At 60.7% G+C, this 57,671-nt stretch carries 48 protein-coding genes (1 of these 48 cut by a window edge); 24 read left to right on the top strand and 24 right to left on the bottom strand.

All coding sequences use genetic code 11. The features are described from left to right. Positions 1–72 precede the first annotated feature (72 nt). From moaE to moaC, 3 genes are read right to left on the bottom strand one after another with little or no spacing between them, the layout of a single operon-like run. Positions 73–525 carry a molybdopterin synthase catalytic subunit MoaE gene (moaE, locus tag BSF44_RS11035; protein ID WP_007989960.1) on the bottom strand — a complete coding sequence of 151 codons (453 nt, stop codon included), beginning with the start codon at positions 523–525 and terminating at the stop codon, positions 73–75. Positions 526–528: 3 nt separating this feature from the next. Continuing rightward, a complete protein-coding gene (gene moaD / locus BSF44_RS11030; RefSeq protein WP_095943518.1) occupies positions 529–771 on the bottom strand; it encodes a molybdopterin converting factor subunit 1 in 243 nt (80 codons plus the stop codon). Continuing rightward, positions 768–1,241: a cyclic pyranopterin monophosphate synthase MoaC gene (gene moaC / locus BSF44_RS11025; RefSeq protein WP_007972660.1), complete on the bottom strand. Its 474-nt coding sequence runs from the start codon at positions 1,239–1,241 to the stop codon at positions 768–770. Before moaC ends, moaD begins: the two co-directional genes overlap by 4 nt. Before the next feature lie 628 nt (positions 1,242–1,869). Between moaC and BSF44_RS11020 the strand changes: the two genes are divergently transcribed. Next, a complete protein-coding gene (locus tag BSF44_RS11020) occupies positions 1,870–2,313 on the top strand; it encodes an HIT family protein (protein ID WP_095943527.1) in 444 nt (147 codons plus the stop codon). A gap of 52 nt (positions 2,314–2,365) precedes the next feature. Here BSF44_RS11020 and BSF44_RS11015 read toward each other — a convergent pair whose 3' ends face one another. Both BSF44_RS11015 and BSF44_RS11010 read right to left on the bottom strand, forming a co-directional pair. After that, a complete protein-coding gene (locus BSF44_RS11015; RefSeq protein ID WP_008050144.1) occupies positions 2,366–3,760 on the bottom strand; it encodes a PhoH family protein in 1,395 nt (464 codons plus the stop codon). 336 nt (positions 3,761–4,096) lie between these two features. Beyond that, positions 4,097–5,221 (bottom strand): polysaccharide deacetylase family protein, encoded by a 1,125-nt coding sequence (locus BSF44_RS11010; protein WP_095943517.1) that lies wholly within the window; start codon positions 5,219–5,221, stop codon positions 4,097–4,099. Positions 5,222–5,489: 268 nt separating this feature from the next. Here BSF44_RS11010 and yaaA point away from each other — a divergent pair, with 268 nt between their 5' ends. The 16 genes from yaaA to BSF44_RS10930 all read left to right on the top strand — a co-directional run bounded on the left by yaaA (position 5,490) and on the right by BSF44_RS10930 (position 25,892). Continuing rightward, positions 5,490–6,269: a peroxide stress protein YaaA gene (gene yaaA, locus BSF44_RS11005; protein ID WP_095943516.1), complete on the top strand. Its 780-nt coding sequence runs from the start codon at positions 5,490–5,492 to the stop codon at positions 6,267–6,269. 826 nt (positions 6,270–7,095) lie between these two features. After that, entirely contained in the window at positions 7,096–8,412 is a 1,317-nt protein-coding gene (locus BSF44_RS11000; RefSeq protein ID WP_095943515.1) for a nucleotide sugar dehydrogenase, read from the top strand. A 169-nt stretch (positions 8,413–8,581) separates the two neighbouring features. After that, positions 8,582–10,063, top strand: coding sequence for a mannuronan synthase (gene alg8 / locus BSF44_RS10995; protein ID WP_371918241.1), 1,482 nt, complete (start codon positions 8,582–8,584; stop codon positions 10,061–10,063). Between the two features lie 36 nt (positions 10,064–10,099). Continuing rightward, a complete protein-coding gene (locus BSF44_RS10990) occupies positions 10,100–11,269 on the top strand; it encodes an alginate biosynthesis protein Alg44 (protein WP_095943514.1) in 1,170 nt (389 codons plus the stop codon). A gap of 9 nt (positions 11,270–11,278) precedes the next feature. Next, the gene (gene algK / locus BSF44_RS10985) at positions 11,279–12,787 is read left to right on the top strand and encodes an alginate biosynthesis TPR repeat lipoprotein AlgK (protein WP_095943513.1); all 1,509 of its coding nucleotides are present in this window, start codon (positions 11,279–11,281) and stop codon (positions 12,785–12,787) included. Beyond that, the gene (locus tag BSF44_RS10980) at positions 12,784–14,265 is read left to right on the top strand and encodes an alginate export family protein (protein WP_095943512.1); all 1,482 of its coding nucleotides are present in this window, start codon (positions 12,784–12,786) and stop codon (positions 14,263–14,265) included. The genes algK and BSF44_RS10980 overlap by 4 nt, the downstream gene beginning before the upstream one ends. A 26-nt stretch (positions 14,266–14,291) precedes the next feature. After that, complete coding sequence (algG, locus tag BSF44_RS10975) at positions 14,292–15,866, top strand: mannuronan 5-epimerase AlgG (protein WP_095943511.1); 1,575 nt, start codon at positions 14,292–14,294, stop codon at positions 15,864–15,866. A gap of 10 nt (positions 15,867–15,876) precedes the next feature. Next, on the top strand, positions 15,877–17,328 hold the full coding sequence (locus BSF44_RS10970; protein WP_095943510.1) for an alginate O-acetyltransferase: 1,452 nt from the start codon (positions 15,877–15,879) through the stop codon (positions 17,326–17,328). A gap of 8 nt (positions 17,329–17,336) precedes the next feature. After that, positions 17,337–18,458 carry a mannuronate-specific alginate lyase gene (locus BSF44_RS10965; RefSeq protein WP_095943509.1) on the top strand — a complete coding sequence of 374 codons (1,122 nt, stop codon included), beginning with the start codon at positions 17,337–17,339 and terminating at the stop codon, positions 18,456–18,458. Between the two features lie 212 nt (positions 18,459–18,670). Next, positions 18,671–20,236 (top strand): MBOAT family protein, encoded by a 1,566-nt coding sequence (locus BSF44_RS10960; protein ID WP_095943508.1) that lies wholly within the window; start codon positions 18,671–18,673, stop codon positions 20,234–20,236. Between the two features lie 11 nt (positions 20,237–20,247). Next, the gene (locus BSF44_RS10955; protein ID WP_095943507.1) at positions 20,248–21,423 is read left to right on the top strand and encodes an alginate O-acetyltransferase; all 1,176 of its coding nucleotides are present in this window, start codon (positions 20,248–20,250) and stop codon (positions 21,421–21,423) included. Between the two features lie 14 nt (positions 21,424–21,437). Further along, entirely contained in the window at positions 21,438–22,094 is a 657-nt protein-coding gene (locus BSF44_RS10950; RefSeq protein WP_095943506.1) for an alginate O-acetyltransferase AlgF, read from the top strand. 216 nt (positions 22,095–22,310) lie between these two features. After that, positions 22,311–23,762 (top strand): mannose-1-phosphate guanylyltransferase/mannose-6-phosphate isomerase, encoded by a 1,452-nt coding sequence (locus BSF44_RS10945; RefSeq protein WP_095943505.1) that lies wholly within the window; start codon positions 22,311–22,313, stop codon positions 23,760–23,762. Positions 23,763–24,044: 282 nt separating this feature from the next. Then, a complete protein-coding gene (locus BSF44_RS10940) occupies positions 24,045–24,509 on the top strand; it encodes a multidrug transporter (protein ID WP_095943504.1) in 465 nt (154 codons plus the stop codon). Between the two features lie 33 nt (positions 24,510–24,542). Beyond that, positions 24,543–25,367, top strand: a complete 825-nt coding sequence (locus BSF44_RS10935; protein ID WP_095943503.1) for an SDR family oxidoreductase — start codon at positions 24,543–24,545, stop codon at positions 25,365–25,367. Positions 25,368–25,502: 135 nt separating this feature from the next. Beyond that, positions 25,503–25,892 (top strand): DUF4440 domain-containing protein, encoded by a 390-nt coding sequence (locus BSF44_RS10930; RefSeq protein WP_095943502.1) that lies wholly within the window; start codon positions 25,503–25,505, stop codon positions 25,890–25,892. Positions 25,893–26,019: 127 nt separating this feature from the next. Here the strand turns inward: BSF44_RS10930 and BSF44_RS10925 are convergent, their stop codons facing one another. The 4 genes from BSF44_RS10925 to BSF44_RS10910 form a co-directional block, all read right to left on the bottom strand. Then, positions 26,020–26,883: an HlyD family secretion protein gene (locus tag BSF44_RS10925; protein ID WP_095943501.1), complete on the bottom strand. Its 864-nt coding sequence runs from the start codon at positions 26,881–26,883 to the stop codon at positions 26,020–26,022. Positions 26,884–26,922: 39 nt separating this feature from the next. Beyond that, complete coding sequence (locus BSF44_RS10920; protein ID WP_008050113.1) at positions 26,923–27,123, bottom strand: DUF1656 domain-containing protein; 201 nt, start codon at positions 27,121–27,123, stop codon at positions 26,923–26,925. Continuing rightward, positions 27,113–29,305, bottom strand: a complete 2,193-nt coding sequence (locus tag BSF44_RS10915; RefSeq protein WP_095943500.1) for an FUSC family protein — start codon at positions 29,303–29,305, stop codon at positions 27,113–27,115. Before BSF44_RS10915 ends, BSF44_RS10920 begins: the two co-directional genes overlap by 11 nt. Before the next feature lie 139 nt (positions 29,306–29,444). Continuing rightward, positions 29,445–30,944 carry an efflux transporter outer membrane subunit gene (locus tag BSF44_RS10910; RefSeq protein WP_095943499.1) on the bottom strand — a complete coding sequence of 500 codons (1,500 nt, stop codon included), beginning with the start codon at positions 30,942–30,944 and terminating at the stop codon, positions 29,445–29,447. Positions 30,945–31,135: 191 nt separating this feature from the next. On the opposite strand from BSF44_RS10910, the gene BSF44_RS10905 reads away from it, so the two are divergent. From BSF44_RS10905 to BSF44_RS10875, 7 genes are all read left to right on the top strand, one after another. Then, positions 31,136–32,104, top strand: coding sequence for a LysR family transcriptional regulator (locus tag BSF44_RS10905; RefSeq protein ID WP_095943498.1), 969 nt, complete (start codon positions 31,136–31,138; stop codon positions 32,102–32,104). Positions 32,105–32,368: 264 nt separating this feature from the next. Further along, positions 32,369–33,529: an efflux RND transporter periplasmic adaptor subunit gene (locus tag BSF44_RS10900; protein WP_095943497.1), complete on the top strand. Its 1,161-nt coding sequence runs from the start codon at positions 32,369–32,371 to the stop codon at positions 33,527–33,529. Next, positions 33,526–36,627, top strand: a complete 3,102-nt coding sequence (locus BSF44_RS10895) for a multidrug efflux RND transporter permease subunit (protein WP_095943496.1) — start codon at positions 33,526–33,528, stop codon at positions 36,625–36,627. The genes BSF44_RS10900 and BSF44_RS10895 overlap by 4 nt, the downstream gene beginning before the upstream one ends. A gap of 8 nt (positions 36,628–36,635) precedes the next feature. Continuing rightward, positions 36,636–37,313: a heavy metal response regulator transcription factor gene (locus BSF44_RS10890; protein WP_095943495.1), complete on the top strand. Its 678-nt coding sequence runs from the start codon at positions 36,636–36,638 to the stop codon at positions 37,311–37,313. Next, the gene (locus tag BSF44_RS10885) at positions 37,303–38,667 is read left to right on the top strand and encodes a heavy metal sensor histidine kinase (RefSeq protein ID WP_095943494.1); all 1,365 of its coding nucleotides are present in this window, start codon (positions 37,303–37,305) and stop codon (positions 38,665–38,667) included. The genes BSF44_RS10890 and BSF44_RS10885 overlap by 11 nt, the downstream gene beginning before the upstream one ends. Positions 38,668–38,916: 249 nt before the next feature. Further along, positions 38,917–39,141, top strand: coding sequence for a hypothetical protein (locus BSF44_RS10880; protein ID WP_095943526.1), 225 nt, complete (start codon positions 38,917–38,919; stop codon positions 39,139–39,141). Between the two features lie 247 nt (positions 39,142–39,388). Next, complete coding sequence (locus BSF44_RS10875) at positions 39,389–40,891, top strand: sensor domain-containing diguanylate cyclase (RefSeq protein WP_095943493.1); 1,503 nt, start codon at positions 39,389–39,391, stop codon at positions 40,889–40,891. A 99-nt stretch (positions 40,892–40,990) separates the two neighbouring features. On the opposite strand, the gene lpxC is transcribed toward BSF44_RS10875, so the two are convergent. From lpxC to rsmH, 15 genes are all read right to left on the bottom strand, one after another. Then, positions 40,991–41,902 carry a UDP-3-O-acyl-N-acetylglucosamine deacetylase gene (lpxC, locus tag BSF44_RS10870; RefSeq protein ID WP_007916984.1) on the bottom strand — a complete coding sequence of 304 codons (912 nt, stop codon included), beginning with the start codon at positions 41,900–41,902 and terminating at the stop codon, positions 40,991–40,993. 112 nt (positions 41,903–42,014) lie between these two features. Next, entirely contained in the window at positions 42,015–43,205 is a 1,191-nt protein-coding gene (gene ftsZ / locus BSF44_RS10865) for a cell division protein FtsZ (protein WP_095943492.1), read from the bottom strand. Positions 43,206–43,278: 73 nt separating this feature from the next. Next, entirely contained in the window at positions 43,279–44,538 is a 1,260-nt protein-coding gene (gene ftsA / locus BSF44_RS10860; RefSeq protein WP_007989901.1) for a cell division protein FtsA, read from the bottom strand. Positions 44,539–44,553: 15 nt separating this feature from the next. Beyond that, positions 44,554–45,423, bottom strand: a complete 870-nt coding sequence (locus BSF44_RS10855; protein ID WP_095943491.1) for a cell division protein FtsQ/DivIB — start codon at positions 45,421–45,423, stop codon at positions 44,554–44,556. A gap of 4 nt (positions 45,424–45,427) precedes the next feature. Beyond that, positions 45,428–46,411 (bottom strand): D-alanine--D-alanine ligase, encoded by a 984-nt coding sequence (locus BSF44_RS10850; protein ID WP_095943490.1) that lies wholly within the window; start codon positions 46,409–46,411, stop codon positions 45,428–45,430. Continuing rightward, entirely contained in the window at positions 46,408–47,868 is a 1,461-nt protein-coding gene (gene murC / locus BSF44_RS10845) for a UDP-N-acetylmuramate--L-alanine ligase (RefSeq protein WP_007989894.1), read from the bottom strand. Before murC ends, BSF44_RS10850 begins: the two co-directional genes overlap by 4 nt. Beyond that, the gene (gene murG, locus BSF44_RS10840; RefSeq protein ID WP_008045918.1) at positions 47,861–48,931 is read right to left on the bottom strand and encodes an undecaprenyldiphospho-muramoylpentapeptide beta-N-acetylglucosaminyltransferase; all 1,071 of its coding nucleotides are present in this window, start codon (positions 48,929–48,931) and stop codon (positions 47,861–47,863) included. The genes murC and murG overlap by 8 nt, the downstream gene beginning before the upstream one ends. Beyond that, on the bottom strand, positions 48,921–50,138 hold the full coding sequence (gene ftsW, locus BSF44_RS10835; protein WP_056726220.1) for a putative lipid II flippase FtsW: 1,218 nt from the start codon (positions 50,136–50,138) through the stop codon (positions 48,921–48,923). The genes murG and ftsW overlap by 11 nt, the downstream gene beginning before the upstream one ends. Continuing rightward, entirely contained in the window at positions 50,135–51,481 is a 1,347-nt protein-coding gene (gene murD, locus BSF44_RS10830; protein WP_095943489.1) for a UDP-N-acetylmuramoyl-L-alanine--D-glutamate ligase, read from the bottom strand. Before murD ends, ftsW begins: the two co-directional genes overlap by 4 nt. A 6-nt stretch (positions 51,482–51,487) precedes the next feature. Beyond that, complete coding sequence (mraY, locus tag BSF44_RS10825; RefSeq protein WP_095943488.1) at positions 51,488–52,570, bottom strand: phospho-N-acetylmuramoyl-pentapeptide-transferase; 1,083 nt, start codon at positions 52,568–52,570, stop codon at positions 51,488–51,490. Next, positions 52,570–53,937 (bottom strand): UDP-N-acetylmuramoyl-tripeptide--D-alanyl-D-alanine ligase, encoded by a 1,368-nt coding sequence (murF, locus tag BSF44_RS10820; RefSeq protein WP_095943487.1) that lies wholly within the window; start codon positions 53,935–53,937, stop codon positions 52,570–52,572. Before murF ends, mraY begins: the two co-directional genes overlap by 1 nt. Continuing rightward, the gene (locus BSF44_RS10815) at positions 53,930–55,393 is read right to left on the bottom strand and encodes a UDP-N-acetylmuramoyl-L-alanyl-D-glutamate--2,6-diaminopimelate ligase (RefSeq protein ID WP_095943486.1); all 1,464 of its coding nucleotides are present in this window, start codon (positions 55,391–55,393) and stop codon (positions 53,930–53,932) included. Before BSF44_RS10815 ends, murF begins: the two co-directional genes overlap by 8 nt. Then, positions 55,393–57,132: a penicillin-binding protein 2 gene (locus BSF44_RS10810; RefSeq protein WP_172435334.1), complete on the bottom strand. Its 1,740-nt coding sequence runs from the start codon at positions 57,130–57,132 to the stop codon at positions 55,393–55,395. The genes BSF44_RS10815 and BSF44_RS10810 overlap by 1 nt, the downstream gene beginning before the upstream one ends. Beyond that, positions 57,132–57,425 (bottom strand): cell division protein FtsL, encoded by a 294-nt coding sequence (gene ftsL / locus BSF44_RS10805; RefSeq protein WP_032829321.1) that lies wholly within the window; start codon positions 57,423–57,425, stop codon positions 57,132–57,134. The genes BSF44_RS10810 and ftsL overlap by 1 nt, the downstream gene beginning before the upstream one ends. After that, positions 57,422–57,671, bottom strand: the end of a protein-coding gene (gene rsmH, locus BSF44_RS10800) for a 16S rRNA (cytosine(1402)-N(4))-methyltransferase RsmH (RefSeq protein WP_008045933.1). It continues 698 nt past the right edge of the window; 250 of the gene's 948 nt are visible here — the last part of the coding sequence; its start codon lies off the right edge, out of view; the stop codon is at positions 57,422–57,424. The genes ftsL and rsmH overlap by 4 nt, the downstream gene beginning before the upstream one ends.

Raw genomic sequence — 57,671 nt, 5'->3', positions numbered from 1 at the left:
GCGAACACAGATCCAGTGTGGGAGCGAGCCTGCTCGCGATGAGGCCCGAAGAGACAACAAAAAACTATAGGTTTACTGCTTCCAGCGATCCGCCGCCGCATGATCACTGTCACGCCCCTCGACCCAACGCGGCCCGTCACTGGTGTTTTCTTTCTTCCAGAACGGCGCACGGGTTTTCAGGTAGTCCATGACAAAGGCGCAGGCGTCGAATGCCGCCTGACGATGGGCGCTGGCCGCGCCGACGAAGACAATCGGCTCGCCCGGTTCCAGGGCGCCGATGCGGTGCAGCACTTCCAGCTTGAGCAACGGCCAGCGCTGCTCGGCCTCGATGGCAATCTTGCCGAGGGCCTTTTCGGTCATGCCGGGATAGTGTTCGAGGAACATCCCGGCGACGTCGAGGCCGTCATTGAAGTCGCGCACATAGCCGACAAAACTCACCACCGCACCCACGCCGACATTGGCATCGTGCATGGCATTGACTTCGGCACCCGGGTCGAACGCGGTGGACTGCACGCGAATCGCCATGGCTCAGCCTCCGGTCACAGTCGGAAAGAACGCCACTTCATCGCCCTCGCTGACCGGCTCGTCGAGCTGGCACAGGTCTTCATTACGGGCGCACATCAAGTTCTGTTCGCTCAACACCTCGGCACCGTCACGTTGGGCCAATAGCGCGCGGACGTCGTCGACGGTGGCGAAGTTGCCTTCCACTTTCACCGAGTCCACACCCAAAGCTTCGCGATAACGGGCGAAAAACCTCACGGTAACGTTCATGGCTGCTCCGCCTGGAAATGTCCGCTCTTGCCGCCGACCTTCTCCAGCAGACGCACGCTTTCGATGGTCATGCCACGGTCCACGGCCTTGCACATGTCGTAGATCGTCAGCGCGGCGACACTGGCGGCGGTCAGGGCCTCCATCTCGACGCCGGTCTGCCCGGACAGCTTGCAGCGCGCCACGATGCGCACCGAATCGTCGCCTTCGGCACTGAGCTCGACCTTGACGCCGGTCAGCATCAGTGGATGGCACAGCGGAATCAAATCGCTGGTTTTCTTCGCCGCCTGAATGCCGGCAATGCGCGCCACGGCAAACACATCACCCTTGGGGTGGCCGCCGCTGACAATCATCTGCAGGGTTTCGGGCAGCATGCGCACCAGCGCTTGAGCGGTCGCCTCACGGAACGTCACGGCTTTTTCAGTGACGTCGACCATGTTGGCGCGACCTTGGGAATCGAGATGAGTCAGCACGGGATTACTCCTGATCAGGAGCGTCGATTGTAAACCTGCGGGTCAATTATTCGCACGCACGATTGTCGGCCCACCACAAACCAATGTGTGCGGGCTTGCTCGCGAAGGCGGCGTAAGAGTCAACATCCATGCTGAATGTCTGATCGCTTTCGCGTGCAGGCTCGCTCCCACTGGTTTTTCATATACCCATAAAAACCGGGCGGTTGTAAGGCCGCCCGGTTCCGCTGGACAGTTACAAAAGCGCTTCCTTATTGAGTTTACAACCCCCGACGGAAGCTTTGCCAAATAACAAAAATAAATGTAACAAAACCATACTCGAAATTCGTTTTTTTACATCACCGAACGACTTAAATTTATGCACCAACTGATAATTCACTGATTATTTTATAATAAATATCAACGTAAGGATTTTCCGTAAGCCCGCCCCCATGACCTGCAATGAAACCTCCTACAACAGAATGATTGACCGAGTTGTTCATTCGAGAAAAGCTGATCGACAAACCTAACGATTCTACAAAATTCAGTACAGAGGTATCGTACAAGGTTTTTTCCTCTGGCCTCCGGCAGGAGCTCAACGGGGCAGACCTTACACGTCAACTCAACCATGGTGGCACACGGGAGGCTAGTCATGTCCGCGCGGACAATTTACTCAGGAAAACACATCGTAATCTCTCACTGCCGGGACTGCGACATCCCTGGCTACATGATTATTTCTCTTAAGCGGGACATATCAAGACTCGCAGAACTAAGTTCGGCGGAAAGCGCTGAACTGATGAAAGGCCTGGCACTTACGGAGCGAGCCTTAAACACGCTATTTTCTCCTGAAAAAATATACATAATGCGTATTTCCGAACTCAATCATGAACTACATTTTCATGTTTTCCCCAGGTATACCTCCGTGACCAAGTTATATTTGGCGGAACACAATGAACGCATTATTGATGGCCCTTTCTTTTTCAGCTGGACGCGAAAAAAGTTCAGTAGCTCACAGCCTGAGCCGACCCAAGAGGTATTGGACGCTCAATCAATTCTTACGGAAACCCTCAAGGGCTATTTTTCGGAATCTCTGTAAACAGCGTACAAAAAACCGGGCGACCTTGCGGCCGCCCGGTTCCGATGGACAGTTACAAATGCGATTCGGCGTATTCGGCCAGGATCGAGCGTGGTACCCCTTGCAGGGTGATGTGCACCCCGTTCGGGAAGTCCTTGAAGCGTTCAGTGAGATAGGTCAGCCCGGAGCTGGTCGCGGACAGGTAAGGGGTGTCAATCTGCGCCAGGTTGCCCAGGCACACCACTTTGGAACCGGCGCCGGCACGGGTGATGATGGTTTTCATCTGGTGCGGCGTGAGGTTCTGGCATTCGTCGATCAGGATCAGGCTCTGCTGGAAGCTGCGGCCCCGGATGTAGTTGAGGGATTTGAACTGCAACGGCACTTTGCTGAGGATGTAGTCAACGCTGCCATGGGTGCTTTCATCATCCATGTGCAAGGCTTCGAGGTTGTCGGTGATGGCGCCCAGCCACGGCTCCATTTTTTCCGCTTCGGTGCCGGGCAGGAAACCGATTTCCTGGTCCAGGCCCTGCACGCTGCGGGTGGCGATGATGCGGCGATAACGTTTGCTGACCATGGTCTGCTCGATCGCAGCGGCCAGCGCCAGGATGGTTTTACCCGAACCGGCGGCACCCGACAGGTTGACCAGGTGGATGTCCGGATCGAGCAAGGCGTACAACGCCAGGCTCTGATAGATATCACGCGGCTTGAGGCCCCAGGCTTCCTGGTGCAGCAGCGGTTCCTGGTGCAGGTCGAGGATCAGCAAGCGGTCTTCTTCAATCTCCTTGATCCAGCCGACAAAGCCCTGTTCATCAATGATGAATTCGTTGATGTGCACCGCCGGCAGGTTGTCGATCAATTGCACCTGATGCCAGGTGCGGCCGTGGTCCTGACGGGTTTCGACCTTGCTCACGCGGTCCCAGAAAGAGCCGGTCATGTTGTGGTAGCCGTTGGGCAGCAAGGACACGTCATCGACCAGTTGGTCGGTGCTGTAGTCCTCGGCCGCGATCCCGCAGGCGCGCGCCTTGAGGCGCATATTGATGTCTTTGGTGACCAGCACCACGGGCTTTTTCGGGTCGCGCGCGTGCAGGTCGATCAGTTGGTTGATGATTTTGTTGTCGTTCAGATGCTCGGGCAGAATCAGGTTCGGCTCGGCATGCTTGCTCATCAGAATTGACAGCAAACCCTTGGGTCCGCTTTTACCACGCTGGATCGGCACACCCTGCTCGACGTCCTCGGGTGAGGCATCGCCCAGGGTCTTGTCGATCAGGCGGATGGCCTGGCGGCATTCGGCGGCTACGCTGTGATGCCCGCTCTTGAGCTTGTCGAGCTCTTCAAGCACGGTCATCGGGATCGCGACGTGGTGTTCTTCGAAGTTGAGCAGCGCGTTTGGATCGTGAATCAATACGTTGGTATCGAGTACATAAAGGATTGGCTGGTTGGAAGAAGAGCTACGTCCGTGATCATCCATACTCGGTCACCTTTGTGGGAGCCATTCGACGCAATACCTTGACGGTGCTGCGCCTCGAAGTGACTGCCGAATACACCTGCGGGGACTCAAGTGTTCTGCATACATGCGGGGTCTTGGAAGACGCCACCTGTGTTGCAGGTTTCGGCGGTCTGTCTTCGTAATACTCCAAAACGTGTGACAGAAAAAAGTACTTTGACGCTTTTTTGAAGTTTATTTTGCAGATTGACCAATAGCACTTGGCGGACTGCCATCACCCGTTTAAAGTCGGAAGTCCACCTGCAACGAATCCCCTTCCAGAATCGCCAAAAACCCAATGTTCACGGGGTTTTGTCGTTTTCAGCGAAACGCCTCCTGGCAATCCTCCCAGCCGATCCCGACAGGCGCCGTTTGCGTGACCAGCCACGGCAACGCCGTTTTCACCCCATCCTGCTTCACATTGAAATTGATCACGCCGTGCCGCCACAGCAACATCAGGGTCAGCACCCGTTGTGCACTTGGGTTGCCCTTGAGTTTGCCGGCACCGTCCTGGGCATCGATGTCCCACAACGCTACCTGCAACCCCTGAGTCTTGAAGAAACCTTCGGCATCGGAACGGCGCTGGCCATCGGGAGGACGGAACAGCGGCACGTAGTTCTCCGGCAGCTTGCTCTTGACCAGTTCGGCGCTGCGGCGCACCGAGTCCTGCCAGTCCTGCCAGTGGCTGTGGGAACGGAACTCCCAGCCTTGTACGCCGATGCACTGGCTTGAGTAGGTCCCTTGCAGGTTACTCACCGAAGCTTCGGCCAAACGGGCCTGGATGTCCTTGCCAAGGACGAAGAACGTCCCGCTCAGGTTCGACTTGCGCAGGTACTCGGTGACCCAGTCAGTGTTATCCGGCGCGGCGTTGGCGGCGCTGTCGAAGGTCAGCAGAAACAGCCGGTCATGCATCCCGTCGCCGCTGCGCTCATAGTCGCCAAAATGATCGACCTCGCTGCTGGTTTGCGGGAACAAAGCGGCCTTGCGCAACTGTTCGTCCAGGTACTGGGTGTGGAACACACGGCTCGGTTCGGCCCACTTGATGTAGTAGCTGTCTGTGCCGACCTGAAACTTGGCGGCCTGTTCGCGCAGAGTGGGCAGGTCTTCGACCAGAAAACAGAAGGAGGCATCCTGGTCGCAACTCTGTTGGGCGAAGTTGTAGTTGACCAGCAGCCGCTGCCACATACGCTGGCGAACCCGGTTGATCGACTCCAGATTGATCGTGCGCAGGCCCAGGCGCTGGGCCAGGGCGGGTTCATCCAGCGACTCGCTGGCCAGCAGGACACTGGAAAACATGAGGATCTCGGCCCTCGACGCCACGTCGAACAGCGTCGGGTTGCCGAGTTTTTCCGGCCAGGTGCTGCGGTCGAGCGTCGCCACCTCGCCCGGTGCCGCGATGGCGCCGAAGCTCAGTAGCCAGATCAAGATGAGAAAAGCGATACGCAATGGGATGTCTCCATAACAAAACCCGCGCGGCACTATAGCTGATCCAGACTCGACTCCCGCAGCAACACAGCCTCCTTGTAGGAGCGAGCCTGCTCGCGATAGCAATATTTCAGGCACCGCCTTTTGGTGAATGTCATACCGCAATCGCGAGCAGGCTCGCTCCTACAGGTTTTGTGCAAGGCCACCGGCCATCACCTATGGACGCCATAGCTGGAGTCAACGAGGACAACCCCCTAGAATCGCCGCCACGATTAAAGGAGACGACTTCATGCTGATGGTGATTTCACCCGCCAAGACCCTCGACTATGAAACACCGCCCGCGACCCAGCGCTTCACCCAGCCGCAGTACCTCGACCACTCCCAGGAGTTGATCCTGCAATTGCGCGAGCTGACGCCCGCGCAAATCAGCGAGTTGATGCACGTCTCCGACAAGATCGGCGGGCTCAACGCCGCGCGTTTCGGCAGCTGGACGCCTGCGTTCACCCCGGAAAACGCCAAGCAGGCGCTGCTGGCCTTCAAGGGTGATGTGTACACCGGCATGAATGCGCAAACCCTCAGCGAAGCCGATTTCGACTACGCCCAAAAACACCTGCGCATGCTCTCGGGCCTCTACGGCCTGCTGCGCCCGCTGGACCTGATGCAACCCTATCGCCTGGAAATGGGCACCAAACTGGCCAACGCCCGGGGCAAGGATCTGTATGCCTTCTGGGGCACGCGCATCAGCGAATGGCTGAACGAAGCCTTGGTCGATCAGGGCGATGACGTGCTGCTCAACCTGGCCTCCAACGAGTATTTCTCGGCGGTCAAGCGCAGCGCCTTGAACGCGCGCATCGTCAATACCGAATTCAAGGACCTGAAGAACGGCCAGTACAAGATCATCAGCTTCTACGCGAAAAAGGCCCGCGGCTTGATGAGCCGCTTCGTCATCGAAGAACGCATCAACGACCCGGCCACCCTCAAGCAGTTCGAGGCTCAGGGCTATCGCTACAGCGCCGAACAGTCCAAGCCGGACAATCTGGTGTTTCTGCGCGACCACGCACCAGAGTGATGCATCCGGTCGGCGCACGACCTCCACAAACCCTCGTGCGCCGACCCTTGACTCACTTCAGCCTTCCCTGCTTTTTCGCCATTTTTATGGCGCCATAAAAATACCGTACGATTTTCTAACTTTAGTTTCACTCGACTTCAATCATTTTTTTGCGTAGTGGCACTGACTTTTTTTAACAGTAGTGGCAAAAAAATATCCCCTCCGTTGAGCCGCCTATATATAAAGGGCGAAACGGCAAGTGCTATCAATTTGAAAGCAGTGCCATCTTTCTCAATATTTCAAAAAATTTCAGATTTCGCGATGAGCGGACTGGAACTATGTCCAAACGCGCCGCTCATACCACCGGTAACGATTCTCGCCGAACGTGTACGAGATAACTTACGCAGATAAGCGATTCATGTTGCGAAGTTGAAACACTAACTTGCGCTGACTAATCACTGATTTGGACAACAGCAACCGGACAGGAGATAACGCGGTATGACTATCCCCTACAAGGCCACGACAGCGCCCCTATAAACGTGCTCACCCGAGCACCCAACCGCTTGATCCACGGGCTTTCGGCCTGACATCAAGCGTGCAAGGCCGTTGCACCTGCATCCTTCCGACAGGAGGATCGGCTGCATAAAAGGGCAAATCATAACAACAAGGCCTAGTTGCGCACACCTTGAGTGCATTTATTTAGACACTCGTAACTTATATGCCAGCACAGGGCATCGTTGTGCCTGTAAGGCACACTTGCGAGTGCACTAAAACACGCTGAACACCATTAACTCCGGCCATCTAATGGCTTGATGTATACAGGCTTGATAACAGAGAGGTAATTGCGATGCGCATCAGCATTTTTGGTTTGGGTTACGTCGGCGCAGTCTGTGCCGGTTGCCTGTCTGCACGGGGCCATGACGTCGTTGGCGTCGATGTGGCCAAAGACAAGATCGATATGATCAATGCCGGCAAATCGCCGATCGTTGAACCGGGCCTGGGTGAGCTTCTGGCCCAAGGCATCCAGACAGGTCGTCTGCGTGGCACCACCAACTTCGCCGAGGCGATTCGCGACACCGACCTGTCGATGATCTGCGTGGGTACGCCGAGCAAGAAGAACGGCGACCTGGAGCTGAACTACATCGAGGCAGTATGCCGCGAAATCGGTTTTGTTCTGCGTGACAAGGCCACCCGCCACACCATCGTCGTACGCAGCACCGTACTGCCGGGCACCGTGGCCAACGTGGTCATCCCGATTCTCGAAGACTGCTCCGGCAAGAAGGCCGGCGTTGATTTCGGTGTGGCCGTGAACCCTGAGTTCCTGCGCGAAAGCACCGCGATCGCCGACTACGACCTGCCGCCAATGACCGTCATCGGTGAATTCGACAAGGCGTCCGGCGACGTTCTGCAATCGCTGTACGAAGAGCTCGACGCACCGATCATCCGCAAGGACATCGCGGTCGCCGAGATGATCAAGTACACCTGCAACGTGTGGCACGCCACCAAGGTCACCTTCGCCAACGAAATCGGCAACATCGCCAAGGCGGTCGGTGTCGACGGTCGCGAAGTGATGGACGTGGTCTGCCAGGACAAGACCCTCAACCTGTCCCAGTACTACATGCGCCCAGGCTTCGCCTTCGGCGGCTCGTGCCTGCCAAAAGACGTGCGTGCCCTGACCTACCGCGCCGGTTCCCTGGACGTGGAAGCCCCGTTGCTCAACTCGCTGATGCGCAGCAACGAATCCCAGGTGCAGAACGCTTTCGACATCGTCTCCAGCCACGACAAACGCAAAGTCGCCCTGCTGGGCTTGAGCTTCAAGGCCGGCACCGACGACCTGCGCGAAAGCCCGCTGGTCGACCTGGCGGAAATGCTGATCGGCAAAGGCTATGACCTGAGCATCTACGACAGCAACGTCGAGTACGCCCGCGTTCACGGTGCGAACAAGGACTACATCGAGTCGAAGATCCCTCACGTCTCGTCCTTGCTGAACTCCGATTTCGACGCGGTGATCAACAACTCCGACGTGATCATCCTGGGCAATCGTGACGAGAAATTCCGCGCTCTGGTGCAGGAAGTTCCACACGGCAAGCAGGTGATCGACCTGGTGGGCTTCATGTCCAAGGCCACCAGCACAACTGCCCGTACTGAAGGCATTTGCTGGTAACCACGGTTCCGTAGGAGCTGGCGAAGCCTGCGATCCTTTGGCGCCTTCACGGGCGCCAAAGGTCCCTGGATCGCAGCCTGCGGCAGCTCCTACGGGCTGCTTTCTACGCCTGCCTAAACCCCATCGGGCCACCCCAAAGGCTCGCCCGAGATCGAGACGGATGCAGATTATGCACAGGCTAAAGCACGGCCTACTCCAGGCCGCCGGTTGGCTGTTCTACCTGAGTTTACTGATGGGCCTCGCCATGGCGTTGCCCGTGTCCACGTTCGACTCCGAGTCGAAGGACTTCATTTTCCTGATTGGCGCCGTGGGTATCTGGCGCTACTCGATGGGTGCCACTCACTTTGTGCGCGGCATGATTTTTCTCTACATCGTCTACCCGTACCTGCGGCGCAAAGTGCGCAAGCTGGGCAAAGCGGCTGACCCGTCCCACGTGTTCCTGATGGTCACCAGTTTCCGCATTGATGCCCTGACCACCGCGCAGGTCTACAGCTCGGTGATCCGCGAAGCCATCGACTGCGGCCTGCCGACCACCGTGGTCTGCTCCATCGTGGAAATGTCCGATGAGCTGCTGGTCAAAAGCCTGTGGAACCGGATGAACCCGCCGGCCCGGGTGAAACTCGACTTCGTGCGCATTCCCGGCACCGGCAAGCGCGATGGCCTGGCCTACGGCTTCCGCGCCATCTCCCGGCACCTGCCGGATGACCGCGCGGTGGTTGCGGTGATCGATGGCGACACCGTGCTGGCCGAAGGCGTGGTGCTCAAGACCGTGCCGTGGTTCCAGATGTTCGGCAACGTCGGTGGCCTGACCACCAACGAATTCTGCGAAGTGCGCGGCGGCTACATCATGAGCGAATGGCACAAGCTGCGTTTCGCCCAGCGCCACATCAACATGTGCTCGATGGCCTTGTCCAAGCGCGTGCTGACCATGACCGGCCGCATGTCGGTGTTCCGCGCCACCGTGGTCACCAACCCGGACTTCATCGCCGACGTGGAAAGCGACTCGCTGCAACATTGGCGCCTGGGTCGCTTCAAGTTCCTTACCGGCGATGACAAGTCGAGCTGGTTCAGCCTGATGCGCCTGGGCTACGACACGTTCTACGTGCCCGACGCGGCGATCAACACCGTTGAACACCCGCCGGAAAAGAGCTTCATCAAGGCCAGTCGCAAACTGATGTTCCGCTGGTACGGCAACAACCTGCGGCAGAACTCCCGTGCCCTTGGCCTTGGGATCAAACGCCTCGGCGTGTTCACCTCGGTGGTGCTGTTCGACCAGCGCGTGTCGATGTGGACCTCGCTGCTGGGCCTGACCGTGGCATTGATTGCCAGCTTCAAGTACGGCACCGCGTTCATCCTGGTGTACCTGCTGTGGATCGGCATCACCCGGTTCATCCTGACCTTGTTGCTGTCGTGCTCCGGACACCGGATCGGCCCGGCCTACCCGGCGATTCTCTATTACAACCAGATCGTCGGCGCGCTGGTGAAGATCTACGTGTTCTTCCGCCTCGACCAACAGTCCTGGACCCGCCAACCCACGTCTCTGACCCGTGATCTCGCCAGCTTTCAACGTTGGTTCAACACCTGGTCGTCTCGGACCATGACCTTCTCTGCCGGCAGCATTTTTGTCGCCGTGCTGCTGTTGATGGTCTGACCGAACTCGCCTGAATTAACTAGGAAAACGCCCCCTATGAATACCGCCGTCAACGCCAACGTAGTGCATGAATCCGAAGCCCAGCGCCAACACGCCCGCGTGAAAATCCCGGCCAAGCTGCGTTTCTTCGGCCCTGACCGGACACCGGTCGAAGCCCGGGTGATCGACCTGTCCGCCGGTGGCCTGGCGTTCAACGCCGGTCAATTGCCGCTGAAGATCGGTGACGTGTACAAGGCCCGCCTGCAATTCCTCATCGACAACCTCGGCCTGGCCATGGACGTCGAATTGCAGGTTCGCTCCTTCGACCGCCAGACCGGACGCGCCGGCTGCCAGTTCCAGAACCTGGAACCACGGGACATCTCGACCCTGCGCCACCTGATCACTTCGCACCTGGCTGGCGACATCGTCAGCGTGGGGGAAATGCTGGCGACCCTGCAGCGCGACAACTTCACCAAGGCGCGCAAGATGAAGGACGGCGGCCACGGCATGACCGCGTTCGGCCGCCTGAAAGCCGTGACCTTCAGCCTGGGGATCTTCGTTGTCGGCCTGGCTGCATTCGGTTTCATTTTCAAATCGGTGTACGGCATGTACTTCGTCAGCCACGCCCAGGCCGGTCTGGTCAGCGTGCCGGGCGTGAACATCACCATGCCCCGCGACGGCACCGTGCAGAGCCTGGTGAAAGCCGACGGCGTGGCCGCCAAGGGCGCACCGCTGGCAAGCTTCAGCACCAGCATGCTCGACGTGCTCAAGGGCCATCTGGACGAAGACCAACTGGCCCCGGCCAAGGTCGCAGAACTGTTCGGCAAGCAGATGACCGGCACCCTGACCTCGCCTTGCGACTGCACCGTGGCCCAGCAAATGGTCGCCAACGGTCAGTACGCCAGCAAGGGCGACGTGATCTTCCAACTGGTCCCGCGTAACAGCGAAGCCAATGTTGAAGCGCGCTTCTCCTATCGCCAGTTCGGCGACGTGCGTCCGGGTACTTCGGTGCGCTTCCAGGTCGCCGGCGAGGACAAGAGCCGCACCGGCAAGATCGTCAGCAGCACCAGCCTGAAAAGCGCCGATCTGTCTTCGGACATCCGCGTGCTGATCCAGCCGGACGAAACCCTGGACAGCTCCCTCGCCGGCCGCCCGGTGGAAGTGAACAGCGACCGTGGCCCGAACCTGAACTGGCTGGTCGACAAAGCCATGGCTGTCGGTCTTTAAGTCGAGGACATGCCTGTGACTATCACAAAAATCTCGAACACACCGCAATCCCTGTGGGAGCGAGCCTGCTCGCGATGGGATCGCCGCGGTTTGTCTGAAGAACCGAGTCGCCTGCATCGCGAGCAGGCTCACTCCTACATGGGAACACTGTGTGCCGTTGCATTGGCGGTCAGCCTGGCCGGTTGCGCCGGCCTGCCCGACCAACGCCTGGCCAACGAAGCGCTCAAACGTGGCGATACCGCCACCGCCGCGCAGAATTACCGGCAATTGGCAGACCTGGGCTACAGCGAAGCGCAGGTCGGCCTGGCCGATATCCAGGTCGACAGCCATGACCCGGCGCAGATGAAACAGGCCGAGGCGACTTACCGCGCCGCGGCCAGCGTTTCGCCGCGCGCCCAGGCACGCCTCGGTCGTCTGCTGGTGGCCAAGCCCGGTTCCACCGAAGCGGAACAACACGAAGCCGAAACCCTGTTGAAAAAAGCCGCTGCGGCAGGCGAAGGCAACACGCTGATCCCGTTGGCGATGCTGTACCTGCAATACCCGCACAGCTTCCCCAACGTGAACGCTCAGCAGCAGATCAGCCAATGGCGCGCCGAAGGCAAGCCGGAAGCAGGTCTGGCGCAGGTGCTGCTCTATCGCACTCAGGGCACCTATGACCAGCATCTGGATGACGTGGAAAAAATCTGCAAGGCCGCTCTCAACATCAGCGATATCTGCTACGTCGAACTGGCCACGGTCTATCAGAAACAGGCCAAGCCAGAGCAACAGGCCGAGCTGATCAAGCAGATGCAAGCCGCGCACGCCCAAGGCACCGTTTCGGCGCAGCGCGTCGACAGCGTCGCCCGCGTGCTCGCCGATGCGTCCCTGGGCAAGACCGACGAGAAAACCGCGCAGTCGCTGCTTGAACCGATCGCACCGGGCTACCCGGCGTCGTGGGTCAGCCTCGCACAATTGCTCTACGACTTCCCGGAACTCGGCGACGTCGACCAGATGATGAAGTACCTGGACAACGGCCGCGCCGCCGACCAGCCCCGCGCCGAGCTGTTGCTGGGCAAGCTCTACTTCGAAGGCAAACTGGTGCCGGCCGACGCCAAGGTCGCCGAAGCACACTTCCAGAAAGCCGTCGGCCGTGAAGTCGCCGCCGATTACTACCTCGGCCAGATCTATCGCCGTGGCTACCTGGGCAAGGTCTATCCGCAGAAGGCCCTCGACCATCTGTTGACCGCTGCGCGAAACGGCCAGAACAGCGCCGACTTCGCCATCGCCCAACTGTTTTCCCAAGGCAAGGGCACCAAGCCTGATCCGCTGAACGCCTACGTCTTCAGCCAACTGGCTCTGGCCCAGAACACTCCGCAAGCCACCGAGCTTGCGCAAACAATCCAAACGCAATTGCCGCCCGACCGGTTGGCCGAAGCCCAACGCCTGTTGAAACAAGAACAGGCCGTGCGCGGTGCCCTGAGCCCGAACACGCCGGAACTGCACACCCTGCAAGAAGAAGTCAGCGAGGAATCGAAATGAAGTTAAATCCATTCATGAAGGCCGGCATCGGTCTGACATTCGCGCTGATCTGGTCTTGCCCGACGCTCGCTGCGATGACTGAAACCAAGAACTTCGGCCTGGACGTGAAAATCACCGGCCAGTCCGAAGACGACCGTGACCTCGGCACCGCGCCCGGCGGCGACGTCAACGGCGTCGGCCTGGACCTGCGTCCGTGGGTCTACGGCGAAAGCGGCGCGTGGAGCGCCTACGCCATGGGGCAGGCGGTGACGTCCACCGACATCATCGAGACCGACACCCTGCAACAATCCGATGGCGCCGAAAACACCGCCAACAATGATCGCCAGACCAAGAAAAACTACCTGGCCATGCGTGAGTTCTGGGTCGGCTACAGCGGCTTCACGCCCTACCCTGGCGAGATCCTGAAGTTCGGTCGCCAGCGCCTGCGCAACGACGACGGCCAATGGCGCGACACCAACATCGAAGCGCTGAACTGGACCTTCGACACCACCCTGCTGCGCGCCAACGTCGGTATCGCCGAACGTTTCAGCGAGTACCGCACCGACCTCAAGGAGCTGTCACCGCAAGACAAGGATCGCCTGCACGCCTACGCCGATGCCGCGTATCAGTGGACACCGGGCAACTGGGTCGGCATTCGTGGTCATCACACCCATGACAACGGCAAGCTCGACTACCCGGAGCCGGGTGTACCGACGGATTCGCTGGACAAGAAACAGAACGGCGACATCAGCTGGCTCGGCCTCACCGCCGACAGCGACGCCTACAACTGGCGCAATACCAATACCGTCAATTACTGGGGCAGCATCACCGGCATGAGCGGCGACATCGACAAGGTCAACCCGCTGAACGCCGATGGCACGCCGCCGACTGAAGCCAAGCGCGGTGAAAACCTCAACGGCTGGGCCACCGATGTCGGTGTGCGTTTGCGCCTCGATCCGCAATGGCAAGTCGGTGCCGCCTATGCCCGCGCCAGCGCCGATTACGAACAGAACGGTCTGGAAAGCAACCGCTCGAACTACACTGGCACCCGCTCGCGCGTACACCGTTTCGGCGAAGCGTTCCGTGGCGAAATGAACAACATGCAGAGCGCCACCCTGTTCGGTTCATGGATGCTCAACGACGAATACGACGCCAGCCTGATCTACCACAAGTTCTGGCGCGTCGACGGCAACAAGCCGGTCGGCAGCAATGGCATCAACGCCGTCGAGAACAACACCGACGATGTGACCGGCGCGATCCTCTCCAGCACTTCGCTGCCGCTGAACGATGGCGAGAAAGACCTCGGTCAGGAAATGGACCTGGTGGTGACCAAGTACTTCAAGCAAGGCTTGTTGCCGGCGTCGATGAGTCAGGCGATCGATGAACCTTCGGCCCTGGTGCGCTTCCGCGGTGGCGTGTTCAAGCCGGGCGATGCGTACGGCAAGGAAGTCGATTCGTACATGCACCGCGCGTTCATCGACGTGATCTGGCGCTTCTGATGCACATTGCGAAGGGAGTCTCCCAGATGAATCATCCAGCCCGAAAAGGCTCGATCAGCCTGTTGGCCGGCGCGATGCTGCTGGCCAGCACGACTGCCTTCGCCAATGTGGAGCCGGCCAAGCCGGCAACCGTGGCCAAGGAACTGCAACAGGCCAAGACCTATACCGTCAGCAGCGCACCGACCGCGCCGCTGGAACTGGCCAAGCCGAAACTGCCGGACGTTTCCGGCTACACAGCCGAGGCTATCGCCGCGAAAATCGTGCGCAGCAAGGCCGGCAAAATCAGCGTGCGCCGGATGATGCAGGAAGACGCCCTCAAGGACTTCATCGGTGGCGACAACAAGATGGCCGAGTGGGTGGTGCGTCAGCACGGCATCCCCCAGGCGATCTTCGTCGACGACGGCTACATGAACCTCAAGGACCTGGCGAAGAAGGTCCCCAAGCAGTACTTCAGCGAAACCTCGCCGGGTGTGTTCCTGGCGAAGTTGCCGATCGTGGTCGGTCGTCACGGCATCCTGGAAATCGACAAGCAGACCCAGGAACTGCGCCTGTCCCAGGAGGCCGGTGCGTTCCTGGTCAACGACGGCCAGCTGTTCGTTCGCGATACCAAAATCACTGGCTGGCGCGAGAAGGACAACGGCCCGGCGACGTTCAACTCGCCGAAGGAATTCCGTCCGTTCCTGCTGTCCTGGGGCGGCACCGAGACCTACATCGCCAACAGCAAGATCGCCAGCTTCGGCTACGCCAACAGTAAGTCCTACGGCGTGAGTATTTCCCAGTACACGCCGAACATGGCCAAGGTGCTCAAGCGCTCTGAGCCGACCGGCTGGATCGTCGGCTCCGAATTCTCGGACATGTGGTACGGCTTCTACTGCTACGAAACCCGCGACTTCGTGGTCAAGGGCAACACCTACAAAGACAACATCGTCTACGGCATCGACCCGCACGACCGTTCCCACGGTCTGATCATTGCCGACAACACGGTGTTTGGTACGAAGAAGAAGCACGGGATCATTATTTCCCGAGAGGTCAACGACAGCTTCATCTTCAATAACCGCAGCTACGACAACAAGTTGTCAGGCCTGGTGATCGACCGGAACAGCGTCAACAACCTGATCGCCCACAACGAGATCTACCAGAACCACACCGACGGCATCACTCTCTATGAGAGTGCCGACAACCTGCTGTGGGGCAATCGCGTGTTGAGCAACCGCCGCCACGGCATCCGCATTCGTAACAGCGTGAACATTCGCCTGTACGAAAACGTCGCCATGGCCAATGGCCTGACCGGTGTCTACGGGCACATCAAGGACCTGAGCAACACCGACCGAGACATCAAGCTCGACCCGTTCGACGCCCAAGTGTCGCTGATCGTGGTCGGCGGTGAGCTGGCGGCCAACGGCAGCGGCCCGCTGTCCATCGACTCGCCGTTGAGTGTCGAGTTGTATCGCGTGTCCATGCTCGCACCGACCAAATCCAGCGGCATCAGCTTCACCGGCATTCTTGGCGAGCGCCAGGATGAAATTCTCGACCTGCTGGTGCGCCAGCAGAAAGCCGTGCTGATCGACCCCGTCGAACGCCAGACCGAAATGCGGGACTGAGGACAATCTTATGCACCCACACTTGATCAAATTACTCAGCCTGTCGGCCCTGACCGCCGGCATTCTCGCGGCCAGCGGCGGCGCGCGTGCCGACGAGGTCCAGGCACCGAAGTTCACCGCCGAACCCTGCTGCAGCCTGTGTCCTGCCGCCCACGATCCGAAGAACTACACCACCCGTTATCAGCAGAACTTCACCACGCTGGTACAGGCCCAGGGTGACTGGCTGTTCCGTACGCAAGAAGACTTGCGCACCGAATTCGACACCACGCCCGCCGGCTACAAACGCATGAAACAACTGCACGATGCGTTCAAGAGCAAAGGCGTGGAACTGGTTGTCGTGTACCAGCCGACCCGTGGTCTGGTGAACCGCAACAAGCTCAACCCGGCGGAGAAAGCCAGCTACGACTTCGACAAGGCGCTGAGGAACTACAAGTCCATGCTCGGTCGTTTCGCGCAGATGGGCTACGTCGTTCCGGACCTGTCGCCGCTGACCAACGAGTCGTTGCCCGACACCCTGCCCGCCCACGATTTCTACTTCCGCGGCGACCAGCACTGGACCCCGTACGGTGCCCAGCGCACGGCGAAAATCGTCGCCGAGAAGGTCAAGCAATTGCCTGAATTCGCCGACATTCCCAAGCGCGAATTCGAGACCAAAAAGTCAGGTCGCATGGGCAAGACCGGCACCTTGCACAATATGGCCGGCCAACTCTGTGGCACCAGCTACGCGATCCAGTACATGGATCAGTTCACCACCGAGCCGAAGGGCGAAGCGGGCGATGGCGACTTGTTCGGCGAGTCCGGTAACCCGCAAATCACCCTCGTGGGGACCTCCCACAGCGGCAAGAACTACAACTTCGCCGGTTTCCTCGAAGAGGCCATCGGCGCCGACATCCTCAACGTAGCGTTCCCCGGCGGCGGCCTGGAAGGTTCGATGCTGCAGTACCTGGGCAGCGACGAATTCCAGAAGAACCCACCGAAGATTCTCATCTGGGAATTCTCGCCGCTGTACCGCCTCGACCAGGAAACCATCTACCGCCAGATGATGGCGTTGCTGGACAACGGTTGCGAAGGCAAGGATGCGCAGATGGCCGGCAGCGCCACGCTCAAGCCGGGCAAAAACGAATTGATGGTCAACAGCAAGAACCTGGACCTGCGCAATGGTAGCCACCAGGTCGACATCCGCTTCGCCGACACGTCGGTGAAAACCTTGCAAGCCACCCTCTGGTACATGAACGGTCGCCACGAGGACATCAAGATCGAAAAACCGGAAACCTCCGAAACTGACGGGCGTTTCGCCTTCGAGTTGCGCACGGACGAAGACTGGGCCTCGCAGAACCTGCTGGCCGTCGAAGTCCAGGGCCCGGAACAAGCGGGTGCCGCGCCACAGAAAGTCGAAGCGAAAATCTGCAAACGCAACGTATTCCCGGGCGCCGAACAGCGTACTGCTTCGGTCGGGCAATGAGGTCCGCCATGCGCAATCCGAAATTTTCAACACTGTTGGCACCGACGCTCTTGAGCCTGGCGATGTTCGCCGGGGCCACGCAAGCGGCTGCGCCACTGCGTCCACCCCAGGGCTATTTTGCGCCTGTGGATAAATTCAAGACGGGCGACAAGAGCGAAGGCTGCGATGCGATGCCGACGCCGTACACCGGCTCGTTGCAATTTCGCAGCAAGTACGAAGGTTCGGACAAAGCCCGCGCGACCCTGAACAAGCAGTCGGAAAAAGCCTTCCGCGAAAGCACTGCCGACATCACCAGGATCGAGCGCGGCACCAGCAAGCGCGTGATGCAGTTCATGCGTGACGGTCGCCCGGAACAGCTGGAATGCACGTTGAACTGGCTGACGACCTGGGCCCAGGCCGATGCCTTGATGTCCAAGGACTTCAACCACACCGGCAAGTCGATGCGCAAATGGGCGCTGGGCAGCATGGCTTCGGCGTATATCCGCCTGAAGTTTTCCGACTCTCACCCGCTGGCCACCCATCAACAGGAAGCCCGGTTGATCGAAGCCTGGTTCAGCAAGATGGCCGACCAGGTGGTCAGCGACTGGGACAACCTGCCGCTCGAGCAGACCAACAACCATTCGTACTGGGCCGCCTGGTCGGTGATGGCCACTTCCGTCGCCACCAACCGTCGCGACCTGTTCGACTGGGCCGTGAAGGAATACAAGGTCGGCGCCAACCAGATCGACGCCGATGGCTACCTGCCCAACGAACTCAAGCGTCAGCAACGGGCCCTGGCCTACCACAACTACGCCCTGCCGCCACTGGCGATGATCGCCAGTTTCGCCCAGGTCAACGGCGTGGACTTGCGCCAGGAAAACAATGGCGCACTCAAACGCCTGGGTGACCGGGTACTGGCCGGGGTGAAAGACCCGGATGAGTTCGAGGAAAAGAACGGCAAGGAACAGGACATGACCGACCTGAAAGAGGACATGAAATTCGCCTGGCTCGAACCGTTCTGCTCGCTCTACGTCTGTACGCCGGACGTGCTGGAGAAGAAGCACAAGATGCAACCGTTCAAGAACTTCCGCCTCGGCGGTGACCTGACCAAGGTCTACGACCCGGCCAATGAAAAGGGCAAGGGTTCCTAGGACAAACACAGATCCCTGTAGGAGCGAGCCTGCTCGCGAAGCGGTGTATCAGTCGACATCAACGTTGAATGTCAGACCGCAATCGCGAGCAGGCTCACTCCTACAGGTTCAGTGTCGAGTTTGAGATTTGTGAGTTAGCCCCCCGGATTTCCGTGGGGGGTTTGGGGGGGCCGTTGGCCCTTGACTGTTGGTTCAAACAAGGAGAGACCGGGATGGTTTTTTCATCCAACGTGTTCCTGTTTTTGTTCTTGCCGATCTTCCTCGGCTTGTACTACCTGAGCGGGCAACGCTATCGCAATCTGCTGCTGCTGATTGCCAGTTACGTGTTCTACGCCTGGTGGCGTGTGGACTTCCTCGCACTGTTCGCCGGCGTCACGCTGTGGAACTACTGGATCGGCCTGAAAGTCGGGGCCGCCGGGGTCAGGACCAAACCGGCACAGCGCTGGCTGCTGCTCGGCGTGGCCGTCGACCTGTGCATCCTCGGCTACTTCAAGTACGCCAACTTCGGCGTCGACAGCATCAACGCGATGATGACGTCGGTGGGTCTTTCGCCGTTCATCCTGACTCACGTGCTGCTGCCGATCGGGATCTCGTTCTACATCTTCGAGTCCATCAGCTACATCATCGACGTCTACCGTGGCGACACTCCGGCGACCCGCAACCTGATCGACTTCGCGGCGTTCGTGGCGATCTTCCCACACTTGATCGCCGGCCCCGTATTGCGTTTCCGCGACCTGGCCGATCAGTTCAACAACCGCACCCACACCCTCGACAAGTTCTCCGAGGGCTGCACGCGGTTCATGCAGGGTTTCATCAAGAAAGTCTTCATCGCCGATACCCTGGCGGTGGTGGCCGACCATTGCTTCGCCCTGCAAAACCCGACCACGGGCGATGCCTGGCTCGGCGCCCTGGCGTACACCGCGCAGTTGTATTTCGACTTCTCCGGTTACAGCGACATGGCCATCGGCCTGGGCCTGATGATGGGTTTCCGCTTCATGGAAAACTTCAAGCAGCCGTATGTCAGCCAGTCGATCACCGAGTTCTGGCGGCGCTGGCACATCAGCCTGTCGACCTGGCTGCGTGACTATCTGTACATCACCCTCGGCGGTAACCGTAAGGGCACGCTGATGACCTATCGCAACCTGTTCCTGACCATGTTGCTTGGTGGTCTGTGGCACGGCGCGAACATCACCTACATCGTCTGGGGTGCGTGGCACGGCATGTGGCTGGCGATCGAGAAAGCCATCGGCCTGAACACCTCGCCACGCAGCTTCAATCCGATCCGCTGGGCACTGACCTTCCTGCTGGTGGTGATGGGCTGGGTGATCTTCCGCGCGGAAAACCTGCACGTTGCCGGGCGCATGTATGGCGCGATGTTCAGCTTCGGCGACTGGTCGCTGTCGGAACTCAACCAGGCCAGCCTCACCGGTCTGCAAGTAGCAACGCTGATCGTGGCCTACGTGACCCTGGCGTTCTTCGGCTTGCGGGATTTCTACACCAATCAGCCTCCGGTCAAGACCAAGCCAGTCGTGAACGTCGACGCCGACGGCCCGGCCGCTGCAACACCGGGAACGATCAAGGCCGTGCCTGGGGATAACCCGGCGAGCATCCATCAGCCTGGCTACACCGTCGGCGTTGAAGCCCAGGTGCAGCCGGCCTACTGGACCGCTGACTGGTCGCGCTATGTGATGCGCGCCCTGGTGCTGCTGCTGTTCATTGCCTCGATTCTCAAACTCTCGGCGCAAAGCTTCTCGCCGTTCCTTTACTTCCAGTTCTGAGGGATCTGACCATGACCCGCTCATTACGCATCTTCTACATCGCGCTGTTCCTGGTGACCCTGCTGGTGCTCGGTCTGTGGTCGGTGCGCAGCTTCTTCGGCTTCAGCACCAACGCCGATGCGACAGTGCTCAACGGTCGCTGGACCAAGGCTGTGGAAACGCACTACGACGACGAGTTCCCGATCAAGCGCCTGGGCACCAACCTCTGGGCCGCGCTGGATTTCAAACTGTTCAACGAAGGTCGTCCGGGCGTGGTGCTCGGTCGCGACCAGTGGTTGTACAGCGATGAAGAATTCCACCCGGTGGTCAACGAAGAGCTGAACCTGCAAGGCAACTACGCGCTGGTCGAAGGCGTGCGCCAAACGCTGAAAGCCAAAGGCGTGCAACTGGTGATGGCGGTGGTGCCGGCCAAGGTGCGCCTGTACCCGGAACACCTGGGTGAAGTGAAACCGGCGAGCATCCACGCCAACCTCTACAAGGACTTCCACCAGCGCCTGGCCGCCGCCCGGATTCCGGCCCCTGACCTGCTCGGCCCGCTGCAACAGGCCAAGCAGGATGGCCAGCAAGTGTTCCTGCGCACCGACACCCACTGGACGCCGCAAGGCGCCGAGATCGCCGCCAACCGTCTGGCCAGGACCATTGCCGACAAGTACCCGCTGAGCGGCGAACCGCAGCGCTTCGTCACTGAACCGGCGGAGACCATCACCCACAAGGGCGACCTGCGTCTGTTCCTGCCACTGGACCCGCTGTTCGAAAACCTGATGCCTAAGCAGGAGCAATTGCAAAAGCGCAATACGGTCGCGGCGCAAGATCAGCCCGCCGGCGACGACGCGCTGTTCGCCAACAACGAAGTGCCGGTGGCCCTGATCGGTACCAGCTACAGCGCCAACCCCAGCTGGAATTTTGTGGGTGCGCTCAAGCAAGCACTGAACAGCGACGTGGTCAATTACGCCGAAGACGGTCACGGCCCGATTCTGCCGATGCTCAGCTACCTCAAGAGCGATGCCTTCAAGAACAGCCCGCCACAGGTGCTGATCTGGGAGTTCCCTGAACGATATCTGCCTGTGAATAACGAAATCGGCGACGCCGACCCGCAGTGGGTCGCAGAGCTTAAACAAGCCGGCGCCCGCCAACAAAACGTAGCTGCAAACACTAAATCCGAGACGCCCGACCGGGCGCAAAACTGAAAGAGAGGTACACCATGACTTTCACTACAACTCCTCGTCGTCTCGCTAAAAGCTTTGCCCTGGTTGCCGGCCTCAGCGTGCTGTCGGTACAGGCTTTCGCCGCTGGCGACGCCGCCCTGTACGGCCCGGTCGCGCCGAAAGGCTCGACCTTCGTGCGCATCTACAACGCCAGCAACGCCGAAGTCAGCGCCACCGTCGGCAGCACCAACCTGAGCGACGTCGCGCCACTGTCGAGCACTGACTTCAGCTTCATGCCGGGCGGCGACTACAGCGCCAAGGTCGGTAGCCAGAACCTGCCGGTGAAACTGGCCGGCGACCACTATTACACCCTGGTCAACAACGCCAGCGGCGCACCGCAACTGATCGAAGAGCCGCCGTTCAAGAACAAACAGAAGTCCCTGGTACGTGTGCAAAACCTCAGCGACAAGGCGCTGACCCTGAAGACCGCCGACGGCAAGACCGACGTGGTTCCGAACGTTGCGCCCAAGGGTCGCGGCGAGCGTGAAATCAACCCGGTGAAGGTCAGCCTGGCCTTGTACGACGGCACCACCAAAGTCGGCGACGTGAAACCGGTCGCCCTGGAACGCGGTGAAGCCGCGGTGCTGTACGTCACCGGCAGCGGCAGCAGCCTGTCGCCGGTCTGGGTGAAACGCCCGGTGTCGACGCGCTAACAAATTATCCGGACTGGCGCATGCCCCCCCTGTAGGAGCGAGCCTGCTCGCGAAAAACGTCAGGGCAACGCGTTTAGCCAGACAGAACGCGTTTTCGTTGACGTCCATCGCGAGCAAGCTCGCTCCTACAAAGGCCAGCCGGACACGAGACAAAAACAAGAGTGAAACGACAGAACTTTCGTGGCTCTAACCAATCGATATTCAAGGAGTAACAACATGATTCCGGTGATCTTGTCAGGTGGTAGTGGCTCACGTCTTTGGCCGCTTTCCCGCAAACAATTCCCTAAGCAGTTCCTGGCCCTGACGGGCGAACACACCCTGTTCCAGCAAACCCTGGAACGCCTGGTGTTCGAAGGCATGGACACGCCGATCGTGGTCTGCAACAAGGACCACCGCTTCATCGTCAACGAGCAATTGGCAGCGCGCAAACTGGAATCCCAGCGCATCCTGATGGAGCCGTTCGGTCGCAACACTGCGCCGGCCGTGGCCCTGACCGCGATGATGCTGGTCAATGAAGGTCGCGACGAGCTGATGCTGGTGCTGCCGGCCGACCACGTACTGGAAGACCAGAAAGCCCTGCAACGCGCCCTGGCCCTGGCCACTGTTGCCGCCGAAAACGGTGAAATGGTGCTGTTCGGTGTGCCGGCCACCAAGCCGGAAACCGGTTATGGCTACATCAAGTCGACCAACGACTCGCTGCTGCCTGAAGGCGTCAGCCGCGTCTCGCACTTCGTCGAAAAACCCGACGTGAAGCGCGCCACCGAGTTCGTCCAGTCCGGCGGTTACTTCTGGAACAGCGGCATGTTCCTGTTCCGCGCCAGCCGCTTCCTCGAAGAGTTGAAAAAGCACGATCCGGACATCTACGACACCTGCCTGCTGACCCTGGAACGCAGCCATCAGGATGCCGACACCATCACCTTCGACGAAGCCACCTTCGCCTGCTGCCCGGACAATTCCATCGACTACTCGGTGATGGAAAAAACCCAACGCGCCTGCGTCGTGCCGCTGACCGCTGGCTGGAGCGATGTCGGCTGCTGGTCGTCGCTGTGGGAGGTCAATGAAAAGGACGCCAACGGCAACGTCACCAAAGGCGACGTGGTGATCCAGGACAGCAAAAACTGCATGATCCACGGCAACGGCAAACTGGTGTCGGTGATCGGCCTGGAAAACATCGTCGTGGTCGAAACCAAGGACGCCATGATGATCGCCCACAAGGACAAGGTCCAAGGCGTGAAGCAGATGGTCAATACCCTCAACGAACAGGGCCGCACTGAAACCCAGAACCACTGCGAGGTCTACCGTCCGTGGGGCTCCTACGACTCGGTGGACATGGGCGGTCGTTTCCAGGTCAAGCACATCTCGGTCAAGCCGGGCGCTTGCCTGTCGCTGCAGATGCACCACCACCGCGCCGAGCACTGGATCGTGGTCAGCGGCACCGCCGAGGTGACCTGTGACGAGAACGTGTTCCTGCTGACCGAGAACCAGTCGACCTACATTCCGATCGCTTCGGTTCACCGTTTGCGCAACCCCGGCAAGATTCCGTTGGAGATCATCGAAGTTCAATCGGGCAGCTACCTGGGCGAAGACGATATCGAGCGGTTTGAAGATATCTACGGGCGCTCGACGCCGGTTGAGCGTGGCGTGTCGGTGAAAACCATCGCGCAGTAAGCATCTGTAAACTTAAGCCCCCGCTCAACTCGCTGCGTTCCCTATCCGCAGCGGGTTGGCCGGGGGATTTTTTTGCACTGAGTTTTTTAGTGCCTTGGCTGGCCCCTTCGCGAGCAGGCTCGCTCCTACAGTTGACCGAGTTCTACCTGGAGAAACGCAATCAAATGTGGGAGCGAGCCTGCTCGCGATGAGGCCATCACAGGCTCCACAAAAATCTCCCCCATCGCCAACCCCACCTACGCTTAGGTAGGATGACCCTCTCTACTCCCGAGATTTCACGTCATGTTCATCGGCGTCCTGCTGGTCATCACCTGGCTGGTCCTGTTGCTGCGCTATCCGGCCAAGGCCTTGCCCGTATCCGTGGCCGCCGCCGTGGGGCTGGGCATCGTCGCCACCTGGGTCATCTGGATGGACCACCGCGAGCTCAAGCAACTGCAACGCCTGGAGTTGCGCATCAGTTACGCGCCTCAACAATGCCCCGCCGACCGCCCGTTGCAATTGACCCTGAACAACGGCAATGACGTGCCGCTCACTGAGTTGCGCTGGCGGGTCACGGCTTATGCACCGGGCGATACGGTGAACCTGGCCGACAATCAATACACCGCCCCGCGCTATCGTGGCCCCGGGGAACTGCAGGCCGGTGGCAACTGGGAAGATTGCTTGCCGATGCCACCACTGCGCCCCGGCTACCGTCCGGAAACCCTGGAGTTTCGCGCCGAGCGATTGCAGGGTAGTTTTTCCGACTGACCCCTCCCCCATTTTTTGCACAAGGAATGCGCCATGCCCGTTGCGTTGATTACCGGTTGCTCCAGCGGCATTGGCCGTGCCCTTGCCGACGCATTCAAGGTCGCCGGCTATGAAGTCTGGGCCAGTGCGCGCAAGGCTGAAGATGTCGCCATGCTGAGTGCTGCCGGATTTACCGCCGTGCAACTTGACGTAAACGACGGTGTTGCCCTTGAGCAGTTGAGCGACCGCATCAACCAGGAGCGTGGTGGTCTCGACGTGCTGATCAACAACGCCGGTTATGGCGCCATGGGACCGCTGCTCGATGGCGGCGTGCCGGCCATGCAACGCCAGTTCGAAACCAATGTGTTCGCCATCGTCGGCGTCACTCGCGCAATGTTTCCCGTGCTGCGTCGGACCAAAGGACTGGTCGTGAATATCGGTAGCGTTTCCGGGGTGTTGGTCACACCATTCGCCGGTGCCTACTGCGCCTCGAAAGCCGCCGTGCATGCCTTGAGCGATGCCTTGCGCATGGAACTGGCGCCGTTTGGCGTGCGGGTCATGGAAGTCCAGCCGGGGGCCATCGCTTCCAGCTTCGCCAGGAATGCCGGGCACGAAGCCGAGCAACTGATCAGCGAACAATCCCCATGGTTTCCGCTGCGCGAAGGTATACGCGCCCGGGCCAAAGCCTCTCAGGACAACCCGACCCCGGCCAATGAATTCGCCGCCGGCTTGCTCAAGGCCGTGCAGCAGGACAAGCCACCGCGACTGATTCGCCTGGGCAATGGCAGTCGTGCGTTGCCGCTGCTCGCCGGGTTGTTGCCCAAGGGGCTGCTCGAATCCGGGCTGATGAAGCGGTTCGGGTTGCGTGGGCAGCTCTGAGACCGATTCGGTCGAGCGCGACCCCGGCCCATCGCGAGCAGGCTCACTCCTACATTGAAATGCGTTTCCCTGTAGGAGCGAGCCTGCTCGCGATGGCGCCAGAACAGACACTGCAAATTTTCAGGAATGACTTCCATGACCGACTACACCGAGTACTTCGACGAAGTGATCCAGGCCCACGTGGCCATCGAACAATGGCTGGCCGAAGAGCGCGACGCATCCGAACTCGAAAAACTGCTAATGCGCTTTTCGCCGCAGTTCTCCATGGTCTCGCCGCTCGGTCGGGTGCTGGATTTTGACGCGCTGAGCGAATTGTTCACGCTGGCGGGCGGCAAGAAGCTCGGGTTTCGCATCGAGCTGAGCGAGTTACGCGGCATTGCGCTGCACGACGGCGGCGCGACCGTGAGTTACCGCGAGCAACAGACCGATGCAACCGGGCTGCACTCGGATCGGCGCTCGACTGTGGTGTTCGAGAAGGTGGAAGGCAGAATTCTTTGGCGGCATCTGCAAGAGACCTTCTGCTGAACACGACGACGATCAACTGTAGGAGCGAGCCTGCTCGCGATGGACGTCAACGATAACGCGTGCATTCTGAATACACGCGGCGCGCTCTGGTTCATCGCGAGCAGGCTCGCTCCTACAGGGGAATGGGTTATGCACCATCACCTTGCTTGACCACCACCGTACACGTAATCCCCGCCGCCAACAGCACACCCTCCGGCACCTCATCGATGTGAATCCGCACCGGCACCCGCTGTGCCAAACGCACCCAGTTAAACGTCGGGTTCACATCGGCGATCAGTTCACGGCTCTCCGGGTTGTCGCGGTCGTAGATACCGCGCGAGATGCTTTCCACGTGCCCCTTGAGCACTTCGCCGCTCATCAATTGCATGTCGGCCTTATCACCCACGCGCACATGGGGCAGCTTGGTTTCTTCGAAGAAGCCGTAGACCCAGAACGAGTTCATGTCGACCACGGCCATTTTCGCCTCGCCGATGCGTGCGTAGTCGCCGCGATGTACGTTGAGGTTGGTGACGTAGCCGTCCACCGCCGCGCGCACTTCAGTGCGTTTGAGATTGAGTTCGGCGGCCTCCAGTTGCGCCTGGGCCTGCTGGTAATCGGCCAGGGCCGAATCGGCGAGGTTGCTGGCGTCGTCACGGTTTTCCCGGGAGATCACCAGGTTGTCCATATCGGCGCGACGATGGGCGTTGACCTTGCGCATCTCCCAGGTCGCCTTGCGCGATGCCACCAGACTCTGTGCCTGTTTCACCGCGAGACGGTAGTGCTCAGGGTCGATCTGCATCAGCAAATCGCCCTTCTTCACCAGCTGGTTGTCGCGTACCGGCACGTCCACCACTTCACCGGTGACGTCGGCGGCGACGTTGATGATGTCGGCCCGCACGCGGCCGTCGCGGGTCCAGGGTGTGTTCATGTAGTGCTCCCATAAGGAGCGGCCGATCCACAGCGCGAGGGCCAGCACCAGCAAGGTCGCGAACAGGCTGAAAAACTTTTTCATCGGGGCATTCTTCAGAGATAGAGAGTCAGTGATAGAGAGTCAACGGTAGACAGTCAGCGCCAACGCGCCGAACAGACAGGTAAACAGGCTCAGGCGCAGCAACGCCGGATGCCAGAAAAAACGGTACAGGTCGAACCCGGACAGGAACCGGTCCAGCGCCCAGGCAAGCAGAGCCGCGATGAAAAACATCAGGGTCATGGTCGGCATGTACACGCCGTGGAAGGCGATTTCACGAGGCATGTTCAAGTCCTTGGGGCTGGCTGTTTGCGAAGGCGGCCAGCGGTGATTGCGGATCGAGCAGCGAGGTGCGGATGAAGTGCAGGTAGCTCTTCACCCGGCGCAACGCCGAGGTATCGAAGTGCGGGGCGAAGGGTTCGTCGGTGGACTGCACACGGCTGATCGCGTGATCGACGGCAATCAGCGCGCGTTCCAGGTTGCTGCTGCTCGGTTGCAGGAACAGCCGCACCAGCGCCCGCCCCATCACCCGGATCGCCTGGCGCCATGGCTGTGATTCGGCATAGGCCGGATGCACCGGCAGAATCGCCTGTTCCTTGCGCAGCTCGATGATCGAGTGACCGACTTCCAGCACCACGAACATCCAGCGCAGCAAGTCCCGCTGTACCTGCGGTTGACCGGCCGCGAAGCCGTAGGCCTGATGCACCAGATCGCGGGTGCGGCTTTCGAAACTCGACACCAGCCCCTTGAGCTTGCCGCTGATGGCGTACACCACCTGAGCGCGCAAGTCCTGCTCCAGCCGACGCCACAGCCAGCGGCTGTTGGGCGGCAGAATGATCGCCCCGGCCGCCGCGCACACCAGCATGCCCAGCACCATGGCGATGTAGTCGTTGATGAAGGTGTAGGGGTTGTAGACCGTGAGGTTGTCCGGCACTGAACCGGTGCTGAAGAAGATCAGCAGGCCCAGGCCGACGCCGACGTATTGTGGCCGCGAGGTCAGGAACGAGCCGAGCACGATCACCGGCGCGAGCATCACGCACAGCAACGCAAATCCGTCGATCCACGGAAAAATGAAAAACATCTCGACGAAACCGATCAACGCCCCGAGCAACGTCCCGCACGCCATCTGAAAGGCCATGCGTTTCGGGTTCGGGGTGGCGGCGGACAGGCCCACGGTCGCGGCGGCAATCAGGGTCATGGTCGCGCCGCTCGGCCAGGCGGTTGCCACCCAATAGCTGCCCAATACCACCAGAATGAACGCCGCGCGAATCCCCGATGCTGCCGCTGCCATCCAGTTGGTTTGCGGAGTGAACGGCTCGTCCCAGCGCTCCCGCTCGTGGCTGTGATCGGCCAGGGAAGCGTGGGTCTGTGCATAACTGTGCAGGTCGTCGACGAAGCGATAGAGCAGTTCGTACGCCGTATGGAAGTCCAGCAGTTCGTCTTCGCTCGGTTCGCTCTCCTGAAAGATCGCCCGCAGGCTGCGCACCCGTGCCGGCAACCCTGCCTTGTAGGCGCTCAGCGCCGTAACCAGACGCGCTGCATCGGCGCTGGTCAGGGCACGACCGCTGAAACCGTCGAGCAGTTCGGCGAGGTCTTGCAAACCCGGTTTTATCGCCGCCACGGCATGGTCCGTATTGTTGTTGCGCAAGCGTTCGAGCAACTGATGCAGGGCATTGAAGCGCGTGGTGATGCCCATGAACTCACTGTTCAGGCGACTGAGCCGGCCATTGCGCCGACGCATGTGCGGGTCTTCGAACACAGTGACACTGCGCAAACCTTCCAGGCCCACGGCTTCGGCGATGAAACGCACGTTGCCGGCCTCGAACGCGTCGCGCTGACTGCGGCCACGCAAGCCGTCGGTGACGAACAGGGCAAACACGCCGAAGCGCTGATACAGGGCGTTGCGCATGGCGGCACTGGCAGTTTGCGGCAGGATGGCTGCACTGATCAGTGTCGAACAGAGAATGCCCAACGAGATTTCCAGCACCCGCCAGACTGCCGCCATGAATGCGCCGTCCGGGTGGGCCAGCGCGGGCAAGCCGACCATCGCCGCGGTGTATCCGGCGAGTACGAAACCGTAGGCGCGGAAGTTGCGGCAGCGGGCGGCGCCGGCCGTGCAGATACCGACCCAGATCGCCAGCGAACCGAGGAACAGTTCAGTGTTCTGCGCAAACAGGGCGATCAGCGCGACCATCGCCGCCGACCCGGCCAGGGTGCCGAGAAAACGATAGAAACTCTTGGCGAACACCTGGCCGCTCTGCGGCTGCATGACAATGAACACGGTGATCATCGCCGTGCGCGGTTGCGGCAGCTCCAGGCGCATGGCCAGCCACAGTGTCAAGAAAGCCGCGAACAGCACCTTGAAGATGTAGACCCAGGTCACGCCGTCGCTGCGTGCCCAGTCGAAGAAACCCCGACGCCATTCCAGGGAGTACAGCCAGCGCAAGGGTGCGGGCAAGGGAGTCATTTATTCCTGCTCAACAAGATTCGATGTAAACCCGGAACCTGTGGGAGCCAGCCTGCTGGCGATAGCGGAGTATCGGTCGACACCAATGTTGAATGTGCCGCCCTCATCGCCAGCAGGCTGGCTCCCACAGGAATTACATTCACCTCAGCAGAACCGGGGTTTTCGGTGCCTGGGTCTGTTCGGCTTTCGGCACGTCGTTGCCCGCCCCCAGGCCACCGCCCAACGCAGTCACCAGTTCGGCATGGGCACTCAAGCGCGCCGCCTGAACCTGCTGCTGCACTTGCTGCTGCTTGAACAGCAGGGTCTGCGCGTTAAGCACGTTGAGGTAATCGGTCAGGCCACGCTGGTAGGCGATCATCGCGATGTCGTAGGTCTTCTGCGCAGTGGCCACCGACTCGGCGGCGAAAGCCTGCTGCTTGTCCATGGATTCGCGACGGATCAACTGGTCGGAAATGTTTTTCAGCGCATTGACCAGGGTCTGGTTGTACTTGGCCACGGCGATGTCATAACCCGCCGAGGCTTCACCCAGCTCCGCACGCAAGCGTCCACCATCGAAGATCGGCAACGAAATCGCCGGACCCACGCTGTAGTTGAGCTTCTTGCCAGTCAAGAACTCCAGGGCCCCGCCCCCGGTGGCCATGTAGCCGAGGCTGCCGACCAGGTCTACGTTCGGGTAGAAACCGGCATGGGCGACATCGATGCCCCGCGCCTGCGCCGCCACTTGCCAGCGGCTGGCGACCACGTCCGGGCGTTGGCCGAGTAATTGCGCCGGCAGCGACGACGGCAGTTTCAGCGGTGCACCCAGCGACAGCGTTGGCCGCTGCAACTGCGCGCCTTCCCCCGGGCCCTTGCCGGCGAGGGCGGCGAGCTGGTTGCGGCTCAAGGCGATTTCTTCGTCGAGGGCGTCGATCTGGCGATGGGTTTCCGGCAGCGGCGTCTCGGCCTGGCTGACTTCGAAATGGGTGCCGATGCCACCGTCCAGGCGTTTTTGCGCCAATTCGAGAATCTGCTGTTGCTGATTCAAGGTCGCTTCGACGATATCCCGCTGGGCGTAATGCAACGACAACTCGATGTAGACCCGTACGATGTTGTCCTGCAATTCGAGCTGCGCCTGGCGCGCTTCGGCGACGCTCATGTGCGCCATGTCCACGGCGCGCTCGGTGGCATTGCTTTCGCGGCCCCAGAGGTCTAGGGCATAGCTGAAACCCAGCGCCGCGTTATTGTCCCAGGTGGTGCTGTTGGCCAGCTCGCCGGGGCCATAGAACTGGTCGGTGGGCCAGTTGTGGCGCTTGAGGGTCGAATCACCATTGATCTGCAGCGACTCGGCCGCTTCGGCCACGCCGGCCATGGACCTGGCCTGACGCACCCGGGCAGCGGCCATGGCCAGGGTCGGGCTGCCTTGCAGGGCGAGGTCGATCCAGCGATTCAACTGCGGGTCGCCGTAGGCTTGCCACCATTGCGAGGTGGGCCAGTGCGCATCCTGCGCGGCGCTCTGGATCGCGTCGTCGGTGGCCAGTGAATTAACCTCCAGCGCCTTGCCCTGCGGGGCAATACCTCCGGTTCCGATGCAGCCGCTGATTGCCAGGGTTAAAACCAAAACACTGAGCGGCTGGAGCGCTCTGCTGATGCGACGCGGCACTGCTGCGATTTCCTGAGGTGGGGAGTTCTTGAGGTGAACGCAATTCTATGGGGCGGCCTGAAAGGCGATAAGCTGGGATTCCTGTGAATCTTTGTTACCGTTAACGAGATAATCCGTTGGTAGATCTTTAGTCGCCTGTAAATAAACAGAAACTTCGTGTCACAATTTGCCATCGCACCCGAGAGCACCCCATGGACACTTTGCAAAACATGCGCGCCTTCAGTTACGTGGCCGAAGCCGGCAGCTTCACCGCCGCCGCCGTGCAACTGGACACCACCACGGCCAACGTCTCGCGCGCGGTCTCCAACCTGGAAGCCCACCTGCAAACCCGCCTGCTCAACCGAACGACCCGCCGCATCGCCCTGACCGAAGCCGGCAAGCGTTATCTGTTGCGCTGCGAACAGATCCTGGCCTACGTCGAAGAAGCCGAAGCCGAGGCAAGCGACGCCCACGCCCGCCCGGCCGGGCAACTGAAAGTGCACACCATGACCGGCATCGGCCAGCACTTCGTGATCGACGCCATCGCCCGCTACCGCAAGACCCACCCGGACGTGACCTTCGACCTGACCATGGCCAACCGCGTGCCAGACCTGCTTGACGAGGGTTACGACGTGTCCATCGTCCTCGCCAGCGAACTGCCGGATTCGGGGTTCGTCTCCCAGCGCCTGGGCATCACCTACAGCATCGTTTGCGCCTCGCCGGCCTACGTCAAAACCAACGGCTGCGCACAAAAACCCAGCGACCTGCTCAACCACGCCTGCCTGCGCCTGGTCAGCCCGGTGATTCCACTGGAAAAATGGGCCTTCGACGGCCCTGATGGCCAGGAAATGGTCACCATCAACAGCTCACCGTTCCTGGTGAACTCCGCCGATGCAATGAAATCCGCGATCATCAGCGGCATGGGCGTTGGCGTGCTGCCGCTGTACGCCGCGATCGAAGGCTTGCGCAGCGGCACGTTGGTCCGGGTGATGCCCAAGTACCGCTCGCAGGAGCTGAACCTGTATGCGATCTACCCGTCACGCCAGTACCTGGATGCGAAGATCAAGACCTGGGTCGAGTATTTGCGTGGATCCTTGCCGGAATTGCTGGCGGCGCACCAAGCGGAACTGGCGGCGTATGAATTGAGCGGAAGCCTGGGTGGAGTTCGGGTGGCGAATTGACGCGCATACCCGTAGGAGCAACAGCAGATCGGCGTGCATCTCCGTAGGAGCGAGCTTGCTCGCGAAAAACCTGAGTGCGCCGGGGTGAATCTGGTTTCCCACGTTATCGTTGTCGTCCATCGCGAGCAGGCTCGCTCCTACAGAGGAGCACCAGCCTTCCAGCCAAACTGACAGCGCCGTCAGTTAGCCGTCACCCTCCTGACCGGCAAACAGGTTTATAAAGGAAAATACCAACCGTCTACCCAGCCCCGGCGCCCCACTCGCATGCGAATCCAGAAAAAACCCGCCCTGCTCGCCGCCCTTCTGATCGTTCTGGCAGCGCTGGGCCTGTGGTACGCCAACAAACCGGTCAAGGCCAAACTCGCCACCCCCACCGCCATCCCGGTACGCGTGGTCGCCGTCGCCGAAAAAGACGTGCCGCGCTACCTCAGTGGCATCGGTTCGGTGCTGTCCCTGCACAGCGTCGTGGTCCGCCCGCAAATCGACGGCATTCTCACCAGACTGCTGGTCAAGGAAGGCCAACTGGTGAAAAAAGGTGACCTACTGGCCACCATCGACGACCGGTCGATCCGCGCCAGCCTCGACCAGGCCCGGGCACAACTGGGCGAAAGCCAGGCGCAACTGCAAGTGGCGCAGGTCAACCTCAAGCGCTACAAGCTGTTGAGTGTCGACGACGGCGTGTCCAAGCAGACTTACGACCAGCAACAGGCCCTGGTGAACCAGCTCAAGGCCACCGCCCAAGGCAACCAGGCCTCGATTGATTCCGCCGAGGTGCAGCTTTCCTACACACAAATTCGCTCACCGGTCAGCGGCCGGGTCGGTATTCGCACGGTGGACGAAGGCAACTTCCTGCGCATGACCGACACCAAGGGCCTGTTCACTGTCACCCAGATCGACCCGATCGCCGTGGAGTTTTCACTGCCGCAGCAAATGCTGCCGACCCTGCAAGGCCTGATCAACGATCCACAGCACGCCCGGGTCAAGGCCTACATCGGGGCCGACACCGACGGCGAAACCGGCAACCTGCTCGGCGAGGGTCACCTGACCCTGATCGACAACCAGATCAACGCCAGCACCGGCACCATCCGCGCCAAGGCCGAGTTCGACAATCCGGGGCAGAAGCTCTGGCCGGGCCTGCTGGTGACGGTAAAGATTCAGACAGCCCTGGATAAAGATGCGCTGGTGGTGCCGCCGACAGTCGTACAACGCGGCCTCGACCAGCACTTCGTGTACCGGGTCAATGGCGACAAGGTCGAGGCCGTGCAGGTGCAGATGGTCTATCAAGGCAGCGGCCAGGACATCATCAAGGGTGTGAAGCCGGGTGATGTACTGGTCAGCGATGGTCAATCGCGGCTCAAGCCCGGCGCGACTGTGCAAGTGCTGACCGAACCGCCGCAAGTGGTGCGATCGGAGGGCGCGCAATGAAGGGCCATGGTTCGATTTCAGCCTGGTGCATCGACCACCCGGTGGCCACGGTCCTGCTGACGTTCGCCCTGGTGCTGCTGGGTGTCATCGCGTTTGCGCGCCTGCCGGTAGCGCCGTTGCCGGAGGCCGAATTCCCGACCATCCAGGTGGCCGCGCAACTGCCCGGCGCCAGCCCGGAAACCATGGCTTCCTCGGTGGCCACGCCCCTTGAAGTGCAATTCAGCGCCATTCCCGGCGTATCCCAGATGACCTCGAGCAGTGCACTGGGCTCGACCAACCTGACCCTGCAATTCACCCTCGACAAGAGCATCGACACCGCGGCCCAGGAAGTCCAGGCAGCGATCAACACCGCCGCGGGAAAACTGCCCAAGGACATGCCGAACCTGCCGACCTGGCGCAAGGTCAACCCGGCGGACAGCCCGGTGCTGATCCTTAGCGTCAACTCCTCGTTGATGCCAGGCCCTGAGCTCAGCGACCTGACAGAAACCCTGTTGTCCCGTCAGCTCAGCCAGGTCGACGGTGTAGGCCAGGTCGTCATCACCGGTCAGCAGCGTCCGGCGATTCGCGTCCAGGTATCGGCGGACAAGCTTGCGGCCATCGGCCTGACCCTCGCCGACATCCGCCTGGCAATCCAGCAGACCAGCCTCAATCTGGCCAAAGGGGCGCTGTACGGCGAATCGAGCATTTCAACCCTGTCCACCAACGACCAGTTGTTCCACCCCGACGAATACAGCCAGTTGATCGTTTCCTACAAGGACGGTGCACCGGTTCATCTGCGCGATGTCGCCAAAGTCGTCAACGGTTCGGAAGATGCCTACATCCAGGCTTGGGCGGGCTCACAACCGGGGGTCAACCTGGTGATCTTCCGCCAGCCGGGGGCCAACATCGTCGAAACCGTGGACCGCATCCAGGCCGCCTTGCCGGCGCTGGAGGCGATGCTCCCCGCCTCGGTGCAGGTCAAGACGCTGATCGACCGCACCCAGACCATCCGTGCCTCGCTGCATGAGGTGGAAATCACCCTGCTGATTGCAATCATGTTGGTGGTGGCCGTGATGGCGCTGTTCCTGCGCCAACTGTCGGCCACACTGATCGTGTCGGCAGTGCTCGGCGTGTCACTGATCGCCAGTTTCGCGCTGATGTATGTGATGGGCTTCAGCCTGAACAACCTGACCCTGGTGGCGATCGTGGTCGCCGTGGGCTTTGTGGTGGACGACGCGATCGTGGTGGTGGAGAACATCCACCGGCATCTCGAGGCCGGTGACGGCATGCGCGAAGCGGCGATCAAGGGCGCCGGGGAGATCGGCTTCACCGTGGTGTCGATCAGTTTCTCGCTGGTGGCGGCGTTCATTCCGCTGCTGTTCATGGGCGGTGTGGTCGGGCGACTTTTCAAGGAGTTCGCCCTGACCGCCACCTCCACCATTTTGATTTCGGTGGTGGTTTCGCTGACATTGGCGCCAACGCTGGCAGCGCTGTTCATGCGGGCACCGGTGCATCACGCTCATAGCAAACCGGGCTTTGGTGAACGCCTGTTGGCCTGGTACGAAAAAGGCCTGCGCCATGCCCTCGCCCACCAGAAAATGATGATCGGCGTGTTCACTTTGTCACTGGGGCTGGCTGTTGCCGGCTACATCTTCATTCCCAAAGGTTTCTTCCCGATCCAGGACACCGGTTTCGTCCTTGGCACCACCGAAGCCGCTGCCGATATTTCCTATGGCGACATGGTGAAAAAACACCTGGCGATGGCCGAAATCGTCGCTGCCGATCCCGCAGTCGAAACGTTTTCACATTCCGTCGGCGTCTCGGGCAGCAACCAGACCATTGCCAACGGCCGCTTCTGGATCACCCTGAAAAAACGCGGTGATCGCGATGTCTCGGCCAGCCAGTTCATCGACCGGATTCGCCCGCAACTGATGAAAGTCCCGGGCATCGTGCTGTACCTGCGTGCAGGGCAAGACATCAACCTCAGCTCCGGCCCGAGCCGCGCCCAGTACCAATACGTGCTCAAGAGCAACGACGGTGCGACCCTCAGCACCTGGACCCAACGCCTGACGGAAAAACTGCGCGCCAACCCGGCCTTCCGCGACATTTCCAACGACCTGCAACTGGGCGGCAGCATCACCCACATCAGCATCGATCGCAGCGCCGCGGCACGTTTCGGCCTCACCGCCAGCGATGTCGACGAAGCCCTTTACGATGCCTTCGGCCAGCGCCAGGTCAATGAATTCCAGACCCAGATCAACCAGTACAACGTAATCCTGGAACTGGATACCAAACAGCGCGGCAAGGCCGAAAGCCTCAACTATTTCTACCTGCGCTCGCCCCTGAGCGGGGAAATGGTGCCGCTGTCGGCCCTGGCCAGGTTCGATGCGCCGACCATCGGCCCGCTGTCCATCGCCCATGACGGGATGTTTCCCGCCGCCAACCTGTCGTTCAACCTCGCCCCCGGCGTGGCGTTGGGCGATGCGGTGATCATGCTCAACCAGGCCAAGGCCGACATCGGCATGCCAAGCGCCATCAGCGGCAACTTCCAGGGCGCTGCCCAGGCGTTCCAGAGTTCGCTGGCCAGCCAGCCGTGGCTGATCCTGGCGGCGCTGTTGGCGGTGTACATCATTCTCGGTGTGCTCTACGAGAGCTTCGTGCATCCGCTGACGATCATTTCGACTTTGCCTTCAGCGGGCCTCGGCGCGGTGATCATGCTGTGGATCTGCGGCCAGGACTTTTCGATCATGGCGCTGATCGGGCTGGTGCTGCTGATCGGTATCGTCAAGAAAAACGGCATCCTGATGATCGACTTCGCCCTCGAAGCGCAGCGCAATGGCGGGCTGTCGCCTGAGGAAGCGATCTTCAAGGCCTGCATCACGCGGTTCCGGCCGATCATCATGACCACCCTCGCCGCCCTGCTCGGCGCCCTGCCGCTGATGCTCGGCTACGGCACCGGCGCCGAATTGCGCCAGCCCCTGGGGATCGCGGTGGTCGGCGGTTTGCTGGTGAGCCAGGCGCTGACGCTGTTCACCACGCCGGTCATATACTTGTGGCTGGAGCGTCTGTTCCATCGGCCTAAACCTGCGCCAGAACCGGTGCTGGCGACCACAGACTGAGGCGGGTCATGCGCGTTCTGATTATCGAAGACGAAGAAAAAACCGCGGACTATCTGCATCGCGGCCTGACGGAACAGGGTTTCACCGTGGATCTGGCCCGCGATGGTGTGGAAGGTCTGCATCTGGCGCTGGAAAGCGACTACGCGGTGATCGTCCTCGACGTCATGTTGCCGAGCCTTGACGGCTTCGGCGTGCTGCGTGCGTTGCGTGCACGCAAGCAAACCCCGGTAATCATGCTCACCGCCCGCGAGCGTGTGGAGGATCGCATCAAGGGCCTGCGCGAAGGCGCCGATGACTATCTGGGCAAACCGTTTTCCTTCCTTGAACTGGTGGCGCGCCTGCAAGCGCTGACCCGCCGTAGCGGCGGCCATGAACCGGTGCAGGTGAGCATCGCCGACCTGTGGATAGATTTGATCAGCCGCAAGGCCACCCGCGGCGGTACACGTCTGGACCTGACTGCCAAGGAGTTCTCGCTGCTTAGCGTGCTGGCCCGGCGCCAGGGTGAAATCCTCTCGAAAACCGCCATTGCCGAGATGGTCTGGGACATCAATTTCGACAGCGACGCCAACGTCGTCGAAGTCGCGATCAAACGCCTGCGGGCCAAGCTCGACGGACCGTTCGAAGAGAAGCTGCTGCACACCATTCGTGGTATGGGTTACGTGCTGGAGAGCCGTGGTGTCCAGTAACAGCATTGCCCTGCGCCTGAGCGGCATGTTTACGCTGGTGGCGCTGTTGGTGTTTTTGTTGATCGGTTGGGCGCTGTACCAGCAGGTCGACAAAGGCCTGGGCCTGTTGCCCGAAGCCGAACTCGATGCGCGCTACAGCGTGCTCGAATCCATGGTCGGCCGTTACGGCACGCCCGAGCACTGGGTGAGGATCAACAACAAGCTCAACCTGCTGAGCGAAGAAGACAAGCGCATCAGTTTCTGGATCATCAGCGGCGATCCACACTACGAATACGGCAACCTGACACCGCATATCCGCACCTTTGCCCAAGGCCCGCTGGGCACGCGCGACATGCATCTGCCGGAGCACCCGTATCCGCTGAAAGTGCTGGTCAGCGAGTTCCCGGCCAAGGACCAGCGCCCAGCGCTGCGCTTCATGATCGCCATCGACACCGAAACGTTTTTCCATACCCAGCATCACCTGCTGGTCGCGCTGATCAGCCTGGCGATTGTCGGTGTATTGTTGGCCTCGGCACTGGGTTATTGGGTGGCGCGGATCGGCCTCAAGCCGCTGATCAAACTGTCCCAGGAGGCCCAGCGCCTGGCCCCGCCGTTGCGCTCGGGGCGCTTGCGATTGTCACCCTTGCCGCCAGAACTCGATCAGTTCGTCAGTTCGTTCAACTCGACCCTGGAGCGGGTCGAGCAGGCCTACTCGCGCCTTGAGTCGTTCAACGCCGATGTCGCCCACGAACTGCGCTCGCCACTGACCAATCTGATCGGCCAGACCCAGGTCGCATTGACTCGCGGACGCTCCGCCGAACATTACTTCGAAGTGCTTCAATCGAACCTCGAAGAGCTTGAGCGACTGCGTTCGATCATCAACGACATGCTGTTCCTCGCCAGCGCCGATCAGGGCAGCAAGGCGACCAAACTCACCTCGACCTCGCTGGCCGATGAGGTGGCCACGACCCTGGAATATCTGGACTTCATTCTCGAAGACGCCCAGGTCCAGGTCGAGGTCAGTGGTGACGCACAAGTGTGCATCGAGATCGCCCATCTGCGCCGGGCATTGATCAACTTGTTGAATAACGCGGTGCAGCACACCGCGCCCGGGCAGGTGATTCAAGTGCGGATCGAAGCCCTGGAGCATCAAGTCAGCATCGGCGTCGCCAACCCCGGCTCGCCGATTGCCAGTGAGCATCTGCCGCGCCTGTTCGAGCGTTTCTACCGGGTCGATGCGTCACGCAGCAACAGCGGCCACAACCACGGTCTGGGGCTGGCCATCGTCAAGGCGATTGCGTTGATGCATGGTGGGGATGTGTTCGTGCGCAGTGATCATGGGATGAATACGTTCGGCATTCACCTCCCGGTATGAAACCCTATTCCCTTGTGGGAGCGAGCCTGCTCGCGATGCAGGCAACGCGGTGCAACCCAAGGACCGAGGTGCTGCTATCGCGAGCAGGCTCGCTCCCACATTGGATCCGGGATGAACACATTTAGGCGGCCAACCCACTATTGCCATAACAGCAACAGTCCTTTCATGAATCCGCTCTTTTTCCCCTCGCCTCATATCCTTATCTTTGCCCGCACCAAACAGCACTTGCCAAGCAAGAAGGTTTTCAAGATGTCCAACAGTATGGGTATTGCCAGCGCTTTCGTTTTGTCCTCTTTGTTCCTGTCGCCGTTGGCGATGGCGGAAGAATCGCAGACGTTCGTCGCGCATAACGCCGCGCGCGCTGCGACGTTCGAAGAGCATCGGATCGAGATGACGGCCAAGGCTGTACAAGACTCTCAGGCCCCGCAGGCATCCAGTATCCAGACCCAGCCACTGGTCGAGAAGGACAGCTGACCGGCACCGATCACTCCCGTTTCCCTCGACACTTTTCATCGGCTCTTCCCATTGAAAAGTTGTCTCCAAAGCCGCTGTTGTCAGCGGCTTTTTTTATAGTGGCGACTCGGCCTTCATTGCAATTTCCGCAACGAAAGTCACTGACGCCCACGCCATTGATCAATCGCTCGAGCAACAGGAAGGATTCACTCGGCTGCTACGTTTATGCAACTACGCTTAGAGCGTCCCTTAAGCAGACGTCAGCCCTATGACCGCAAGCCGCACCGCACTTTTTCAAGGCCCGACCGGGCGACCCGAGATCATGGTGATCTTCGGCAGCACCCTGACCGTCATCTCGATCCTGTGCATCGTCACCTTTCTGCTGATCCGCGAACACGCCAACGCCCAGCAGACCGCCACCCGCAGCGCGACCACCATCGCGCAACTGATCGATGCCGATGTCCTGCGTACGGTCGAACTCTATGACTTGACCTTGCAGGGCCTGATCGCCGCCGCCCAACGGGACGACCTTAAACAGGTCGCACCGCAGATCCGTCATCTGGTGCTGTTCGACCGCTCCACCACTGCGCGCTACAAGGGCGATATCCTGCTGCTGGACAAGCACGGCGACGTGCTGGCCGACTCCTCATTGATCGAACCGAAACCGGGCAACTTCGCTGACCGCGATTATTTCCTGGCCCATGTCTTCAATCGCGACACCGGCATGTTTATCAGCCGGCCCTTCAAGCCACGCTGCGACTGCGATGACAGCGACGAATGGCGCATCAGTTTCAGCCGGCGCATTTCATCGCCCACGGGCGAGTTTCTGGGGGTTGCGGTGGCGTCGATGCGCATGAGTTACTTCGATCAGCTATTCAACAGCCTCGACATCGGCAACGGCAGTACGCTGGGCATCATCAATGATGACGGGATTCTCCTGGCACAGAAACCGTACCGTGAGCAAAACGCCATTGGCAAAAGCTTGTCCAGCCGTCCCAACGTCGCACGCATGCTGCACGAGCGCAGTGGTACCTTTGAAAGCGTGTCGAGTGTCGACCATCAACGGCGCCTGTACACCTTTACCCGGGTCGGCAATCTGCCGCTGACCGTCATCGTGGCCCTTTCCATCGACGAAGTGTTCGCTGCCTGGAACCGCACGGCCTATGCGATCAGTGGTGCAACAGGGGTTTTGTGCATCGGCCTGTTGTGGCTGACCTGGATGCTCTGCCGCGAGCTGCGACGGCGCCAAAGTGCCGAGCAGGAACTGGCGCAACTGGCGGCCACCGATGCCTTGACCGGCGTGGCCAACCGTCGCTCCCTTGATCTGACCCTGCGCCATGAATGGTTTCGCGCGCAACGCAGTGGCAAGCCGTTGTCGTTGCTGATGATCGATGCCGATCACTTCAAGGCCTTCAACGACCGGCACGGGCATCAGGCCGGCGACGACGCCTTGCGGGCATTGGCCGAGGTCATCCGCACCAATGTCCATCGCCCGGCGGATCTGGTGGCTCGTTATGGTGGTGAAGAGTTTTCGGTGGTCCTGGCCGAAACTGAAAGTGAAGGCGCGAAGCAGATCGCCGAGCACATCCGCGAGGCGGTGCAGAAACTGCCACTGGTGGACGCCGGTGAGCCGCCGATGAGCGTAAGTATCGGCATTGCCACCTGGACGTCGGGCAGCGATATTAATCTGGAACAATTGCTGTTCAGCGCCGACAAGGCGTTGTATCAGGCCAAGGAAGGGGGGCGTAACCGGGTTGTTTGTGCCGAATAGGATTTTCATTGGATGGGGCCTGCCCAGGCAATACAAAACTCGGGACATAAAAAAAGGCCACCCGAAGGCAGCCTTTAAAAAACTAGAGAGGTTTTTTGCTTACACGGCCGCAACCGGACGCATGTAAGAGATTGGTGCAGTACTGGCGTCTTCGAACGTCACGACTTCCCAGGCATCTGTCTGCTCAATCAACTTGCGCAGCAGCTGGTTGTTCAGTGCATGGCCGGACTTGAAGCCCTTGAACTCACCAATCAGGCTATTGCCCAGCAGGTACAGGTCGCCAATTGCATCGAGGATTTTGTGCTTCACGAATTCGTCTTCATAGCGAAGGCCGTCTTCGTTCAGTACGCCATCGGCGTCGACCACGATTGCGTTTTCAACGCTGCCGCCGAGTGCGAGGTTGTGCTTGCGCAGGTACTCGATGTCACTCATGAAGCCAAAGGTACGGGCGCGGCTGACTTCTTTTACGAACGAAGTGCTGGAAAAATCCACGCTTGCACTCTGGGTGCGGTCCCGGAAAACCGGGTGATCGAAATCGATCTCGAAGCTCACCTTGAACCCTTCGAAAGGGACGAAAGTGGCGCGCTTGTCGCCGTCTTCCACTGTCACTTCACGCAGGATGCGGATGAATTTCTTGGCGGCGTCCTGTTCTTCCAGGCCTGCCGATTGAATCAGGAATACGAAAGGTCCAGCGCTGCCATCCATGATCGGGACTTCGGACGCGGAGAGCTCGACGTAGGCGTTATCGATGCCCAGGCCAGCCATGGCCGAGAGCAAGTGCTCTACCGTGTCCACTTTGACGTCGCCATTGATCAGCGTGGTCGACATAGTGGTTTCACCGACGTTTTCCGCGCGGGCAGGAATCTGCACCACAGGGTCGAGGTCAGCGCGACAAAACACAATGCCAGTGTCGACAGGCGCAGGCTTGAGGGTCAGGTAGACCTTCTCCCCGGAGTGCAGGCCTACACCTGTGGCACGGATAATATTTTTCAGTGTGCGTTGTTTAATCATGGCTTGGGCCGCTTCAGCGCAAATTGCGAACTGGTATCAACAAAGGCTGGCGATGATAGCAGACCGAGCCTTTGCTGAACACCAATCACCTTCATAGCCCTGATACATTCCATCAATCGGCCTGACGACGCAGGAAAGCCGGGATGTCCAGGTAGTCCAGGTCATCTTGCGGATTCATCTTCGCGGCAGTCGCAGCCCCGGCCTGGGCCTGGTTGCGCATGACGGTCGGACGGTCCAGGTCACGGTAGTTCACCGCTGGAGCTTCCTGACGAACAGGGGCCTGTTGTGGCTGTGCTGCCATCGACGTGTGGACGGTGTTGTCGATGACCTTCACAGGCTTCTCGATTTTAGCGCCCAGACCGGTGGCAACGACAGTCACGTGCAGCTCATCGCGCATGTCCGGATCGATAACGGTACCGACCTTGACCATCGCGTGCTCGGAAGCGAATGCCTCGATGATGCTACCCACGTCGGAGTACTCACCCAGGGACAGGTCAGGACCGGCAGTGATGTTCACCAGGATGCCGCGTGCGCCTTGCAGGTTCACGTCTTCGAGCAGCGGGTTGCGGATGGCCGCTTCGGTCGCTTCACGTGCACGGTTCGGACCGCTGGCGCAGCCAGTGCCCATCATCGCCATGCCCATTTCGCTCATCACGGTACGCACGTCGGCGAAGTCGACGTTGATCATGCCCGGACGCTTGATGATGTCGGAGATACCGCGAACGGCACCGGCCAGTACATCGTCGGCCTTGGCGAAAGCCGACAGCAGGCTTGCGTCTTTACCGAGGATGGTCAGCAGCTTCTCGTTGGGAATGGTGATCAACGAGTCGACGCTTTCGGAAAGCATGCGGATGCCTTCGTCGGCGATCTGCATACGCTTGCGGCCTTCGAACGGGAACGGACGGGTCACGACCGCAACGGTCAGGATGCCCATTTCCTTGGCCACTTCGGCGATGATCGGCGCAGCACCGGTACCGGTACCACCGCCCATGCCAGTGGTGATGAACACCATGTTGGTGCCCTGCAGGACTTCGGCAATACGCTCACGATCTTCCAGAGCGGCCTGACGGCCGACTTCAGGGTTGGCGCCAGCGCCCAAGCCCTTGGTCACGCCCGTGCCCAGTTGCAGGATGGTCCGCGCGCCGATGTTTTTCAGCGCTTGAGCATCGGTGTTGGCGCAGATGAACTCGACGCCTTCAATGTTGCTCTTGACCATGTGGTTGACAGCGTTGCCGCCGCCACCGCCGACACCGATAACTTTGATTACCGGGCTTGCGGGGATGTTGTCTACGAGTTCGAACATTTTCCCTCTCCTTTACATTCTCTAGTTTTTTCGCCTACTGCGTGCTTCGGTGTAACGGTATTGCGGTAAATCTTCAGAAATTGCCCTGAACCCACTTCTTCAGGCGGTCCAGCAGCGGAGCCTGTGGTTCTTCGTTGCTATAGCTGTCGCGGCTGCCGATGCCCGAGAACGAGATGCCGTCGGACTGCTTCTGCAGGCCGTACATCAACAGGCCGACGCCGGTGGAATAGATCGGGTTGCGCACCACGTCATCCAGACCTTTCACGCCGTGAGGCACGCCCAGGCGCACCGGCATGTGGAAGATTTCCTCGGCCAGTTCGGTAGCGCCTTCCATCTTCGACGTACCGCCGGTCAGCACGATGCCGGCCGGGATCAGGTCTTCGTAGCCGCTGCGGCGCAGTTCGGCCTGGATCAGCGTGAACAGTTCGTCGTAGCGCGGCTCGACCACTTCGGCCAGGGCCTGGCGGGACAGCTCGCGCGGTGGACGGTCGCCAACGCTTGGCACCTTGATGGTTTCACCGGCACCGGCCAGTTTGGCCAGGGCGCAGGCGTAGCGGATCTTGATTTCTTCGGCGTACTGGGTCGGAGTGCGCAACGCCATGGCGATGTCGTTGGTCACCTGGTCGCCGGCAATCGGGATCACCGCGGTGTGACGGATCGCGCCTTCGGTGAAGATCGCGATGTCGGTGGTACCGCCACCGATGTCCACCAGGCACACGCCCAGCTCTTTCTCGTCATCGGTCAGTACCGAGTACGCGGAAGCCAGTTGCTCGAGAATGATGTCGTCGATTTCCAGACCGCAGCGGCGCACACATTTTTCAATGTTCTGTGCGGCGTTGACGGCGCAGGTGACCACGTGGACCTTGGCTTCCAGACGCACGCCGGACATGCCCAGCGGCTCGCGGACACCTTCCTGGTTATCGATCACGTAATCCTGCGGCAGGGTGTGCAGCACGCGCTGGTCCGCCGGGATCGCCACGGCCTGGGCGGCGTCGAGCACACGCTCAAGGTCGGCCGAGCTGACTTCGCGATCACGAATCGCCACGATGCCGTGGGAGTTCAGGCTGCGGATGTGATTGCCGGCCACGCCGACGAACGCCGAGTGAATGCGGCAACCAGCCATCAGCTGCGCTTCTTCGATGGCGCGCTGGATCGATTGCACGGTGGACTCGATGTTCACCACCACGCCTTTTTTCAGGCCACGGGACGGATGAGTACCGATCCCGACGATTTCCAGCGTGCCGTCGTCCGCGACCTCGCCCACCAGCGCCACCACCTTGGAGGTGCCGATATCGAGACCGACGATCATTTTGCCGCTTTGCACGTTTGCCATGGGTCCTGCCTCTTCTTAATTCTTCGCGACAGCGGGTTGGGCTGCCGTGGGCGCTACAGGTTCCCGCCAGCCAACAGCGAGGCCGTTGGCGTAGCGCAGATCGATGCGCGCAATGTTCGTAATCTGTTCTTTGAGCGTCTTGTCATAGATGGCGATAAAACGGCGCATCTTTTCCACCTGGTTGCCGCGTCCCAGCAGCAGTTCGATCCCGGGACCCGCACTGCCGGGGCCGGTGGTCAGGAACCAGCTGCCGCGATCACGCAGCTCCAGGCGGGCAATCGAGAAGCCCAGCGGCCTGAGCATCTGGCTCAGCACCTGGTATTGCTGCATCACTTGCTGCTGGGCCCGCTGTGGGCCGAACAGCTGTGGCAGGTGTTCATAGTTCGCCAGCTCGCGCGGAGTGAAGGCCTGGCCCTGGTTGTTCAACAGCGACTCGTCGCCCCAGCGGGCCACCGGCAGTTGTTCTTCCAGGCGGATCACCACTTGATCCGGCCACACCCGGCGCACTTCGGCGTGGGCAATCCATGGCATCGTTTCCAGCTCGGTGCGCATGCTCGCCAGGTCAATGGTGAAGAAGCTCGACGCCACGTACGGGGCGATCCGCTGCTGCACCGCTTGCTGACTGATGTAACTGAGGTCGCCCTGCACGTTGACTTTGGTGATCGGTCTGTCGGCATACGGCAACAACCGCGTCGCGCCTTCATAAGTACCGACCCCCAAAGCCACCAGCAGTACCGGCCAGAACAACGCTTTGAGAAAACCGAAATTGGCTTTCGGCAGGCGCGCGGACATCGGCTCTTTGGCCACCATTCGGCTGGCGCCCCGCGGTACCGGCTTGCGGCCGGTCGGTGCGGTGGGCTGATGTCTGAGCTGAGCGCCTTGCATGGCCTTAACCTCTCGTCGACTCTTGGTTACCGGCAGTGTTGCCGACAACGCTCTCGGCCAGAATGGCCAGAACCAGTTGCTGGAAATCCAGACCGGCGGCACGGGCCGCCATCGGCACCAGGCTGTGATCGGTCATGCCCGGTGCGGTGTTGACTTCCAGGAACCAGAACTGCCCGTCGGCGTCTTGCATCACGTCTGCCCTGCCCCAACCGGCGATCCCCAGCGCTTCACAGGCTTTCGCCGTGAGGTCCATGAGTTCCTTTTCCTTGGCGCTGTCCAGACCGCACGGAATGCGGTACTGGGTATCGTTGGCGATGTACTTGGCGTCGTAGTCGTAGAAGCTGTGCGTCGTGCCCAGGGCAATCGGTGGCAACACCTGGTCACGCAGGGTGGCGATGGTGAACTCCGGACCGTGAATCCATTGCTCGACCAACACTTGCGAATCGTAGGTACTGGCCGCTTTCCATGCGTCGATCAACGCAGGAGAGGAACTCACTTTGGCCATCCCGATACTTGAACCTTCATGGGCCGGTTTGACGATCAAAGGGAAGCCCAGTTCCGTCGCCGCCGAAATACAATCGGCCTCGCTGCAAAGGACCGCGTGACGTGGGGTCGGAATGCCCAGGCTGTGCCAGACCTGCTTGGTACGCAGTTTGTCCATGGCCAGGGCCGACGCCAGGATGCCACTGCCGGTGTACGGAATGCCCAGGCATTCGAGCAGGCCCTGCATGCTGCCGTCTTCACCGCCACGACCGTGGAGGATGATGAAGGCGCGGTCGATCTTTTCGCTCTGCAGACGCTGCAGCAGGTCATCGCCCACGTCGAGGCCGAACGCGTCCACACCGGCGCTTTGCAGTGCGTCGAGAACGGCGTTGCCGGACTTCAGGGACACTTCTCGCTCGGCGCTCTTGCCGCCGAACAGCACGGCGACACGGCCGAAGTCTTTCGGCGCGATCGTGGAGACCAGGTTGGCGTAGGCAGCATTCATTTCAACTTCCCCTTCTCCGGTGCGGCAACGGCACCGGCGAACAACTCACTTTTCAACAGTTTTGGTGCGAGACCGCCGATATCGCCGGCGCCCTGGCACAGCAGGATGTCGCCGGCACGCAGCAGCGGCTTGACCACTGGCGCGAGGTCGACACCACGCTCGATGTAGATCGGGTCCAGCTGGCCACGCTGACGGATGCTGTTGCACAGCTTGCGGCTGTCGGCCCCCGGGATCGGCTCCTCACCGGCCGGATAGACTTCCATCAGCAGCAGGACGTTGGCGTCGGCCAGCACATTGACGAAATCGTCGTACAGGTCACGGGTGCGGCTGTAACGGTGCGGCTGGTAGACCATCACCAGGCGGCGCTCCGGCCAGCCACCGCGTACGGCCTTGATCACGGCCGCGACTTCCGTCGGGTGGTGACCGTAGTCATCGACCAGCATCACATTGCCGCCGTCCACCGGCAGTTCGCCGTAGACCTGGAAGCGTCGGCCGACACCCTGGAACCCGGACAGCCCCTGGACGATGGCTTCATCGCTGACGCCTTCGTCAGTGGCGATGCAGATGGTCGCCAGTGCGTTCAATACGTTGTGGTTGCCCGGCATGTTGACCGAAACATCCAGCGGCTCGCGGTCAGGGCGCAGCACGGTGAAGAAGGTCTGCATGCCTTGCTGGCGCACGTTGATGGCGCGCACGTCGCAGTCTTCGCCGAAGCCATAGGTGACCGTCGGGCGTTTGACCTGCGGGAGGATTTCACGCACCACCGGATCGTCCAGGCACACCACCGCCAGACCGTAGAACGGCAGGTTGTGGAGGAACTCGACGAAGGTTTTCTTCAGCTTGTTGAAGTCGCCGTCGTAGGTCGCCATGTGATCGGCGTCGATGTTGGTGACCACGGCCACCAGCGGTTGCAAGTGCAGGAAGCTGGCGTCGCTTTCGTCGGCTTCGGCGATCAGGTAGCGGCTGGTGCCGAGCTGGGCATTGGTGCCCGCGGCATTCAGGCGTCCACCGATCACGAATGTCGGGTCCAGGCCACCGGCGGCGAACACCGAAGCGATCAGGCTGGTGGTGGTGGTTTTGCCATGGGTACCGGCAACGGCAATGCCGTGGCGATAACGCATCAGCTCAGCCAGCATCTCAGCACGCGGCACCACCGGGATACGGCGTTCCAGCGCGGTAGCGACTTCCGGGTTGGAGGTGTTCACGGCGCTCGACACCACCAGCACGTCAGCGGCCGCGGCGTTCTCGGCGCGATGGCCGATGAAGATCTGCGCCCCGAAGGACTCCAGACGCTCGGTCACCGGCGAAGCCTTCAGGTCGGAACCGGACACGGCATAACCCAGGTTCAGCAGCACTTCGGCAATCCCGCACATGCCTACACCGCCGATGCCGACGAAGTGGATACGGCGGATGCGGCGCATTTCCGGTTGCGGCATGGCTTTCTGACTCTCAACCATGGGCCACCTCCAGGCAGCTATCGACCACGTTACGGGTGGCATCGGGTTTGGCCAGGCGGCGTGCCGCGGTAGCCATTTCGTTGAGTCGTTGTGGTTGCATCAGGACCTCTGTCAGGCGAGCGGCAAGATCCGCTGCGCCAGTCGTTCTTTGTGGCATCAGGAAGGCTGCGCCTTCACGGGCCAAATATTCGGCGTTGCGGGTCTGGTGATCGTCGATGGCGTGAGGCAAAGGCACCAGCATCGAGGGCAGACCGGCGGCGGCCAGTTCACTGATGGTCAGCGCGCCTGCGCGACATACCACCAGGTCGGCCCAGCCGTAGGCTTGGGCCATGTCTTTGATGAAGGGCTGCACTTGCGCCTCGACGCCAGCCGCGCGATAGCGCTCTGCAGTCACTTCATCGTGGTTTTTGCCGGCCTGATGGAACACTTCCGGACGCAAGTCGGCAGCGACTTGCGACAGGGCTTCAGGCAGCAACTTGTTCAACGGCTCTGCGCCCAGGCTTCCGCCCAGGATCAGCAAACGCGCCTTGCGACCGGCCAGGGCAGGTCGCGATGTCTCGAGGAACAGCTCAGTGCGCACCGGATTACCGGTGGTCCGGCGGCTGTCCGACAGGGTAAAGGTGTCGGGGAACGCTTCACAGACTCGGGCGGCAAACGGCACCAGCAACCGATTGGCGGTACCGGCCACGGCGTTCTGTTCGTGAACGATCACCGGCACGCCGGCCAGTTTGGCCGCGACACCGCCAGGACCGGTCACAAAGCCACCAAAGCCCACGACACAGACCGGTTGCAGACGACGAATGATCGCCCGCGCCTGCCAAACCGACTTGAGCAACATGAACGGTGCCTTGAGCAGGGACAATTTGCCCTTGCCCCGCAGACCGCTGGCGTTGATCCGATGCAACTCGATACCGGCCATCGGCACCAGATCGTTCTCGATCCCTCGGGGTGTGCCGAGCCAGTGCACGGTATAGCCGCGCGCCTGGAATTCGCGGGCACAGGCCAGCGCCGGGAACACGTGGCCACCGGTGCCGCCGGCCATGATCATGACGTTAGCGCCCATGGTTCGGCTCCTCGGCGAAGTCGCTTTCATGGAACTCCATCTCTTCACTGCCCAGGTGGGTACGACTTTCCCACTCGATGCGCAGCAACAAGCCGAGACAGGCACAGCAGATCACCAACGAACTGCCGCCATAACTGAGGAACGGCAGGGTCAGACCCTTGGTCGGCAGCAGACCGACGTTCACGCCGATGTTGATCAGGAATTGACCGATCCACAGGAACGACAGGCCATATGCCACGTAAGCTGCAAAAAACTGCTTGGCCTTTTCAGCCCACAGTCCGATGTACATGCCACGAATACACACGAAGACGAACAATGCCACGGTGCACAACGAACCCACCGCACCCAGCTCTTCGGCCAGGACCGAGAACACGAAGTCGGTGTGGGCTTCCGGCAGGTAGAACTGTTTTTGCACGCTGTTGCCCAGGCCGACGCCCAGCCATTCTCCGCGACCGAAGGCGATCAACGCCTGGGACAGCTGATAGCCGGCGCCGAACTGGTCGGCCCACGGGTCGGCAAAGTTGGTCAGGCGCGCCATTCGATAGGGCTGCATCTGAATCAACAGCACCACCGCGCCGACAGCCAGCACCACCATCAGGGAAAAACGGAACAGCCCGACGCCGCCCAGGAACAGCATCGCCGCAGCGGCCCCCATCATCACGACGGTGGCACCGAAGTCCGGCTCCATCAGCAGCAGACCCGCCATCGGCAGCAGCACGATGAACGGCTTGAAGAAGCCCATCCAGCTTTCACGCACTTCTTTCTGGCGGCGCACCAGATAACCGGCGAGGTAGATCACCACGAACACCTTGGCGATCTCGGAAGGCTGGACGTTGAAGAAACTGAAGCCGATCCAGCGCATTGAGCCGTTAACTTCACGGCCGATCCCCGGAATGATCACCATCACCAGCAAGCCGAACGCACCCAGCAGCATCAGCCAGCCCAGGCGTTGCCAGGTGGCGATCGGGATCATCATGGTGACGATGCAGGCACCCAGGCCCAGCACCACGTAAATAAGGTGGCGAATCATGTAATACAGGGCGCTGCCCGACTGCACGGCCGCCACTTCGGTCGATGCCGAGGCGATCATGATCAGCCCCAGGCCGAGCAGCGTCAGGCAACCGGCGAGCATCGGGAAATCAAGGTCGATACCGCGCCCGGTGATGAGTGGCGATGGATACGGCTTGATGATGCCTTTGAGGCTCATGCCAGATCCTCCACGGCTTGGACGAACTGGTGACCACGGTCTTCGTAGTTCTTGAACATGTCGAAACTGGCGCAGGCTGGCGACAGCAGCACTACGTCGCCCGGTTGGGCTGCGGCACGGCATTGTTCGACGGCTTCGACCAGGGAGCCGGCGCGGATCAGCGGTACGGCATCGCCGATGGCCTCGCCGATCTTGTCGGAGTCGCGGCCCATCAGGACCACGGCGCGGCAGTTGGCCGCCACCGGATCGCGCAGGTCCTTGAACTCGGCACCCTTGCCGTCGCCACCGGCGATCAGCACGACCTTGCCGTCGATGTCTGCGCCCAAACCTTCGATGGCCGCCAGGGCGGCACCGACGTTGGTGGCCTTGGAATCGTTGTAGTAGCCCACGCCGTCGAGGTCGCGGACCCATTGGCAACGATGCTCGAGACCGGCGAAGGTGCGCAGGCTCGACAGCATGGCGTCGAACGGCAGGCCGACCGCATGGCCCAGGGCCAGGGCCGCCAGGGCGTTGGACTGGTTGTGGGAGCCGCGAATCTTCAATTCGCGCACCGGCATCAGGTTCTGGAATTCGAAGGCCAGGTATTTCTCGCTGCCTTCTTCACGGATACCAAAGGCCTTGAAATCAGGTTTGCTCAGGCCGAAGGTCCAGCAAGGCTGACCTTCGCCCATCAACGGACGACTCAGGGCATCCTGGCGATTGACCACGAACTGCCTGGCGCCCCGGAAGATCCGGTGCTTGGCCAGGTGATAGGCCGGCAGACCGCTGTAACGGTCCATGTGGTCTTCGCTGATATTGAGCACGGTCGCCACTTCGGCGTTGAGCTGATCGGTGGTTTCCAGCTGGAAACTCGACAGTTCCATCACGTACAACTCGATGTCGTCACTGAGCAAGTCCAGCGCCGGCGTACCGAGGTTGCCACCGACGGCAACTCGCTTGCCGGCCGCAGCCGCCATCTCGCCGACCAGGGTGGTCACGGTACTTTTCGCGTTGGAGCCGCTGATGGCCACGATCGGCGCCTTCGCGTTACGCGCGAACAGCTCGATGTCGCCGGACAACTTCACGCCACGGGCGGCGGCAGCCTGCAGGGCCGGGGTCGCCAGCGCCAGGCCGGGGCTCACGTAGAGCTCGTCGGCACGGCACAGGAATTCGACGTCCAGCTCGCCACAACGCACTTCCACGTGGGGATAGTCACGCTTGAGCGTGGCCAGTTCCGGTGGATTTTCCCGCGTATCGGCCACGGCAAACGCCACGCCCTGGTTCGCCAGGAAGCGAACCAGGGACATGCCGCTCTTGCCGAGGCCGACAACGATGCGGAAGTGGTCAGAAGCGATCAGAGACACGTGTTTCTACCTCAGCTTCAGGGTGGCAAGGCCGATCAGCACGAGAATCACGGTGATGATCCAGAAACGGACGATCACGCGCGGCTCGGGCCAGCCCTTGAGTTCAAAGTGGTGGTGAATGGGCGCCATGCGGAAAACACGGCGACCGGTCAGTTTAAAAGAGGCAACCTGAATGACGACTGACAGGGTTTCCATCACGAACACGCCGCCCATGATGAACAGGACGATTTCCTGACGGACGATCACCGCGATGGTGCCCAGGGCCGCGCCCAGCGCCAGTGCGCCGACGTCACCCATGAAGACCTGTGCCGGATAGGTGTTGAACCAGAGGAAGCCCAGGCCTGCTCCGATCAGTGCGCCACAGAACACGATCAACTCACCGGCGCCCGGTACATAAGGAATCAGCAGGTATTCGGCGAATTTCACGTTACCCGACAGGTAGCAGAAAATGCCTAGGCCACCACCAACCATCACGGTCGGCATGATCGCCAGGCCGTCGAGGCCGTCGGTCAGGTTGACCGCGTTGCTCGAACCGACGATCACGAAATAGGTCAGGACGATGAAACCGGCGCCCAGCGCAATGCTGTAGTCCTTGAGCATCGGCAGGATCAGGGTGGTTTCCACCGGCGTGGCGGCAGTCATATAAAGGAAGATCGCCGCGCCCAGACCGAACACCGATTGCCAGAAATATTTCCAGCGGCTCGGCAAGCCACGGGAGTTTTTCTCGATGACCTTGCGGTAGTCGTCGACCCAGCCGATGGCGCCGAACAGCAGGGTCACCAGCAGTACGACCCAGACGTAGCGATTGCTCAGGTCAGCCCACAGCAGGGTGCTGACACCGATGGACGACAGAATCAGCGCGCCGCCCATGGTCGGCGTACCCGACTTGGACAGGTGCGACTGCGGGCCGTCGTTGCGCACGGATTGACCGATCTGCCGGTTCTGCAAGGTGCGGATCATCCATGGGCCATAGCACAGCGACAAGACCAGCGCGGTCAGTACACCGAGAATCCCGCGCAGGGTCAGGTACTGGAAGACCGCGAAGCCTTTGTAGAACTGTTGCAGATACTCCGCTAGCAGCAGCAGCATTAATGTTTCTCCAGACTGGACCCGCACAAGGCGGCGACGACGTTTTCCATCGCAGCGCTGCGCGATCCCTTGATCAAAATGGTGGTGTTTGTGTCTTGCTCGGCCCCCAGGGCCTTGATCAGTTCAGCCTGCGTGCTGAAGTGAAGAGCCTGTGGACCGAATGCGTTCACGGCGTGAGCCATCATTGGCCCGACGGCGTACAGCGCAGAAACCTTGCCACGGGCGTACTCGCCCACGTCGCGGTGCCCCTGCTCCGCCCATTCGCCCAACTCGCCGATATCCCCGAGCACCAGGACGGTGCGACCGGAAAAGCCGGCCAGTATATCAACGGCAGCGCACATGGAGGTGGGGTTGGCGTTATAAGTGTCATCGATCACGCGCATACCGTTGGTGGCCAGCTGCGCAACGGTGCGACCCTTGACCGGCTGCACCGCGCCAAGGCCGGTGGCGATACCGAACAGCGACACGCCCAGGGCATGGGCGGCAGCGGCGGCGGCCATGGCATTGGCGACGTTATGGGTGCCGAGCAGGTTCAGTTGCACGCGCTCCACACCTTCAGGGCAGTGCAGGTTGAACGCCGGGCAGCCGCGGGCATCCGTAGCCAGGTCACTGGCATGGAAATCGGCGCTCGAATTGCTCAACGCAAACGTCAGCACTTTGCGGTCACCGGCGCGGGCCTTCCAGATACCGAATGCCTTGTCGTCGAGATTGAGAACGGCGACGCCATCGGCATCCAGCCCTTCGATGATCTCGCCCTTGGCTTCGACGATTTTTTCCGGACCGCCGAACTCGCCGACGTGGGCGGTCCCGGCATTGTTGAGAATGGCCACGTGCGGCCTGGTAAGGCCGACGGTGTAGGCAATTTCACCCAGGCGCGAAGCACCCAGTTCGATCACGGCAGCGGAGTGTTCCGGCGCCAGTTCGAGCAAGGTCAAAGGCACGCCGAGATCGTTGTTCAGGTTGCCACGGGTGGCGAGTACTGCGCCGCGCGTACGCAGGATGCTCGCAAGCATCTCCTTGACCGTGGTCTTGCCGCTGGAGCCGGTGACGGCCGCGACCGGATGGGTGTAGGCGGCGCGATTCAGTGCGCCCAACTGGCCCAGGGCCTGGCGGGTGTCGCTGACCAGCAACTGCGGCAGCGTGCTGCCGGCGACTTCACGCTCGACCAGCGCAGCCACGGCGCCCTTGGCGGCGACTTCATTGAGATAATCATGACCATCGAAGCGCGGACCGGCCAACGCGATAAACAGTTGACCCGGCTTGATTGCACGACTGTCGATGCTGACACCGTCAAAGCTGGCATCGGCGGACAGCAGGCGAGCATTCAGCGCACCGGTCAGTTCACTCAGTTTCAATGCCTTAAGCATGGGCCACCTCCCACGCAGTCAAGGCATGATCGGCCTCGACCAGATCGGAAAAGGCATGGCGTTCGCCGTTGATTTCCTGATAGTCCTCATGACCTTTACCGGCCAGGACAATCACGTCATCCACCGAGGCACTGGCGATCAACCGGGCAATCGCCTGACCACGGCCGGCAATGAATTCCACTTTATCCACAGCCGTGAAACCGGCACGGATGTCATCGAAAATCACTGCTGGGTCCTCAGTACGCGGGTTGTCGTCGGTGACCAGCACGCCATCGGCCAGGCGCTCGACCACTTCGGCCATCAATGGTCGCTTGCCGCGATCGCGGTCGCCGCCACAGCCGAACAGGCACAGCAACCGGCCCTTGGCGTGTGGACGCAGGGCCAGCAGTACTTTTTCCAGGGCATCCGGGGTGTGGGCGTAATCGACCACCACCAGCGGCTGCGAGCCTCCGCCCAGACGCTGCATGCGACCGGCAGGGCCTTCCAGCTTCGGCAGCACCTCGAGAATTTCGTCCAGGGCATAATCCAGACCGAGCAACGCGCCGACCGCCGCCAGGACATTGCTCAGGTTGAAGCGACCGAGCAAGGTGCTGCGCAAGTGGTGCTCGCCCTGTGGCGTGACCAGCGTGGCGCGCACGCCTTCGTCGTCGAATTGCGCCTGGCGGCAATACAGGTAGGCGCTGGAATCTTCCAGGCTATAGGTGATCAACCGCGACTCGCACTTGTCGGCGGCCAGTTGCCGACCAAACTTGTCGTCGAGATTGACCACGCGGCATTTCAAATCATTCCAGGCAAACAGCCTGGACTTGGCTTCGCCGTAAGCCTGCATGGTGCCGTGGTAATCCAGGTGATCGCGGGACAGGTTGGTCATCACTGCCACATCGAACGCCAATGCAGTCACGCGACCCTGGTCCAGACCATGGGAAGACACTTCCATCGCCACGGCTTTGGCCCCGGCCTTTTTCAGGTCTGCCAGGGTCGCTTGCACGGCAATCGGATTCGGCGTGGTATGCAGGCCGATTTCCAGCGCGCCGTAGAAACCGGAACCGAGCGTACCGACCAGGCCGCAGTGCTGGCCGAGCAGGTCCAGTGCCTGGGCAACCAATTGAGTCACGCTGGTCTTGCCGTTGGTGCCGGTCACGCCCACCAGGTTCAGGTGATGGCTTGGCTCGCCATAAAAACGCCCGGCGATGTCCGACAGCTGAGCCGCCAGACCTTTGACCGGAATCAGCGGCACTTCAGTGATCGGCAGGACCGTGGCGCCTTCTACTTCATAGGCCACCGCGGCAGCTCCGCGCTGCAAAGCGTCGGCAATATGCGCGCGTCCATCGAACTTCCCGCCCGGCACGGCGAGGAACAGATCGCCCGCGCGCACTTTGCGGCTGTCCAGGGCGAGCTCGCGAATCAGCAGATCGTGACCGGCGTGAGGGAAAATCTTGTTCAGGCTCAGGGACATCAGCCGCGCCCTCCATTGGCTTTCAGCGGAACGACCGGTGTTGCGTTCGCTTGTTGAGTAGGTGGCAGGTTGTCCGGCGTAATGTTCATCAGGCGCAGGGTGCCCGACATCACGCGACTGAACACCGGCGCGGAAACCAGGCCGCCGAAGTAACCGGCCTTGGTCGGCTCGTCGATCACCACCACGATGGCGTAACGCGGATCGCTCATCGGGCCGAACCCGGCGAACAGCGAGCGATAGGAATTCTCGGCGTAACCTTTGGTGCCGACCGACGTTTTACGCGCAGTACCCGACTTGCCGCCCACGTGATACGCCGGCACCTGCGCACGAAACACACCGCGCGGGGCCTCGATCACTTGTTGCAGCATGGTTTGCATGGTTTTCGCGACAGCTTCCGGCAATACCTGAGTGGTTTGCGGCGCCTTGTCGGTCTTGATCAGGGTCAGCGGCGCGAGACGACCATTGTTGGCCAGGGCCGAGAAGGCGTGGACCAACTGGATCGCCGTCACGGAAACACCGTAGCCGTAGGACAGCGTGGCGGTTTCAGCCTTGCGCCAATCGCGGTAGTTCGGCAGGTTGCCGACACGCTCACCCGGGAAGCCGAGGCCGGTATCCTGGCCAAGACCGACTTTCTGGGCGAGGCGGAAAATCGTCTCGCCGCCGATATCGAACGCGATCTTGCTCATGCCGACGTTACTGGAATTGATCAGGATGCCGGCCAGGTCGAGCACTGGACCTTCGCTCTTGGATACGTCCTTGATGGTGTACTTGCCAATCTGCAAGGAGCCCGGATACACCTCGACGGTATCGGTCGGTTTCCAGCGCCCGGTTTCGATGGCCGCGGCCATCGAGATCGCCTTCATGGTCGAACCCGGCTCGAACACGTCGATCATCGCGCGGTTACGCATCATCGCCGGCTGCAGGTTGCGACGGTTGTTCGGGTTGTAGGTCGGCTGGTTGACCATGGCGAGAATCTCGCCGGTCTTCACATCCATGATCACCAGGCTACCGGCCTTGGCACCGTTCTCGATGATCGCGTTGCGCAGTTCGCGGTTGGCCAGGTATTGCAGGCGCAGGTCAATGGACAACGCCAAGGGCTTACCGGCCTTGGCGTTTTTGGTGACCTGCACATCCTTGATCAGCCGGCCGCGCCGGTCCTTGATCACCTGACGCTTGCCGGGGACCCCGGCCAGCCATTCGTCGTAAGCCAGTTCGACGCCTTCACGACCATGATCGTCGATGTCGGTAAACCCGACCATATGGGCAGTGACTTCACCGGCAGGATAAAACCGCCGGAACTCTTCGATGCCATAGACACCCGGCACCTTCAGGTCGAGCACAGCCTGGCCCTGCTCCGGGGTCAACCCGCGCACCAGGTAAATGAATTCTTTGTTGGCCTGGGCTTCGAGACGTTCGGCCAGGGCTTTCGGGTCCTGCCCCAAGGCTGCCGCCAGTGCCGGCCACTTCTCTTTGGCCGTTTGCATTTCCTTGGCATTGGCCCAAAGGGTGGTGACCGGCGTACTCACGGCCAAAGGCTCGCCGTTTCGGTCGGTGATCAGACCACGGTGAGCCGGAATTGGAATATGACGAACACTGCGGGCATCGCCCTGACCTTTGAGGAAGGCACGGTCGACCACTTGCAAATCGATGATGCGCCAGGCAATCGCAGCCACCATGATGCCGAGCAAACCCAGCACCACGCGGAACCGCCAGGGAAAGAGTGCACCTTCGAGTTTCATCATGGCGCCACCATCTTCACGTCAGCGGCACCGGGGATGTGCATTTTCAATTGTTCGGTGGCCAGCACTTCGATACGGCTGTGAGCGGTCCAGGTGCTCTGCTCCAGAATCAACCGCCCCCACTCCGCCTGCGCCTTGTCGCGCACGCTCAATTCGTTGTACAGCGAATTCAATAGCTGACGGTTCCAGTGGGCACTGTAGGACACGCCGATGGCCGAAATGAGCACGCCGACAAACAGCAGCAGCATGAAGAAGCTTCCGCCGGGCAATGGCTTGGCGAAAAGCCTGCTCACCGCAGCTTCTCCGCCACACGCATGACAGCGCTACGGGAACGTGGGTTGGCTTTGAGTTCGGCGTCGGAGGCCGTCTGCGCTTTGCCATGGATTTTGATTTTCGGTTCGAAGGCGACATGCCGAACCGGCAGGTTGCGCGGCAGGTTGTCGGCTTCGCCTTTGACCAGCTTGCGCATGAACAGTTTGACGATACGGTCTTCCAGCGAATGGAAGCTGATCACCACCAGGCGACCGCCCACTTCCAGG

The sequence above is a fragment of the Pseudomonas sp. ACN8 genome, from assembly GCF_002303925.1.
Classification (GTDB): Bacteria; Pseudomonadota; Gammaproteobacteria; order Pseudomonadales; family Pseudomonadaceae; genus Aquipseudomonas.
The sequence above is the reverse complement of the archived record's forward strand: the minus strand, read 5'-3'. Positions and strand labels throughout refer to the sequence as shown.

What these genes read in the sequence shown, in the direction of transcription:
- moaE (WP_007989960.1), bottom strand. Translation starts at nt 525, where the DNA reads ATGGCGATTCGCGTGCAGTCCACCGCGTTCGACCCGGGTGCCGAAGTC.
- moaD (WP_095943518.1), bottom strand. Translation starts at nt 771, where the DNA reads ATGAACGTTACCGTGAGGTTTTTCGCCCGTTATCGCGAAGCTTTGGGT.
- BSF44_RS11020 (WP_095943527.1), top strand. Translation starts at nt 1,870, where the DNA reads ATGTCCGCGCGGACAATTTACTCAGGAAAACACATCGTAATCTCTCAC.
- BSF44_RS11015 (WP_008050144.1), bottom strand. Translation starts at nt 3,760, where the DNA reads ATGGATGATCACGGACGTAGCTCTTCTTCCAACCAGCCAATCCTTTAT.
- yaaA (WP_095943516.1), top strand. Translation starts at nt 5,490, where the DNA reads ATGCTGATGGTGATTTCACCCGCCAAGACCCTCGACTATGAAACACCG.
- BSF44_RS11000 (WP_095943515.1), top strand. Translation starts at nt 7,096, where the DNA reads ATGCGCATCAGCATTTTTGGTTTGGGTTACGTCGGCGCAGTCTGTGCC.
- alg8 (WP_371918241.1), top strand. Translation starts at nt 8,582, where the DNA reads ATGCACAGGCTAAAGCACGGCCTACTCCAGGCCGCCGGTTGGCTGTTC.
- BSF44_RS10990 (WP_095943514.1), top strand. Translation starts at nt 10,100, where the DNA reads ATGAATACCGCCGTCAACGCCAACGTAGTGCATGAATCCGAAGCCCAG.
- algK (WP_095943513.1), top strand. Translation starts at nt 11,279, where the DNA reads ATGCCTGTGACTATCACAAAAATCTCGAACACACCGCAATCCCTGTGG.
- BSF44_RS10980 (WP_095943512.1), top strand. Translation starts at nt 12,784, where the DNA reads ATGAAGTTAAATCCATTCATGAAGGCCGGCATCGGTCTGACATTCGCG.
- algG (WP_095943511.1), top strand. Translation starts at nt 14,292, where the DNA reads ATGAATCATCCAGCCCGAAAAGGCTCGATCAGCCTGTTGGCCGGCGCG.
- BSF44_RS10970 (WP_095943510.1), top strand. Translation starts at nt 15,877, where the DNA reads ATGCACCCACACTTGATCAAATTACTCAGCCTGTCGGCCCTGACCGCC.
- BSF44_RS10965 (WP_095943509.1), top strand. Translation starts at nt 17,337, where the DNA reads ATGCGCAATCCGAAATTTTCAACACTGTTGGCACCGACGCTCTTGAGC.
- BSF44_RS10960 (WP_095943508.1), top strand. Translation starts at nt 18,671, where the DNA reads ATGGTTTTTTCATCCAACGTGTTCCTGTTTTTGTTCTTGCCGATCTTC.
- BSF44_RS10955 (WP_095943507.1), top strand. Translation starts at nt 20,248, where the DNA reads ATGACCCGCTCATTACGCATCTTCTACATCGCGCTGTTCCTGGTGACC.
- BSF44_RS10950 (WP_095943506.1), top strand. Translation starts at nt 21,438, where the DNA reads ATGACTTTCACTACAACTCCTCGTCGTCTCGCTAAAAGCTTTGCCCTG.
- BSF44_RS10945 (WP_095943505.1), top strand. Translation starts at nt 22,311, where the DNA reads ATGATTCCGGTGATCTTGTCAGGTGGTAGTGGCTCACGTCTTTGGCCG.
- BSF44_RS10940 (WP_095943504.1), top strand. Translation starts at nt 24,045, where the DNA reads ATGTTCATCGGCGTCCTGCTGGTCATCACCTGGCTGGTCCTGTTGCTG.
- BSF44_RS10935 (WP_095943503.1), top strand. Translation starts at nt 24,543, where the DNA reads ATGCCCGTTGCGTTGATTACCGGTTGCTCCAGCGGCATTGGCCGTGCC.
- BSF44_RS10930 (WP_095943502.1), top strand. Translation starts at nt 25,503, where the DNA reads ATGACCGACTACACCGAGTACTTCGACGAAGTGATCCAGGCCCACGTG.
- BSF44_RS10925 (WP_095943501.1), bottom strand. Translation starts at nt 26,883, where the DNA reads ATGAAAAAGTTTTTCAGCCTGTTCGCGACCTTGCTGGTGCTGGCCCTC.
- BSF44_RS10920 (WP_008050113.1), bottom strand. Translation starts at nt 27,123, where the DNA reads ATGCCTCGTGAAATCGCCTTCCACGGCGTGTACATGCCGACCATGACC.
- BSF44_RS10915 (WP_095943500.1), bottom strand. Translation starts at nt 29,305, where the DNA reads ATGACTCCCTTGCCCGCACCCTTGCGCTGGCTGTACTCCCTGGAATGG.
- BSF44_RS10905 (WP_095943498.1), top strand. Translation starts at nt 31,136, where the DNA reads ATGGACACTTTGCAAAACATGCGCGCCTTCAGTTACGTGGCCGAAGCC.
- BSF44_RS10900 (WP_095943497.1), top strand. Translation starts at nt 32,369, where the DNA reads ATGCGAATCCAGAAAAAACCCGCCCTGCTCGCCGCCCTTCTGATCGTT.
- BSF44_RS10895 (WP_095943496.1), top strand. Translation starts at nt 33,526, where the DNA reads ATGAAGGGCCATGGTTCGATTTCAGCCTGGTGCATCGACCACCCGGTG.
- BSF44_RS10890 (WP_095943495.1), top strand. Translation starts at nt 36,636, where the DNA reads ATGCGCGTTCTGATTATCGAAGACGAAGAAAAAACCGCGGACTATCTG.
- BSF44_RS10880 (WP_095943526.1), top strand. Translation starts at nt 38,917, where the DNA reads ATGTCCAACAGTATGGGTATTGCCAGCGCTTTCGTTTTGTCCTCTTTG.
- BSF44_RS10875 (WP_095943493.1), top strand. Translation starts at nt 39,389, where the DNA reads ATGACCGCAAGCCGCACCGCACTTTTTCAAGGCCCGACCGGGCGACCC.
- lpxC (WP_007916984.1), bottom strand. Translation starts at nt 41,902, where the DNA reads ATGATTAAACAACGCACACTGAAAAATATTATCCGTGCCACAGGTGTA.
- ftsZ (WP_095943492.1), bottom strand. Translation starts at nt 43,205, where the DNA reads ATGTTCGAACTCGTAGACAACATCCCCGCAAGCCCGGTAATCAAAGTT.
- ftsA (WP_007989901.1), bottom strand. Translation starts at nt 44,538, where the DNA reads ATGGCAAACGTGCAAAGCGGCAAAATGATCGTCGGTCTCGATATCGGC.
- BSF44_RS10855 (WP_095943491.1), bottom strand. Translation starts at nt 45,423, where the DNA reads ATGCAAGGCGCTCAGCTCAGACATCAGCCCACCGCACCGACCGGCCGC.
- BSF44_RS10850 (WP_095943490.1), bottom strand. Translation starts at nt 46,411, where the DNA reads ATGAATGCTGCCTACGCCAACCTGGTCTCCACGATCGCGCCGAAAGAC.
- murC (WP_007989894.1), bottom strand. Translation starts at nt 47,868, where the DNA reads ATGGTTGAGAGTCAGAAAGCCATGCCGCAACCGGAAATGCGCCGCATC.
- murG (WP_008045918.1), bottom strand. Translation starts at nt 48,931, where the DNA reads ATGGGCGCTAACGTCATGATCATGGCCGGCGGCACCGGTGGCCACGTG.
- ftsW (WP_056726220.1), bottom strand. Translation starts at nt 50,138, where the DNA reads ATGAGCCTCAAAGGCATCATCAAGCCGTATCCATCGCCACTCATCACC.
- mraY (WP_095943488.1), bottom strand. Translation starts at nt 52,570, where the DNA reads ATGCTGCTGCTGCTAGCGGAGTATCTGCAACAGTTCTACAAAGGCTTC.
- murF (WP_095943487.1), bottom strand. Translation starts at nt 53,937, where the DNA reads ATGCTTAAGGCATTGAAACTGAGTGAACTGACCGGTGCGCTGAATGCT.
- BSF44_RS10815 (WP_095943486.1), bottom strand. Translation starts at nt 55,393, where the DNA reads ATGTCCCTGAGCCTGAACAAGATTTTCCCTCACGCCGGTCACGATCTG.
- BSF44_RS10810 (WP_172435334.1), bottom strand. Translation starts at nt 57,132, where the DNA reads ATGAAACTCGAAGGTGCACTCTTTCCCTGGCGGTTCCGCGTGGTGCTG.